Origin of the sequence: Fibrobacter sp. UWH9 (genome assembly GCF_900129715.1) — a bacterium.
In the GTDB taxonomy this organism is placed as follows: domain Bacteria; phylum Fibrobacterota; class Fibrobacteria; order Fibrobacterales; family Fibrobacteraceae; genus Fibrobacter.
Window position 1 is genome coordinate 1 of record NZ_FQWP01000015.1, and the last position, 57,268, is coordinate 57,268.

51 protein-coding genes, 2 tRNA genes and 2 CRISPR repeat arrays (1 of these 55 cut by a window edge) are annotated in these 57,268 nt (G+C 47.7%); of the genes, 35 read left to right on the forward strand and 18 right to left on the reverse strand.

What is annotated here, in order from left to right:
* From BUB94_RS11665 to BUB94_RS11675, 3 genes are all read left to right on the forward strand, one after another.
* Positions 1-942 (forward strand): Rpn family recombination-promoting nuclease/putative transposase (locus BUB94_RS11665; RefSeq protein ID WP_073237264.1); only part of this gene is annotated, 942 nt, incomplete at its 5' end.
* Between the two features lie 99 nt (positions 943-1,041).
* Positions 1,042-1,284, forward strand: a complete 243-nt coding sequence (locus tag BUB94_RS11670) for a hypothetical protein (protein ID WP_073237266.1) — start codon at positions 1,042-1,044, stop codon at positions 1,282-1,284.
* A 228-nt stretch (positions 1,285-1,512) separates the two neighbouring features.
* Entirely contained in the window at positions 1,513-2,337 is an 825-nt protein-coding gene (locus BUB94_RS11675) for a hypothetical protein (RefSeq protein WP_073237269.1), read from the forward strand.
* A 48-nt stretch (positions 2,338-2,385) separates the two neighbouring features.
* On the opposite strand, the gene BUB94_RS11680 is transcribed toward BUB94_RS11675, so the two are convergent.
* The 5 genes from BUB94_RS11680 to BUB94_RS11700 form a co-directional block, all read right to left on the reverse strand.
* Positions 2,386-2,649, reverse strand: coding sequence for a hypothetical protein (locus BUB94_RS11680; RefSeq protein ID WP_139260212.1), 264 nt, complete (start codon positions 2,647-2,649; stop codon positions 2,386-2,388).
* Between the two features lie 363 nt (positions 2,650-3,012).
* Entirely contained in the window at positions 3,013-3,396 is a 384-nt protein-coding gene (locus BUB94_RS11685; protein WP_073237274.1) for a (deoxy)nucleoside triphosphate pyrophosphohydrolase, read from the reverse strand.
* 8 nt (positions 3,397-3,404) lie between these two features.
* A complete protein-coding gene (locus BUB94_RS11690; RefSeq protein ID WP_073237276.1) occupies positions 3,405-6,335 on the reverse strand; it encodes a DUF3427 domain-containing protein in 2,931 nt (976 codons plus the stop codon).
* Positions 6,336-6,462: 127 nt separating this feature from the next.
* Entirely contained in the window at positions 6,463-6,693 is a 231-nt protein-coding gene (locus BUB94_RS11695; protein WP_073237279.1) for a hypothetical protein, read from the reverse strand.
* Positions 6,683-7,147, reverse strand: coding sequence for a type II toxin-antitoxin system VapC family toxin (locus BUB94_RS11700; RefSeq protein WP_073237282.1), 465 nt, complete (start codon positions 7,145-7,147; stop codon positions 6,683-6,685). Before BUB94_RS11700 ends, BUB94_RS11695 begins: the two co-directional genes overlap by 11 nt.
* 631 nt (positions 7,148-7,778) lie before the next feature.
* Between BUB94_RS11700 and BUB94_RS11705 the strand changes: the two genes are divergently transcribed.
* Together BUB94_RS11705 and BUB94_RS11710 are read left to right on the forward strand one after the other, a co-directional pair.
* Entirely contained in the window at positions 7,779-8,816 is a 1,038-nt protein-coding gene (locus BUB94_RS11705) for a PDDEXK nuclease domain-containing protein (protein WP_073237391.1), read from the forward strand.
* A 453-nt stretch (positions 8,817-9,269) separates the two neighbouring features.
* Positions 9,270-10,286, forward strand: a complete 1,017-nt coding sequence (locus BUB94_RS11710; protein WP_083538261.1) for a virulence RhuM family protein — start codon at positions 9,270-9,272, stop codon at positions 10,284-10,286.
* Positions 10,287-10,324: 38 nt separating this feature from the next.
* Here the strand turns inward: BUB94_RS11710 and BUB94_RS16870 are convergent, their stop codons facing one another.
* Positions 10,325-10,498, reverse strand: a complete 174-nt coding sequence (locus BUB94_RS16870; protein ID WP_175549727.1) for a hypothetical protein — start codon at positions 10,496-10,498, stop codon at positions 10,325-10,327.
* 342 nt (positions 10,499-10,840) lie between these two features.
* On the opposite strand from BUB94_RS16870, the gene BUB94_RS11715 reads away from it, so the two are divergent.
* A complete protein-coding gene (locus BUB94_RS11715; protein ID WP_073159483.1) occupies positions 10,841-11,977 on the forward strand; it encodes a PDDEXK nuclease domain-containing protein in 1,137 nt (378 codons plus the stop codon).
* A 505-nt stretch (positions 11,978-12,482) separates the two neighbouring features.
* Here the strand turns inward: BUB94_RS11715 and BUB94_RS11720 are convergent.
* Positions 12,483-12,555 (reverse strand) — tRNA-Gly (locus tag BUB94_RS11720).
* 58 nt (positions 12,556-12,613) lie between these two features.
* Between BUB94_RS11720 and BUB94_RS11725 the strand changes: the two genes are divergently transcribed.
* The 4 genes from BUB94_RS11725 to BUB94_RS11740 all read left to right on the forward strand — a co-directional run bounded on the left by BUB94_RS11725 (position 12,614) and on the right by BUB94_RS11740 (position 17,155).
* On the forward strand, positions 12,614-13,114 hold the full coding sequence (locus tag BUB94_RS11725; RefSeq protein ID WP_073237287.1) for a hypothetical protein: 501 nt from the start codon (positions 12,614-12,616) through the stop codon (positions 13,112-13,114).
* Between the two features lie 14 nt (positions 13,115-13,128).
* On the forward strand, positions 13,129-13,836 hold the full coding sequence (sfsA, locus tag BUB94_RS11730; protein ID WP_073237290.1) for a DNA/RNA nuclease SfsA: 708 nt from the start codon (positions 13,129-13,131) through the stop codon (positions 13,834-13,836).
* Between the two features lie 10 nt (positions 13,837-13,846).
* Positions 13,847-14,284 (forward strand): nucleoside deaminase, encoded by a 438-nt coding sequence (locus BUB94_RS11735; RefSeq protein WP_073159491.1) that lies wholly within the window; start codon positions 13,847-13,849, stop codon positions 14,282-14,284.
* A 72-nt stretch (positions 14,285-14,356) separates the two neighbouring features.
* On the forward strand, positions 14,357-17,155 hold the full coding sequence (locus tag BUB94_RS11740) for an ATP-binding protein (protein ID WP_083538262.1): 2,799 nt from the start codon (positions 14,357-14,359) through the stop codon (positions 17,153-17,155).
* A gap of 65 nt (positions 17,156-17,220) precedes the next feature.
* Here the strand turns inward: BUB94_RS11740 and nudC are convergent, their stop codons facing one another.
* From nudC to BUB94_RS11760, 4 genes are all read right to left on the reverse strand, one after another.
* Positions 17,221-18,036 (reverse strand): NAD(+) diphosphatase, encoded by an 816-nt coding sequence (gene nudC / locus BUB94_RS11745; RefSeq protein ID WP_073159495.1) that lies wholly within the window; start codon positions 18,034-18,036, stop codon positions 17,221-17,223.
* Between the two features lies 1 nt (position 18,037).
* Positions 18,038-19,111: a GGDEF domain-containing protein gene (locus BUB94_RS11750; RefSeq protein ID WP_073237296.1), complete on the reverse strand. Its 1,074-nt coding sequence runs from the start codon at positions 19,109-19,111 to the stop codon at positions 18,038-18,040.
* Positions 19,112-19,207: 96 nt separating this feature from the next.
* Positions 19,208-21,106, reverse strand: a complete 1,899-nt coding sequence (gene speA, locus BUB94_RS11755; RefSeq protein WP_073159499.1) for a biosynthetic arginine decarboxylase — start codon at positions 21,104-21,106, stop codon at positions 19,208-19,210.
* Between the two features lie 108 nt (positions 21,107-21,214).
* The gene (locus BUB94_RS11760; protein ID WP_073237299.1) at positions 21,215-22,489 is read right to left on the reverse strand and encodes a saccharopine dehydrogenase family protein; all 1,275 of its coding nucleotides are present in this window, start codon (positions 22,487-22,489) and stop codon (positions 21,215-21,217) included.
* A 257-nt stretch (positions 22,490-22,746) separates the two neighbouring features.
* On the opposite strand from BUB94_RS11760, the gene BUB94_RS11765 reads away from it, so the two are divergent.
* The 7 genes from BUB94_RS11765 (at position 22,747) to cas2 (ending at position 32,456) form a co-directional block, all read left to right on the forward strand.
* Positions 22,747-24,045: an ATP-binding protein gene (locus BUB94_RS11765; RefSeq protein ID WP_073237302.1), complete on the forward strand. Its 1,299-nt coding sequence runs from the start codon at positions 22,747-22,749 to the stop codon at positions 24,043-24,045.
* Between the two features lie 291 nt (positions 24,046-24,336).
* On the forward strand, positions 24,337-25,203 hold the full coding sequence (locus BUB94_RS11770) for an Rpn family recombination-promoting nuclease/putative transposase (RefSeq protein ID WP_073237305.1): 867 nt from the start codon (positions 24,337-24,339) through the stop codon (positions 25,201-25,203).
* Positions 25,204-25,399: 196 nt separating this feature from the next.
* Positions 25,400-25,873 carry a type IV toxin-antitoxin system AbiEi family antitoxin domain-containing protein gene (locus tag BUB94_RS11775; protein WP_217653132.1) on the forward strand — a complete coding sequence of 158 codons (474 nt, stop codon included), beginning with the start codon at positions 25,400-25,402 and terminating at the stop codon, positions 25,871-25,873.
* A complete protein-coding gene (locus BUB94_RS11780) occupies positions 25,870-26,712 on the forward strand; it encodes a nucleotidyl transferase AbiEii/AbiGii toxin family protein (protein ID WP_217653133.1) in 843 nt (280 codons plus the stop codon). Before BUB94_RS11775 ends, BUB94_RS11780 begins: the two co-directional genes overlap by 4 nt.
* Positions 26,713-27,024: 312 nt before the next feature.
* Positions 27,025-31,224 carry a type II CRISPR RNA-guided endonuclease Cas9 gene (gene cas9 / locus BUB94_RS11785; protein ID WP_073237311.1) on the forward strand — a complete coding sequence of 1,400 codons (4,200 nt, stop codon included), beginning with the start codon at positions 27,025-27,027 and terminating at the stop codon, positions 31,222-31,224.
* 3 nt (positions 31,225-31,227) lie between these two features.
* Positions 31,228-32,124, forward strand: coding sequence for a type II CRISPR-associated endonuclease Cas1 (gene cas1 / locus BUB94_RS11790; RefSeq protein WP_073237313.1), 897 nt, complete (start codon positions 31,228-31,230; stop codon positions 32,122-32,124).
* Between the two features lie 26 nt (positions 32,125-32,150).
* Positions 32,151-32,456 carry a CRISPR-associated endonuclease Cas2 gene (cas2, locus tag BUB94_RS11795; protein WP_217653134.1) on the forward strand — a complete coding sequence of 102 codons (306 nt, stop codon included), beginning with the start codon at positions 32,151-32,153 and terminating at the stop codon, positions 32,454-32,456.
* Between the two features lie 110 nt (positions 32,457-32,566).
* A CRISPR array of direct repeats spans positions 32,567-33,089; the repeat unit is 49 nt; unit sequence GCTGTAATTGCCTAGTTAAAACTAGAAAAATCTGAAAGCAATTCACAAC.
* 30 nt (positions 33,090-33,119) lie between these two features.
* Positions 33,120-33,484: direct repeats of the CRISPR family, unit length 49 nt; unit sequence GCTGTAATTGCCTAGTTAAAACTAGAAAAATCTGAAAGCAATTCACAAC.
* A 227-nt stretch (positions 33,485-33,711) separates the two neighbouring features.
* Here the strand turns inward: cas2 and BUB94_RS11800 are convergent.
* A complete protein-coding gene (locus BUB94_RS11800) occupies positions 33,712-34,734 on the reverse strand; it encodes an XRE family transcriptional regulator (RefSeq protein ID WP_073237318.1) in 1,023 nt (340 codons plus the stop codon).
* An 8-nt stretch (positions 34,735-34,742) separates the two neighbouring features.
* Positions 34,743-34,991 (reverse strand): hypothetical protein, encoded by a 249-nt coding sequence (locus BUB94_RS11805; RefSeq protein WP_073237321.1) that lies wholly within the window; start codon positions 34,989-34,991, stop codon positions 34,743-34,745.
* Between the two features lie 200 nt (positions 34,992-35,191).
* Between BUB94_RS11805 and BUB94_RS11810 the strand changes: the two genes are divergently transcribed.
* Positions 35,192-35,265 (forward strand) — tRNA-Ile (locus tag BUB94_RS11810).
* Positions 35,266-35,390: 125 nt separating this feature from the next.
* Here the strand turns inward: BUB94_RS11810 and BUB94_RS11815 are convergent.
* Positions 35,391-36,836 (reverse strand): glycogen synthase, encoded by a 1,446-nt coding sequence (locus BUB94_RS11815; protein WP_073159523.1) that lies wholly within the window; start codon positions 36,834-36,836, stop codon positions 35,391-35,393.
* A 154-nt stretch (positions 36,837-36,990) separates the two neighbouring features.
* Between BUB94_RS11815 and BUB94_RS11820 the strand changes: the two genes are divergently transcribed.
* Entirely contained in the window at positions 36,991-38,052 is a 1,062-nt protein-coding gene (locus BUB94_RS11820; protein WP_073237324.1) for a hypothetical protein, read from the forward strand.
* A 127-nt stretch (positions 38,053-38,179) separates the two neighbouring features.
* Here the strand turns inward: BUB94_RS11820 and opgC are convergent, their stop codons facing one another.
* Together opgC and BUB94_RS11830 are read right to left on the reverse strand one after the other, a co-directional pair.
* Positions 38,180-39,214, reverse strand: coding sequence for an OpgC domain-containing protein (gene opgC / locus BUB94_RS11825; protein WP_073237327.1), 1,035 nt, complete (start codon positions 39,212-39,214; stop codon positions 38,180-38,182).
* Positions 39,215-39,235: 21 nt separating this feature from the next.
* Positions 39,236-40,354 (reverse strand): hypothetical protein, encoded by a 1,119-nt coding sequence (locus tag BUB94_RS11830; RefSeq protein WP_073159529.1) that lies wholly within the window; start codon positions 40,352-40,354, stop codon positions 39,236-39,238.
* 126 nt (positions 40,355-40,480) lie between these two features.
* Between BUB94_RS11830 and BUB94_RS11835 the strand changes: the two genes are divergently transcribed.
* From BUB94_RS11835 to BUB94_RS11850, 4 genes are all read left to right on the forward strand, one after another.
* On the forward strand, positions 40,481-41,125 hold the full coding sequence (locus BUB94_RS11835) for a LolA family protein (RefSeq protein WP_073237329.1): 645 nt from the start codon (positions 40,481-40,483) through the stop codon (positions 41,123-41,125).
* A 20-nt stretch (positions 41,126-41,145) separates the two neighbouring features.
* Positions 41,146-42,768 (forward strand): hypothetical protein, encoded by a 1,623-nt coding sequence (locus tag BUB94_RS11840; RefSeq protein WP_073237332.1) that lies wholly within the window; start codon positions 41,146-41,148, stop codon positions 42,766-42,768.
* A gap of 86 nt (positions 42,769-42,854) precedes the next feature.
* Positions 42,855-43,841: a PorV/PorQ family protein gene (locus tag BUB94_RS11845; protein ID WP_175549728.1), complete on the forward strand. Its 987-nt coding sequence runs from the start codon at positions 42,855-42,857 to the stop codon at positions 43,839-43,841.
* 23 nt (positions 43,842-43,864) lie between these two features.
* Positions 43,865-45,034 carry a DNA replication/repair protein RecF gene (locus BUB94_RS11850; RefSeq protein WP_139260213.1) on the forward strand — a complete coding sequence of 390 codons (1,170 nt, stop codon included), beginning with the start codon at positions 43,865-43,867 and terminating at the stop codon, positions 45,032-45,034.
* A gap of 102 nt (positions 45,035-45,136) precedes the next feature.
* Here the strand turns inward: BUB94_RS11850 and mscL are convergent, their stop codons facing one another.
* Positions 45,137-45,586 (reverse strand): large conductance mechanosensitive channel protein MscL, encoded by a 450-nt coding sequence (gene mscL, locus BUB94_RS11855; protein ID WP_073159537.1) that lies wholly within the window; start codon positions 45,584-45,586, stop codon positions 45,137-45,139.
* A gap of 84 nt (positions 45,587-45,670) precedes the next feature.
* On the opposite strand from mscL, the gene BUB94_RS11860 reads away from it, so the two are divergent.
* The 10 genes from BUB94_RS11860 (at position 45,671) to BUB94_RS11900 (ending at position 55,243) form a co-directional block, all read left to right on the forward strand.
* Positions 45,671-46,540: a DMT family transporter gene (locus BUB94_RS11860; protein WP_073237337.1), complete on the forward strand. Its 870-nt coding sequence runs from the start codon at positions 45,671-45,673 to the stop codon at positions 46,538-46,540.
* Positions 46,541-46,562: 22 nt separating this feature from the next.
* Positions 46,563-47,114 carry a dephospho-CoA kinase gene (gene coaE, locus BUB94_RS11865; protein WP_073237339.1) on the forward strand — a complete coding sequence of 184 codons (552 nt, stop codon included), beginning with the start codon at positions 46,563-46,565 and terminating at the stop codon, positions 47,112-47,114.
* A gap of 9 nt (positions 47,115-47,123) precedes the next feature.
* Positions 47,124-47,447, forward strand: coding sequence for a DUF3392 family protein (locus tag BUB94_RS11870; protein ID WP_073159543.1), 324 nt, complete (start codon positions 47,124-47,126; stop codon positions 47,445-47,447).
* A gap of 29 nt (positions 47,448-47,476) precedes the next feature.
* Complete coding sequence (locus BUB94_RS16875; RefSeq protein ID WP_158236688.1) at positions 47,477-47,647, forward strand: hypothetical protein; 171 nt, start codon at positions 47,477-47,479, stop codon at positions 47,645-47,647.
* A gap of 1 nt (position 47,648) precedes the next feature.
* Positions 47,649-49,151 (forward strand): Na+/H+ antiporter NhaC family protein, encoded by a 1,503-nt coding sequence (locus BUB94_RS11875; protein ID WP_073237342.1) that lies wholly within the window; start codon positions 47,649-47,651, stop codon positions 49,149-49,151.
* Positions 49,152-49,505: 354 nt separating this feature from the next.
* On the forward strand, positions 49,506-50,129 hold the full coding sequence (locus BUB94_RS11880) for a GNAT family N-acetyltransferase (protein WP_073159547.1): 624 nt from the start codon (positions 49,506-49,508) through the stop codon (positions 50,127-50,129).
* A gap of 95 nt (positions 50,130-50,224) precedes the next feature.
* Positions 50,225-51,073, forward strand: coding sequence for a TIGR02147 family protein (locus BUB94_RS11885; RefSeq protein WP_073237345.1), 849 nt, complete (start codon positions 50,225-50,227; stop codon positions 51,071-51,073).
* Positions 51,073-52,476, forward strand: a complete 1,404-nt coding sequence (locus BUB94_RS11890) for a carbohydrate binding domain-containing protein (protein ID WP_073237348.1) — start codon at positions 51,073-51,075, stop codon at positions 52,474-52,476. Before BUB94_RS11885 ends, BUB94_RS11890 begins: the two co-directional genes overlap by 1 nt.
* A 115-nt stretch (positions 52,477-52,591) precedes the next feature.
* A complete protein-coding gene (locus tag BUB94_RS11895; RefSeq protein ID WP_073237351.1) occupies positions 52,592-54,370 on the forward strand; it encodes an alpha-1,4-glucan--maltose-1-phosphate maltosyltransferase in 1,779 nt (592 codons plus the stop codon).
* Positions 54,371-54,487: 117 nt separating this feature from the next.
* Positions 54,488-55,243 (forward strand): acyl-[acyl-carrier-protein] thioesterase, encoded by a 756-nt coding sequence (locus tag BUB94_RS11900; protein WP_073237354.1) that lies wholly within the window; start codon positions 54,488-54,490, stop codon positions 55,241-55,243.
* Positions 55,244-55,270: 27 nt separating this feature from the next.
* Here the strand turns inward: BUB94_RS11900 and BUB94_RS11905 are convergent, their stop codons facing one another.
* On the reverse strand, positions 55,271-55,822 hold the full coding sequence (locus BUB94_RS11905) for a carbohydrate-binding family 9-like protein (RefSeq protein WP_073237397.1): 552 nt from the start codon (positions 55,820-55,822) through the stop codon (positions 55,271-55,273).
* A gap of 199 nt (positions 55,823-56,021) precedes the next feature.
* Here BUB94_RS11905 and BUB94_RS11910 point away from each other — a divergent pair, with 199 nt between their 5' ends.
* Positions 56,022-56,348, forward strand: a complete 327-nt coding sequence (locus tag BUB94_RS11910) for a SpoVG family protein (RefSeq protein ID WP_073159557.1) — start codon at positions 56,022-56,024, stop codon at positions 56,346-56,348.
* Between the two features lie 10 nt (positions 56,349-56,358).
* Positions 56,359-57,268: the 5' portion of a YifB family Mg chelatase-like AAA ATPase gene (locus tag BUB94_RS11915; protein ID WP_073237357.1), read on the forward strand. 650 nt of this gene lie beyond the right edge of the window; the window shows 910 of its 1,560 coding nt (coding positions 1-910); the start codon lies at positions 56,359-56,361; its stop codon lies off the right edge, out of view.

Below are 57,268 nucleotides of genomic sequence, written 5' to 3' on the forward strand. Positions count from 1 at the left end.
CAATACATGAACAAACGGAAACATGATGGATTCCTGAAATACGTCTACTCGAAACCTGTGAACACGAAGGCGCTTTTTGAGATTGCGTCAAAGACAAACCGGAACCTGGCCGACATCCTCGCGGAAGTGGACCTAGACACATTGGAGGAAATCCCCGAGGCCTTCGACGAAGTTGGCGAGCGGGGCGAAGCGGATCTTGCCTTCAAGGTAAAGGCTCTCGACGGTAGCGAAATGCGCTTTGGTTTGCTGCTGGAGCACAAGTCTTCGCCCAGTAACGGGATTATGTCGCAGATAGGCAAGTACGCCATCAACGTGATGGTAGACAAGAGCAATTCCGAATACGGCTGGCTGCCAACAAAGGCGGTTGTCGTTTATAACGGAATCGCCCCTTGGGATCCGCTGGCGCAGTACAAGAACATCCATGCCATGTACAACGGCCGCATTCCGCATTTCGAGTTCGCCTTTGTGAACCTGGCGGAAATTGACGACGACCTTTGCCTGGCTCACGGCAACGCTGAGGCGGCCATTGGTGCCATCACCATGAAGTACGCCTTCGACATGGAAAAGTACGAGTCGTTGTTGCCGGAAATCGAGAAGAAACTGCGGGCTCTGCCTAGCAACGAAAGCGCTTGCCTTGTTGGCAAGATTGAGTTATATTTGAGGGAGTACATTAGCCCAGAGGCATTGGAGGTTCTGAAAATGGCATTCCAGAGTATCGGACAAAGGCTTGGCTTTGTGAGCGCCGGAGACGCATACCGTGCCCTTGAACGCAAGGTTCGCAGGATGGAGTCGGCAAGCAAGGCGAAGGATGCCAAACTGGTCGAGAAGGACAACGCCCTCGCCGAGAAGGACAATGCCCTGGCCGAGAAGGACAATGCCCTGGCCGAGAAGGACGCGCTGATCGCCGCTCTTCAGGCAAAGCTGGCAGAAATGAGCAAATAACCACAAGGACCCCGCGGGGGTCCTTTTGTTTGCCTTGTCGGCAAGATTGAGTTATATTTGAGGGAGTACATTAGCCCAGAGGCATTGGAGGTTCTGAAAATGGCATTCCAGAGTATTGGACAAAGGCTTGGCTTTGTGAGCGCCGGAGACGAATACCGCGCCCTTGAACGCAAGGTTCGCAGAATGGAGTCGGCAAGCAAGGCAAAAGATGCCAAACTGGTTGAGAAGGACAACGCCCTGGCCGAGAAGGACAATGCCCTGGCCGAAAAGGACGAAACCATCGAAAAGCAAGAACGCGAGATTGCCGAACTCAAGGCGAAGCTTGCTGAAATGCAGAAATAGAACGAAAGGACCCCTTGTGGGTCCTTTTTTGCAAATGTTGCCGCATCCCTCCACTCGTCATCCTGGAGCAGCGAAGCTGCGATAGGATCCAGGAACTCCCCGCGAGAGGGAAAAATATTTTTTACAAAGATTTCTTGTGCAAAAGGGAAGTTTGCTGCGTGTATATAAGCAGGTAGAAACAGTCCTACCCGCGAACCGGCCGCGTCGCCGGATGTACAGGAACTTTTCATGAGCGAAAGCAAGACTTCGGAGGACTTTGGCACTGGAGCCGGAGGCATCTCAAAATTCACCATCACCAACAGTTTCGTGTTCCCGCTGGTCATGAGCCACAAGGAAATCGCCAAGCCCTTCATCGAGGCGGCGCTTGGCATCAAGATTTACGACCTGAAGGAACCCGAGCAGGAAAAGACGGAGCAGGTGAGCATCTTCAACAAGAGCGTCCGCTACGATGTGTTCACCCAGCAGATCGACGAGAACGGCGAGACCATCAGCTCCTTTGACCTTGAGATGCAGGTAAAGGACACCAAGGAACTTCCCAAGCGCGCCCGCTACTACCAGTCCGTCCGCGACACTCACGAGCTGCACAGGGGCACCATGTACAAGAGTCTCAAGGACCAATACGTGCTTTTCATCTGCCCAGATGACATCTTTGGGGAGGACCTGCCTATTTACAGTTTCCAGAATTTCGCGGTGGAAAATAAAGATGTTGCTTTGAATGACCGCACCTTCAAGAATTTTTATATCTTTAACGAGTATAAAAAACTTCCGGACGAGCATCCACTCAAGCCGTACCTGAAGTATTTCGCAACCAACACTGCTGACTCCACGGAGACCGAGGAAATCGACACCAAGGTAAAGTGGTACCAGACCGACAACCAGACGCAGGAGCGCTACATGACATGGGAACAGGAAATCCAGCTCGCCAGGGAAGATGAACGCGAAAAAGAGCGCGAACGCAGTCAGAAGATTATTGCCGAGAAGGACCGTGCGTTGACCGAGAAGGATCGCGAGATTGCCGAACTCAAGGCGAAGCTCGCTGAAATGCAGAAATAGAACGTAAGGACCCCTGCGGGTCCTTTTTTTGCAAATTGCGCCGCATCCTCACCACAGAAGCGATATGGCGCCTGGGGCGTTCTCCCCGTAGGCGTAGCGCATCACCATTCCCAGGACATCGAAAGAGTCTTCCTTCAGCAAAATCATCCCGCTGTCGATACATTCCATGGGCAGGTCCCCGTCGATATCCAGACACTCCGGCGCGAGCCTGTTCCAGATGACATAATCCGTGTAGCCGTCGGCAATATCGTCGCGCGTCAAGTTGTCACCCGTGCCCGGCTGAATCTTGAGGAATTCCCCGCCACATGTCATCCCGGGCTTTGACCCGGAATCCCCCTTTCTCGGGATAAAGTAAAGCATCGCATGATCTAACATGCGCTGCAATCTAGAGATCGTTCTTTAGATCGTCAAGGGTTTAATTTTGGGCGTTCCCCGGCTCCCTGGAACCGCGCCAAAGAACCGCCGCCGGGTCGGGCCCTTGCGTTATCGGCTCGCAGAGCTCGCCGTCCGTTCAGTCTCGCGCTCCCGGCAACAGCGCAATGCAAGCGCCGCGCGAGTCCGCCCCGCTTCGCGGCTTCACGCCCTAACGCGAAAGCAGGATGAATTCGCTTCTTCGCAAATAAAAACACCGTGTCGGAAATGACACGGCGAAGTGATAGTTACAAAAATATCTGGTTAGTTCTTTTCCAAAGCTTCTACAACTGCAATATCCGCGGGTAGCCAGTCTACCGAGCGGATATTTTCTTTTTCTAACCATTTGGCTGCTTCGTGTTCCAGCAACTTTAATTCGCCGCCGATAACGGTGCAGTAGAAACAATGCATTGTCAGATGGAAGTTGGGGTAGTCGTATTCCACAGTGCAGATGAAATCTTCTACAGAAACGTCTACGGTCAATTCTTCCTTCAGTTCGCGAGCGAGAGCTTGCTGCGGAGTTTCGCCGGGTTCCATTTTGCCGCCGGGGAACTCCCAACCGCCCTTGAAATCACCGTAACCGCGCTGGGTTGCAAAAATCTTATTGCCGTCCTTAATAACTCCTGCAACAACTTCAATCGTCTTCATATTAAATCCTAATTTGCTTTCAAATAATTTAACATATCTTGCTTTACAGGGACGTCCATTGTGAAAGTCACTTTAGCAATGGATCGTTCCTTCCCTTTATTGTCTTTCTTGGTTGCATGTTTTTTATTTACAACCTTGAATTCTCCCATATAGTAAAAGTCGAAGCCTTCGCCATCACTTTTTTTAACGAAAAGATGTTTGTGTTTTGCGTTTTCGACGCTTTCCATGTAGGGACTGTTTTCGTCTTGTCCCATTTGAGTGTCCCAAAGAAAGGTTTCTGCATCGATAAATTCGTCTGCGTAATTGGGCTTTCCGTCGATGTATTCCTTTTCTTCGCCAGCATCTGCTTTATGGTAGGTGACGAAGATGCAAACGTGATCGTTTTGTCTCCACTTACCGTACATTGTTGAAGACAGGTCTTTGTCTGCATCCAACAATAGGCAAACGTCCTGACGGGAATATTTTTCGTATAAGGCGAATGGATTTTCTTCGCCAATTTTGTCCTTGTAAATACTACGGAATCTGCACAAACTGATGTCAATTAAGTCTTGTACTTGTTTTTTGAAAATATCGTTTGTGAGAGCATTTGAAAATTTTGAATTAGCTGTAATTTTGCTGCCGTTGCATTCAATCATTTCAACATGGTTTAGAGCGTACTTTTCTGTTTTTTCAATATCAATTTCTTCGGAGTTCTTGATTTTGAAAGTTTTCTTCAAGAAACTTCCTTGCAATATGTCAATAGAACTTTGTGGAATGTGGTTTCCGTTAATTGCGAATCCGTTGTTAAGAATGTCGTTCAAAATGCGAGATCCGTTTATAAACGTACCCTTTGGAAGAATGATTGATAGATAATTCAAGAATGCGATTTCTTGGTCATTGAGCTTTTGATTTCCAAAAGGATTTTCCTCAATCTTCAAAAGGAAATCATGGTAATTCTTGTATTTGTCGAGAATCAGTAAAGGATCGATATTGCCATTTTCGTAGAAATCAAAAAGGGCGGGAATGCGGCCTAAACGACATTTTAATGACTGGTAACCACTTTTGATGATTGTTCCGATGTTAGAGATTTCATCGATAGATTTGAATATTTTATCTCTAGCGATTTCATCAAAGTGTATGGATGAGGCTCCTTCAAGAATCTTGTGGCCTTCGCGAACATAACGACGAATGTTGTCCTTGTTGTATGTCCTATCGCCAGAAAGCGCGACAGGAATCATATAATTGTTGTCGTAGTTTCCGATGAAGTCTAGAATCATTACGTATTCTTTTTCATCAGCTTTGCGAAGGCCTCGGCCGAGTTGCTGAATGAATACGATTGGAGATTCTGTTCTGCGAAGCATGATAACTTGATTGACCTGAGGTATGTCAACACCTTCGTTGAACATTTCTACAGTGAAGATGTAATCAATTCCATTATCGTAATCATCAGATTCCAACTTTTCAATAGCATCTTCTTTTGCTTTTTCGATGTCCGCAACTTTCAGTTTGCTGTGCAGTGCGACTGTACGATATCCGCGTTGATTAAATTTTTTAGATAACTCTTCTGCTTCTTCTGTTTTGCTGCAGAAAACAAGACCTTTCAGTCTCTTTCCACTATGACCGAAGTATTCTGCTTTCTCAATGATTGCGTTTACACGTTCGTCGCAAACTAGATTTGAAAAGTCTTCAAAATCAAGATCTTTGCCATCTACAAGAAAATCGGTGATGCCATAATAGTGGAAAGGGCAAAGAAGGTTTAATTTCATTGCCTCTTGCAAACGAATTTCATGAGCGATGTTATAATTAAAGGTTTTGTAAACATCAAAACCGTCAGTTCTGTCTGGAGATGCGGTCATTCCAAGCCAAAGACTTGGTTCGAAATAGTTCAGTAATTTTTGGTAACTATTCGCACCAGAACGGTGTGCTTCGTCAATAACAATGACGTCAAATTCATTTTTGTCAAATTCCTCAAAATGATTTGTCATTGTTTGCATTGTGGCAAAGACGAAATCTCTGTCGGATTCATTGACGTTGCCAGAGTACAGGCCGAAAGATTTTGTAGTTCCAAAGACGTTCTTAAATGTTTTTTCTGCTTGCTTTAAAATTATTTCTCTGTGAACAAGAAATAGAGCTCTTTTGGGATTTATATCGCGTAGGGCGAATGCGGCGGCGTATGTCTTTCCCGTACCTGTTGCTGAAATAAGTAAAGCTCTCTTGGCTCCGTTGCTACGCATTTCGTTCAATTTGTTTATGAACGCGATCTGCATGGAGTTTGGCGATAGTTTGATTTGCTCAACAGAAACAACTTTGGATTCACTCAGTATGCGCGATTTTTCTTTTTCGAGTCGTTTATTCTCTTTGTATAGAATGCTGTAGTTACAAAGAGATTCCTCATTGACCTCAACGGCATATTCGCTTTCCCACAGTGAATTGAAGTCATTTATAATGTGCTTATAAATTTCACCATTACCTGATGTAGAAAAACTAGTATTCCATTCTTTATTGGATACTATTGCGCTTTGGGTGAGATTTGAACTACCGATAGAAATGCTTATGATTTCATCTTTTTTGAAAATGTAACCTTTGGTATGGAACCCTTTGGTATTGCCGTTGCAGCAAAACATTTTCAACTTAATATTGGACAGCTTAAGAAGCGTTTTTAAGGCTTCCGGTTCAGTGAAAGTGAGGTAATCTGTAGTTAGAATCTCGCCCTTAACATTATGCTTTTCTAGATCCAGCAGGGTTTGCATTAAGGGTGCAAGACCGCTACGAGTAATAAAGGCTACGCTGATGATGAAATGATCGCAATTAGCTAGGGATCTGTCCAAAAAAGCCTGCATGGTATTGCCGGGCTCGTTGGAAATGAATTGCGGACGATATTCAATTTTGGACTCTATGGCGTCATCCCAATATGCAGTTTTATTCGATTTTTCAAATTCAGAATAATTTGGAAGAGCCATGACTCACCTCGGAGTGTTCAAGGAAAACGTTCCTTTTCTTTGTACATCAAAGATAATTTAAAAGGGCTGACAACAAGTGTCAGCCCGGTCTTTTCAACCGAAAAAAGATTGGTTTTACACAGTAGATTTAGCCGACATCTTCCTTTTTAAGAGTCCGTTCGGCATCATCTAGCAGATCTTTTAGAGATTTATACTCATTAAAGGCTGTTTTTCGCCACTCTGTGTAGTCGAAGTTCTCTCGCTTTACCGCCGAGATAAAGTATTCTGCATCTACAACGCCCAAATGTTCAGTAAGGCATTTCATGCCCTTGTTGAGAATTTCCATGGTAGAGGGTGTTTTCACGTCTTTAGTTTCCATTGTAGTTGCCCTCCAGTTCAAAAAGAAAATCAATTGGATTGACAAGTTTCATTGTAGAACTTTTGTACTTCAAAAGCCTCTTGTCTGTGGTTAAAAAATAATCACATTTTGCAAGTTCTGCACACGCCACATGGCATGCATCCATAAATTTCACCCCAGTTGCAACAATTTCTGCTGCCGCATGCTCAATCAGAGTTCTTTTTCCGATGTCAATGTATTCCTTTGAATACTTAAAAAAATCTGCTATTGAACATTGTCTGTCAAGATGTGGATTCTTGAGATTCTCAAATTCTAAAACAAATGAAGTAACCAGTGATAAGTTTCCTTCTTTGATTTGTGATTGAACATGAAGTTTAGCTTGAGATTCTAAGGCAACACGGATTTGAGATTGGTTGTCGTAAGGACGATTATAACAACAGTTGTCCAGATATATTTTCGTCTCCCTTTCTGTCATATTTTTGTATTGGGAGCTCTACGTTGATCGTCTGGGGCCGGCCTCCCCATAGGGTTCCTGTCGCCAGGTCATGAACTAAGGCGACGACGTCAAGCAGAGAGTTTTACCTGCCCCACGCATGGGGATTACTCATTCACCCTAAAAGATACACAAAACTTTTTATCTGTGCAAGGTGTGTGTGTGTTTCTCTCAAAGAATTCATTTTCCATGTTGTTGCGTTCTCTTCCCGCATCGCGGCAACGATCGTGACGGCGCTTTCTGCGCCGGGCCGCCCGAAGAAAGTTTTTGACACTTTACTGTCAAAATCTTTAATTATATTTATTCCATGATTCATCACTCCTTGCGACAGTCGACATAGACTTGCAAAAGTCCGTACGTGCATTCGCGGCAAGGTTCATTAACCATCTGGTTGATGTTGTTGGATAGCTGGCAGGAGACGCAGCCTGCTCAAGAGCGTGAGATCGCCGAAATGTGCATCGCGCCAGGTAACGCCGAGGAAGACCCTCGCCAACAATGTGGCTAGAACCTCCAATCTCTACGCAATGTAGGGAACATCTTTATAATCAAAAAGAATGCTATCGACCATTTTCCCGGCGTGGGGAAATGGTGGTTTAAACGTACGGAGAATATTATGACAAAAAAGATTGTTTTGCAGGTAGAATCTGAATATGGTGAAATTCTGCAACAGGCTGTTGCAGTAATTAAACAGGCTCGTGTAAACGTTGCTCGTCAACTAAATATTGGCGAAAATGCTGCTTACTGGGAAATTGGGAAAATGCTACATGAGCGCAAGCTCGATAGTAAGCATGGAAATTCCGTTGTTCGCCGCCTTTCTGTAGATTTAAAGGAACATTTTCCGGATATGGGGGTGTCTCCAAGACAACTCTGGAACATGAAAAAATATTATGTACGATATTGTAACTCCGCTGAAAAAGTGCTACGGAGCGTAGCACTTTTGACATGGGGGCAAAATCTTTTTCTTTTAAGCCAAAATTTTGACGACAACCAAATCCTTTTTTACGCCTCGGAGTGCGTTGCCAAGGGATGGACGCGTGATTTGCTGATGAACGCCGTGAAAATGCAAATGTATGAACATGCTGCTCTTAACCGCCCTCAAAACAACTTCAAGGACACGTTGCCCGAAGGTCAGGCGGAATTTGCGAACGAAGCATTTCGCAGCACTTATAACTTGGGTTTCCTTGGAATTACAGAGCCGGTAATGGAGTTGGAACTGGAACGAAAACTTGTTGAAAAGGTTAGACAGTTCCTTTTGGAACTTGGAAAGGGCTTTGCCTTTATTGGAAATCAGCATGAGCTGGAATTCAACGGGAAAGCAAGCAGGGTTGATATGCTTTTCTTCCATAGGCAACTGAAATGTTTGGTGGCAATTGATTTGAAAGTGGGTGAATTTAAGCCGGAATATGTAGGTAAGATGAACTATTATCTTTCATTGCTTGACCGCCTGGAGCGCGGGGAGGGTGAAAATCGTTCGGTCGGTATTATTCTTTGTGCAACAAAAGATAATGTTGACGTTGAACTTTCGCTCGATGGTATTGGCAAGCCAATTGGAGTTGCTGATTATCAATTGCTGTTGCCAAAGGAAGAACTGCAGAAAGTTCTGGCTGACGAAATCAAGTCTTTCAAAGAAGTTAAACATTTAACGCATTAAGACCTTAGTTTTTTGATGGAGAGTAGATTCCCGGCAATCGTACCCACCACGCGATCTTAGCGATAAGAGCGGACCACGGTGGGGATTTTTTATTTGCGCAGCTTCTTGACATTTTTCAATCATTGGCTGTGTCAAGTCATTTCGTACACAAAAGAGCAGGTGGCAAAAACCTGACCATTTGTCAGCCCCTCCAAAACTGCATTTTCGCTTCAGAAACGCCAAAAACACGTAGTTTATAGGCTGTTTTGGTGCAGTTGCAATACAGTAGAAACACAATAGATCCGCAGCGTACAGTCCGACTAGACAGAGCCTGCAGTCATAATTCAGCAAACATACAGCAGAAACACAATTTTACCCTGGCCGTACAGAAAAACTTGACAGAGTCCAATCATTAGTGTATATTTGTGCAGTAAACATCCGTAGTTATACGCTTGTCTACGGAAAGGAGAAATGATGGCTAGTAGTATTCAAAAACAGTTGCAGTTCCTTATGTACAGCACACCTGACGAAGATGTCAAGGTGAACGCCTTGGTGAAGGATGAAACTATTTGGCTTACGCAAAAGGCCATGGGGGAACTGTTTGGCTGTTCTTCAGACAATGTTGGATTGCATCTGAAGAATGTGTATGAAGATGGGGAACTTTCGAAGGATTCAACTACCGAGGAAATCTCGGTAGTTCAGCAAGAAGGTGCGAGATCTGTCAAAAGAAAAATAGCGTTCTACAACCTCGATGCCATCATTTCTGTAGGTTATCGCATCAGTTCCGCCCGGGCAACGCAGTTCCGTATTTGGGCGACGGGCGTTCTCAAGGAATACATCCGCAAGGGCTTTGTGCTGGATGATGAACGCCTGAAGCAGGGTGAAAACGCTTTTGGCGCAGACTATTTCCGTGAATTGTTGGAACGAGTGCGTTCGATCCGAGCAAGCGAACGTAGGATTTGGCAGCAGATTACCGATATTTTTGCTGAATGCAGTTTTGATTACAATAAGGATTCCGAAATCACCAAGGAATTCTATGCGACTGTACAGAACAAGTTCCACTTTGCGATTACTGGGCAGACCGCTGCAGAAATTGTCGCCGCAAACGCTGATGCAACCAAGGAACACATGGGGCTTTTGACATGGAAAAACTCACCTGATGGTCGCGTGCTGAAAAGCGATGTCGCTATAGCCAAGAACTATCTGACCGAAAAGGAGATCAGAAGGCTGGAACGTCTTGTGAGCGGCTTTTTTGATTATGTGGAAGATTTGATTGAAAGAGAAATCCCGTTTACTATGCAACAGTTTGCCGGCGCTGTAAATGAGTTCCTGGAGTTCCGTAAGTACCAGGTTCTCGAAGGTAAGGGAAAAATTTCTCACGAGCAGGCGGAACACAAGGCCTTTGCTGAATATGATGTATTCAACAAGACGCAAAAGATTGAATCGGACTTTGACAAACTCGTGAAAAAAACGAATAAAAGACTGCGATAAGAGCGGACCACGGTGGGTGTTTTCCCAATTGCCTCCCTTTAAATAAGTCTGAAGGAAAATTGTCGAAAAAGATTCTGCTCGTAAAAATTCATCAGTTTCGGATGATTTTCACATTCCAGAAATACGATGGTACCGCCCACAAGGTTCTGGGCTTGTCTTATAGAGGCGATTGCATGTTCCAGAAGTTTACGGCCAGATATTCTTTTTTCCATTGGCAGGTTAATCAATAACTTTTCTTGCGTTATTGCTTAAAAAAGAACTTTTAAAAGTTACAGGCTTTATTGTGAGTGCGTAATAGCCAACGATTTCGTGCACATCATTCAAAACACAGTAAGTGACCGATTGTTTCTTTTTGGTGAATTCAATGGCATTCTTTTTTGCCTGTGCAAGGGGTGGGCATTGATGATTGCGGCGGGTCTTGATATTTTACGTATAAATTACAAAACGACCCTTGCCAGCGTTTTATAAATAGCTAACATTCTGCCTGACGTACGAAAAGTATCTCTATGACATCTGTGCAAAACAGGTGTTTTTTTTTATCCAAAGGAGATACTATGCCCAGAGAGAACTCGGCTTTGAAAAAGTCTGACGACAAGTTGTTCGTCAAGGATTTAGGAACCATCGTTTCCACCGCTCGCGACATGAGTTTCCGTGCGGCGAACCTTATGCAGGTGGCGTGCAACTGGCTTATCGGCTGGCGCATTGTGGAGCAGGAGCAGCAGGGAAAGGCCCGCGCGGGTTACGGCAAGCATGTGATTCAGTTGGCGTCGGAGTCGCTGACCGAAAAATTCGGGAAGGGGTATTCGGAAACCGTTATTCGCAATTTCAGGAAATTTTACCTGATGTTTCCGAATTTGCAAGTCCTTCAGATTCTGCCGAACAAATTTGTGGAAGTGGTGGACCAAATTCAGCAACCAATGGTTGCTAAATTGAACGACGAGGGAAGTGCTATACTCCCTCAATTATCGTGGATGCATTATGAAAACTTAATGCGTGTCGCCGACGAAAAGGCTCGTCACTGGTATATGCAGGAAGCAGCCTCAGAGCAGTGGGATTACCGCACTTTGAAACGAAATATCGCCTCGCAGTATTATTATCGTTTGGTGCAGACTCCTAAGAACAAAAAAGCCGTTGTGGTTAGGGAAATGAAATCCCTTACAGCGGATTACCAAAAAGAAAAATCTCAGTTCATTAAAAATCCCATGATCGTGGAATTTCTTGGTTTGAATCAAGATGCTGCATTTACAGAGACAACACTTGAGAATGCCATTTTGAACCATCTGCAAAAATTCCTCATGGAAATGGGCAAGGGCTACGCGCTGGTAAGTCGCCAGCAGCATATTCATACAGAAGAAGACGACTATTATATAGATCTGGTGTTTTATAACTACATGCTCAAATGCTTTGTGCTTGTAGATCTCAAGACCCGCAAGATTTGTTACGAAGATGTTGGGCAGATGGATATGTACTTGAAACTTTATGACACCCACAAGCGTTCCGAAGGTGACAACCCTACCATTGGCGTTATTCTTTGTTCCGAAACGAACGGGGATGTGGCGAAATTCTCCACATTGGCGACGAATAAAAGAATGTATGCCGCCAAGTACTTGACCTACATGCCGTCTAAAGAGGTCCTTGCCCGCGAAATAGAAATGCAAAAGGATATCTTTGAAAAATCGCAAAGATCCTAAAATAGAACTGATATGCCAAAGACGCCGAAATCAGCCTTCGGCTCTTAAGCGTTCCGGTGTTGCCTAGGCTGTCAATAGGAAAACTTTCGACTTGGATCAACTCACTGAAGAAAGCGAAGTTATTTCCGAAGATATTACCGAAAATTCCGATATAGCCTACGTAATAAAGTACGTGGGTGTGGTGTATACGAAAAATTGCGTTCTGAAATGCTATCCCAAGTATATCAACAATTGTTCTCTATTACGAGAATGGAATCTACACCAACTACCAAGAAGTTATAGAGACCAATGGTGAAGGCGAAATTGACTGGGACCGAACTATCAACGAGACTTTTGCATACCTCAAGGAAACGTTGATTCCTGATATTGTTTGCAAGGCTTCGGATAATACATTCTGTATTCTTGATGGGAAATACTATTTGAAGACTTATTGACGTTCTTAATACCAAATTCTACAACCATAAATAAAAAAAGACCAGGAAAAATCCTGGTCCTTTTGATTTAGAGCGGAAAAAGGGTCTCGAACCCTCGACATCGACCTTGGGAAGGTCGCGCTCTACCAACTGAGCTACTTCCGCGTTGTTTTGTAATGTAGTAATTTTCTATCATTGTGTCATCTCGTATTGGGGATTATTTATGTCAAATCGTATTGTTGTCGGCGTTTTTGCGGGTGTTTTGTTCGTTGTGGGTTCTGCTTTCGCAGAAAAGTCCATGTGGGACAAGTTTAAGGATTTCTTTAGCCCTACGGAGTCTTTTGACTGCCAGGGGCCCATTTGCGACGAGATTCATGGTCTGGAGTCCAAGATCAGCAAGGTGGAGGGGAAGTATTCCCGCGAACGCCGTCCGGCGAACAAGGAACGGTACAAGAAGGAGCTGGTGGCCCTGGGCGCCTCCCGCGATTCCCTGATTGCGGTGTACAAGAGCCAGCCTGCGGCAAGCCCGAGTTCGTCTGCGGCGATTCCGACGCAGCTTGCGGCGCCTCCGAAATCATCGGCGGCAGTTTTGAGTTCTTCTTCTGCGGATCTGGCCTGCAGGGCCGATACGGTCTATGTGCGCGACACGGTGGTGGTCCACGATACCTTGTATGTGGTGGTGACGAACAAGCCTGCGGTACCTGTTGCAGAACCCAACCCTTAGGTTGTATATAAAGTATGCGTTATTCCACCGTCGTCCCCGCCAAATTTATTAGCCGTCCTAACCGGTTTATTGCCCATGTAGAGTTGGGTGGGGTCGATACGGTTGTCCATGTCAAGAACACGGGGCGTTGCAAGGAGCTTCTGGTTCCCGGTTGCACCGTTTATCTTGAAAAGTCGGAGAATCCGGCCCGCAAGACTCCCTACGACTTGATCGCTGTCGAAAAGGGGGACCTGCTGATCAATATGGATAGCCAGGCGCCCAACAAGGTGGCTGCCGAGTGGATCCGCGCCCACGGAGAGATTTTCCCGGGTATCACCTTGCTCCGGCCGGAATTTACTTATGGCAAGTCCCGTTTCGATTTTTATGTGGAGTTCAGCGGCCGAAAGATGTTCGTGGAGGTGAAGGGCTGCACCCTGGAATCCGGGGGCCACGCCAAGTTCCCCGACGCCCCTACGGAACGGGGGGTAAAGCACTTGATGGAGCTGGCGGATATTCTTCGCCATGGGCATCGTGCCGAAGATGGTACCCCTTACGAATGTGGCATCCTGTTCTTGATTCAGATGAAGGGTTGCCGCAAGTTTTCGCCTAACGTAGAGACGCACCCTCAATTTGGAATAGCCTTGAAGGCCGCCCGGGATGCCGGCGTCAAGATTTTTGTGTATGATTGTAAGGTAACGCCGGATACTCTCGTACATGACGCTCCTGTACCACTGGAAATCTAGGAGGTTCACCATGAATCCGTTTATGAAAATCGCCATCGACGAGGCCCGCGTGGGTATCGAGCATAAGCATGGCGGCCCTTTCGGGGCTGTTGTTGTCAAGGATGGCAAGGTGGTGGGTGCCGGTCACAATCAGGTGCTCAAGAATGCCGACCCTACTTGCCATGGCGAGATGATGGCCATTCGCGACGCCTGCAAGAACCTGGGGACTTTCGACCTGACGGGTTGCGAGATTTATACCACGGGGTACCCTTGCCCTATGTGCATGGGGGCCATTCAGTGGTCTAACATGACCAAGTGCTATTATGCCTGCAACCTGGAAGATACCGAAAAGATCGGGTTCCGCGACGACCAATTCTACAATAATCCCCTGAAGCCCGAGGAGTGCGACCGCGCCGAGGGGCTGGTGCTTTACGAGGAATATGTCAAGAGTACGGATGTCCGTTACTAGGCTAAATTGGGGGCTTTTGTAGGCGGGGCGGTTTGACACCGCCTTTTTTTTTGACTATTGTTTTTTGATGCAATGAAAAAGTATGTTTTCTGTTTGGTTTTGTTGAGTTTCTGCCTTTCTGCGTTTGCAGAGAAGGTGGTGCGCGTGGGGTGTTTCGACTCCCGTTTTTGCCACAGGGATGAATTCGGGCGACTTTCCGGCTATGCGTATGAATTCCAGCGGGATATCGCCACTTACACGGGCTGGCGTTATGAGTATGTAGAGGATAGCTGGCCCAACTTGTTCCAGATGCTCAAGGAGGGCAAGATTGACCTTCTGTCGGATGTGTCCTTTACGGAGGATCGCACCCGCAGCATTCTTTTTTCGTCTTATGCCATGGGTGTAGAAAAGTACCTGCTTTATGCACCCCTGGCGGCGGGGGCCTCCTTTGCCGATGTAAGGAATCTTGAGGGCAAGATTGTGGGGGTCAACAAGGGGAGCGTGCAGGTCGGGATTTTCAAGAAGTGGGAATCCCAGATGGGAATCAAGGCAAAGATTGTGGAACTGGTCGATGACGAGTCGGTGCAGGCGGCCATGCTCAATAGCGGCAAGCTGGATGCCATTGTCAGTGGCGATGCCTATGAGACGGTTGAGCAGATGGTACCTCAGACGGAAATTGGTTCATCTGATATTTTCTTTGGCGTCAACAAGAAACGCCCTGACCTTTTAGAAGAACTGAACCGTGCCATGGCGGCGGTGTTCAGGACCAACGGCTATTACACCCAGGATCTTTACAAGAAGTATGTTGACAATCTCAGGAACAACAAGTTCCTGGACGCAAACGAGCTGGAATGGCTCAAGAAGCGTAGGACCATCAAGGTGGGCTACCGCGACAACTACATGGCCTTTTGCGCCAAGGATGAAAAGACGGGGGAGCTTAAGGGGGCGCTCAGCGATTATCTGAAGATGATGTCTTCGGTGTTCAAGAATGCCTCTATAAAGTTCGAACCGGTGGCTTTTGTTTCGACCCAGGCTTCGCTGGATGCCTTGAAGCGCGGCGACGTGGATTGCGTGTTCCCCATCAACCTGGATCCGTACGATTCCGAAAAGGCGGGGGTCCTTTCTACGAAGTCTTTTGCCGGTACCGACATGTATGCGATTGTCCACAAGGATAACTACAAGAATTTCTCTGTGGTGAACGAGAATGTGGTGGCGGTCAACAAGGATAATCCCAATTACGAAAGTTTCTTGCAGGTACACTTCCCCAAGTGGAAGCCGGTCATTGTGGCGACTACTGACGATGCCTTGAGGTATGTTTCCCAGAAGAAGGCCACGACGCTTCTGGTCAGCAACTTCCGCATCAAGCATTTTGAGCGCAAGCTGGACGAACTCAACTTGTTCGGGATCGCCACCAGCCATATCATGAAGCTTTCTTTTGCGGTTAGGAACGACGACCTGATCCTCTACTCTATTTTGAACCGCTGCATTTCGCTGATTCCCAGGGAAGAACTGGATGCGGCCCTTACCAGCAGCGCCCTGCAGGATTACAATACTTCGTTCCTCGACGTGATCAAGCAGAACTATCTGACTTTCATGATTGTGGGTGGTTCTGTTCTGTTTGTGATCGTGGTTCTTTTGGTTCGTACTTTCAGGTCTGAGATGAAGTACAAGAAGGCTAACCGTCAGCTGGAAAGTAGTTATGACCATCTGAAGATTGCGTTGGCCGCAGCCCAGGAAGCAAGCCGCGCGAAGACCACCTTCTTGAACAGCATGAGCCATGATATCCGTACGCCCATGAACGGCATTATCGGTATGACGGCCATTGCGACGGCCCACCTGGATGACCCTGAAAAGCTGAAGGATTGCCTCAAGAAGATTTCGGGGGCCAGCGACCACCTGCTTTCGCTGATCAACGACGTGCTGGATGTTTCTCGAATCGAGTCGGGCAGAACCACCTTGAACAGGGAAGAATTCGCCATCGACAAGATGTTCATCGACATTACCAATATGGCCCAGTCCCTGGCTAGCCAGAAGCGTCACAACTTCGTGGTGGACTACAGCGGCCTGCGGAACATGAATGCCGTGGGCGATCCCCTTCGCCTGCGCCAGGTGATTCTGAATATTCTTTCTAATGCAATCAAGTATACACCCGAGGGCGGAACCATCAAGGCCACGCTTTCGGAACTCCCGTCTTCGACGATCGGCTTTGCAGATTACTTGTTTGTCTGTGAAGACAACGGCCTGGGCATGGATCCGAAGTATCTGGAAAAGATTTTCGAACCTTTCTCCCGCGACGAGCTCGACGAAAACAAGAGGGCTATCCAGGGGACCGGCCTGGGGATGTCTATTGCCCGAAGCCTCGCCCGCATGATGGATGGCGATATCAGGGTCGATAGCGTTCTGGGCAAGGGCTCCAGGATTGAAGTTCCCTTCAAGCTGATGGTCGGAAAGGAACAGTCTACCGGCTCTGTCGACGACGTTTCGCTGGATCAGCTCCTGCAGAAGGATTTCTCGGACAAGCGAATTCTTATTGTAGAAGACAACGAACTGAACATGGAAATCGCCAAGGAATTCTTTGCGACAACGAAGATCAACTTCGAGACCGCCTGGAACGGCAAGGAAGCCTTCTCGATGTACGAGGAGCACGACGCGGGATATTACGACATGATCTTCATGGATATCCAGATGCCTATGATGGATGGACATCAGGCCACACGCGCTATCCGTAGTTCCGGAAAGTCTGATGCGACTACGATTCCTATTGTGGCCATGAGTGCCAATGCCTTTACCGAAGATATGGAAACTTCCAAGCGTTCGGGCATGAACGACCATATTGCAAAACCCATCAACGTGTCCAGGTTGGTGATGCTGATGGAAAAGTACCTACGATAAAACCCCGATTTTCTCGGGGCTTTAGGTTTAAGCTTTTTAGGGCTGCGGCTCTAGGGGTTGTTGCTCTAGGGGTTGTTGCGGAAATCTTCGATGAGGCAACAGCTGATGCTTACGTCTGTCTCGTAAGGGGGGATGTCTTCTCTCTTGACCCACATGGCTTCTGAAAGTTCTTCGGCCTGCATGTGGATGGTATCGTCGCCATCTAGTTCTGCGGTCCAGCCGGCGATCAGCGAATCGCTGAAGGGCCAGGGCTGACTTCCAAAGTACTTCAGGTTCTTGATTTTGACGCCGGCCTCTTCCATGACTTCGCGGTGGGCGGCCTGTTCCAGGGATTCGCCAATTTCTACAAAGCCAGAGATCAGGAACAGTCTGGGGTTGGGATTGTCGATGTTGTGGGCCATCAACAGCTTGTCGCCGTTACGGACCGCAACGATAACCACCGGCGAGATTCGCGGGTAAACCGTGTTGCCGCACTTGGGGCAGATAATGCTGCGTTCCCTGTCGCCGCGGATGGTGACGTTGCCGCACTTGCCGCAGAACTTGTTCAGGGATTCCCAGTGGGCGATGTGGGCTGCCGTGGCGCCACCCATGCGTTCCAGGGGGCTCATGGTTCTAAAGCTGCGGTTGCCCATGAACTCGAAGCCTTCGGGGGCTTCGTAGTCTTCGGCCACCTGCTGCGTAAAGTAGGCGCGGCCGTCGATGTTCAGCAGGTAATGTCCCTCGAAATCGGGAATCTCGCTGACGGTGGGAATGGCGTAGCCCGAGGCGGTCTTTTTCAGAAGGCTCTTGCTTCCGTTATAAAGTATGCAGTAATCGTCTGCTTTCGGATCCTGGATCTTAAACTGGTTGTCGAGAACGTGGGGGGCGATTTCGTGGATCATTCTAGTATTTACCGATAATCTGATTGCGTCCGTTAGACTTTGCCGTGTAGAGTCGTTCGTCTACGACGGTCAGTATCTTGTCGTAGTTGGAAAAGTTCGGGTTATAGCAGTCGATAAAGCCGCCGCTGATATTGATGCTTACGTTGGGCTGGTCTTCGAACTTTATGGCCGATACCCTCTTGCGGAAATCTTCGGCCTTGGCCAGGGCGCTGGTGTAGTTGTCTTCGCAAATCAGCAAGATGAATTCTTCGCCGCCGTAGCGCACTGCCATTTCGCCTTCTCTGTTGCAAATGTTCTTGGCCAGCTGGCCGATGCTTTCGAGAACCTGGTCGCCGAACAGGTGGCCGTAAGTGTCGTTGATCTGCTTGAAGTAATCGATGTCGAACATGAGCAGATAATATCCGGCAGGGCTAGAGAGCACCTGGTTGCGGATGCGCTCGATAAAGATGCGTCGGTTGTAAAGCCCGGTAAGGGGGTCGTGGGTCGAAAGGTAATCCAGCTTGGCGATGACTTCGTCTTTCTTCTGGCGTTCCAGGTGGTATGCCTTCAGCAGGTAAGACACCGTGGTAAAAATCAGCAGGGCCATGAAAACGAAGGAGACCACCTGATCCAGGATGGTGTCGAAGGGTTCCAGGGGCGGCGAAAGTTCAGGATTGTACCAGTCGTAGAACAGTATGGACGTGTAGAGAATCAGGGAATAAATGGCCATGATTACACGGGTCCTGAAATTTGAAATCAGCGACGTGATCAGCAGACTGGTAATACAGTAAAAGGGCATGCCGCTGTTCAGGCCGCCGCAGATAAAGAACATGGGCGGCAGAATCAGGGTGTTCAGGGCGAAGCACATGGCTGAATAGCAGGCCTGGTGTTTCTTGGTCATCTGGGCCACGATGGCCAGGATCACGAAGTAGAAGGTGATGAAGGCTGTGTAGATGGCGGCGACTTTACCCAGGTCTTCCATGGCCGTAAAGATGGCTGAAGCGATGGAGGCCATAAAACAAAAAAACAGCACGCCCCAGAAGGTCACGCTTTCGAATGTCTCGTGGATAAAAGTCTTTTTGATGAACTGAAGCATCTACCCAAATATAAAAGTTTGGGCCCCGAAAAAAAAGAAAGCCTCGTCACAAGACGGGGCTTCTTATAGTCTAACGTGGAACTATTTAACGGTTCACTATTCCAGGTAGGTGTAGCCGTAAAGGCCGGAACGGTAGATGTTCAGGAATTCCTTGCCTTCCTTCACAGAGATCTTGCCTTCCTTCACGGAACCGGTCACCCAGTTTTCCATGGTCTTCACCAGGGCCTTGTCGCTGAAGTTCACGTAGTCCAGCACATCTTCAACAGATTCGCCGTCGATGATCTTGTCGATCTCGTAGCCGCCCTTGTTGTCGCAGACAATGTGGACGGCGTTGGTGTCGCCGAAGAGGTTGTGCATGTCGCCGAGAATTTCCTGGTAGGCACCGACGAGGTAAACGGCGATGTAATAGGGATCGTCCTTCTTCAGCTTATGCAGGGGAAGAGTGCGGGCCACGTCACCACCGCGAACGAACATGCCGATCTTACCATCAGAGTCGCAAGTCACGTCCTGGATGGTGGTTTCGACAGTAGGTTCTTCGTTCAGGCGCTGGATGGGCATCACCGGGAAAATCTGGTCGATAGCCCAGCTGTCGGGCAGGCTCTGGAACAAGCTGAAGTTGCCGAAGTATTTTTCGGCCAGCAGGCGGGGGAGTTCTGCCAGTTCGTACGGAGCATGGCGCAGTTCGCTTGCGATCTGGTTCACTTCGCGGGCGATGCTCCAGAACAGTCGTTCGCTCATGGCGCGGGTAGGCAAGTCGTAGTCGCCCACCTTGAAGCCGTTCAGAACGTCATCGTTCAGCTGCATGGCGTCGTGCCAGCTTTCCAGCAGGTTCTTGGGAGTAAGACCCTTATAGATGCTGTACAGGTCCTTCAGTGCGTCGGGAGCGTCGTCACCGATTTCATGTTCTTCTTCGTTGAAGAAGGCCTGACCTGCAGTTTCCAGAATGTTGAACACCAGAATGGAGTGGTGTGCTGTAAGGGCGCGGCCAGATTCTGCAATCACGTTGGGGTGAGGCAGCTTTGCTTCCTGGCAGGCTTCGTACAGGGCGTACACCACGTCGTTGGCGTATTCCTGGATGGAGTAGTTCACGGAGCTGGCGTTGGAACTGCGAGTACCATCGTAGTCTACGCCGAGACCGCCACCAACGTCCACGAATTCAAGGCCCATACCCATCTTGCGAATCTGCACGTAGAACTGGGAGACTTCGCGCAGGCCGCTCTTGATGTGGCGAATGTTGGTAATCTGGCTACCCAGATGGAAATGGATCAGCTTCAGGCAGTCTTCCATTCCTTCTTCCTTGATGTAGTCCAAGGCTTCCAGGAGTTCAGAACTGTTGAGACCAAACTTGCTGTGGTAACCACCGGATTCTTCCCACTTGCCGCTGCCGGAGCTTGCCAGCTTGATGCGGACACCGATGTTGGGGCGGATGCCGATGCGACGGGACAGTTCCACCACCAGGTGGAGCTCGTTCATCTTTTCGACCACGATAAAGATCTTCTTGCCCATCTTCTGCGCAAGGAGAGCCAGTTCGATAAAGTCTTCGTCCTTGTAACCGTTACAGATAATCAGTGCGTCCGGATTATCCATGTTGGCAAGCACGGCGTGGAGTTCTGGCTTGGAACCTGCTTCAAGACCGATGTTGTACTTCTTGCCATGACGAACAACTTCTTCCAGCACGGCGCGCTGCTGGTTCACCTTGATGGGGAACATGCCGTAGTAGGTGCCTTCGAAGCCGTATTCCTTGCGGGCGTTGTTGAAGCATTCGTTCAGCTTTTCGATACGGCTGTCCAGAATGTCGGGGAAACGCAGGAGCATGGGAGTGGAAACGTCGCGGATAGACAGTTCCTGCACCAGCTCGTAAAGGTCAATTTCGCAGCCCTTGTCCTTCATGGGAGAAACAGTTGCGTGGCCCTTGTCGTTGATGTCAAAATAGTTGACGCCCCAACCGCGAACGTTGTACAAATCGCGTGAGTCGTCGATACGCCATTTCTTCATGAGAGATCCTTCGGATCAGTGGTTAGTAAACAGTGGTTAGTAAACAGTAACGCAGAAAAGTACATGTCCTGCATCCCTAATCACTAACCACTAACCACTAATCACTTCCTAGTCGACGAGGGTCGGGTTAAAGTCTTCCTGCCAGGGGAGGCCGTACTTGTTCAGTGCGTCCATGTACGGATCCGGATCGAATTCTTCAACAGTATGAACACCCGGGGTAGTCCACTTGCCGGTGAGCATCATCAATGCACCGCACATAGCTGGAACGCCAGTGGTGTAGGCGATAGCCTGGCTGCCCAGTTCCTTGTAGCATTCCTGGTGGTCGCAGACGTTGAACAGGTAGTAAGTCTTGGGCTTGCCGTCCTTGGTGCCCTTGAAGATACAGCCGATGTTGGTCTTGCCCACAGTGCGGGGGCCAAGGCTTGCCGGATCCGGAAGGAGAGCCTTCAGGAACTGGATAGGAACGATTTCCTGGCCGTTGAACATAATGGGATCGGTGCGGAGCATGCCCACGTCTTCGAGACAGCGCATGTGGTCCAGATAGCTCTGGCCGAAAGTCATGAAGAAGCGGATGCGCTTCACGCCCGGTATGTTCTTGGCGAGGGATTCAATTTCTTCGTGGTGCAAAAGGTACATGTCCTTCTGGCCCACTTCCTTAAAGTTGTATTCGCGCTTGATGCTCATGGCCGGGATTTCAACCCAGTGGCCCTTGCCGTTTTCGTCGGTATCCCAGTAGGAACCCGGAGCGGAAACTTCGCGCAGGTTGATTTCGGGGTTGAAGTTGGTGGCGAACTTGTAGCCGTGATCACCGCCGTTGCAATCCAGGATATCGATTTCTTCGATAGTGTCGAACTGGTGCTTCAGGGCGTAGGCGCAGTAAGCCTGGGTAACACCCGGGTCAAAGCCAGAACCGAGAAGTGCGGTAAGGCCCTTTTCTTCAAACTTCTTGGCGTATGCCCACTGCCAGCTGTAATCGAAGTAGGCGCTAAAGCCTGCTTCCTTGCAGCGCTTGTCGTAAACCTTGCGCCATTCCGGATCGTCGATGTTTTCCGGTTCGTAGTTGGCGGTATCCATGTAGTTCACGCCGCATTCAAGACATGCGTCCATGATGGCAAGATCCTGGTAGGGGAGTGCGATGTTCATCACCAGATCAGGCTTGTATTCCTTGATCAGCTTAACCACGTTCTCGGCCTTGTCGGCGTCAACGGCAGCGGTGGTAATCACCGTCTTGGAGTTCGGACGAATCTGTTCGGCCAGCTTTTCGCAGTTTTCGCGATGGCGGCTTGCAATGCAGATTTCAGAGAAAACTTCGCTGACGGTGCAGCACTTCTTGATAGCGACGGTGGCAACGGCGCCACAACCGATAATCAGAGCTCTTGCCATTTTTTTGTTTTTCCTTTTTGAAAAAATGAACGTGCAGGGGCGGCGACCCCTGAAGAAAAATAAGTGCTAGTAAATATAGAAAGCGGGGGGTGGACGCATAGAAAAGGAAGTAAAGATGGGGTAAAAATTGCCTGAATTTAGGAGATGAAATTACTGGTTTTAAAATTGGCTTATTTTTTAGGCCAATATTGCTTAAAATTGGCTTGTTTTTTGAGCCAATTTTGCAACGCAATTGAAAATTATGTATATTGCAAGCTATGAAGAATGCAATTGCCGAAATCATGCGTGAATTTTACGAGGAAGGCCTTCCCGAAATAAATCACCCTCGTGTTGTTGAATACTACGAAAAAGCGCGAAACGCGACCTCCATTATCGGCATGCGTCGTGTGGGCAAGACCTATGTGGCGTTTCATCGAATACAGGAATTGCTTGGCGATGGTATTCCATTAGAACGGATTGTTTATATCAACTTTGACGATGAGCGCTTGCGAGGTGTTTCGGCAAACGACTTGAAGCTCATTGGGGAAATTCATGCAGCCATGTACCCCGAGGCCGCAAAGGAAAAATGTTGGTATTTTCTGGATGAACTCCAGGATGTTGAAGGCTGGGAATTGTTTGCCCGTCGGTTGGTAGATTCCAATCGCGTTCAGCTTTGCCTGACTGGATCTTCTGCGAAACTTCTTTCATCAGAAGTTGCCACGCAGTTGCGAGGCCGTTCTCTCGATGTTGAGATTTTCCCGCTTTCTTTTTCGGAATTTCTGACTTTTAATGGTCTTGTAAAGACTGTACCGCAGGCACCGTTTTCTCCGAGAACGGCGGGCTTGCTGCGAAACGCCATGATCCGTTATCTTGAAGAAGGCGGCTTCCCCGATATTCAAGGCGAAAATTTGCGAATCCGCAACAAACTGCTTCAGGAATATGTGAATGCCGTAGTTTATCGCGATGTGATTGAACGCCATGAAATTTCAAGCACTCAGGCTTTGCGCTATACTTTGGATTACATCATCCACAACTACGCCCGCAAAATTTCTACACGAGCCATCTCCGGTGCGCTCCGTGCCGTAGGTGCTTCCGACAATCGCGAACGCATTTCCGAATACCTGCAATATTTTGTCAATGCATACTTGATTTATCCGGTTTCCATAAGGACTGATTCTCTGGCTGTTCGCCGCACGAATCCAGACAAGTTCTACATCGTCGATACCGGACTCATTCGCGCCATGACCCCAAAGAATGATGCGGAACGAGGCTGGCTGCTTGAAAACCTGGTGTTTATGCACCTGCGTCGCGGCAACAATAAAATCGAGTATTACATCAACAAATCTGGCGGCGAAGTTGACTTTTTGGTGACTGACCAAAATTCAAAATCACGGCAGCTAATCCAAGTCGCCTGGAACATGGAAAAATCCGAAACATCGGATCGCGAACTGTCGGCCTTGTGCCTTGCCCGCGATGAAATAAAAGTCAAGGACTGCCTAATCGTCACCTGGGATTCCGAAACCGTTCTGGATGACGGAATTAAAGTCGTTCCCGTTTGGAAGTGGTGCTTGGGGTAAGGCTTTGATAAATGATTCCTGGCCCTTGCTTTGTTAAAACAGTTTGTTTAAATTTATGTCATTCTCATCCGGCTTACGAGCCGGTCGTATAATTCTCTGCTTGCTGTTCGCGGCACAGTTTCTTAAACTGCACAAAGCCGCAGGGTACCTGGATAAGCGCTATCTGGACACGTAACGTAGGGCACCAAAAGGAATCCTTAAAACTTTACATGTTTCTGGCCTTGCCTCATTGGGCAAAGCCTCCTTTTACTACACAAAATTTAACGCGCCCTTTAGGACGCAGAGGAAATAATGAACATTTCATTGTTGCATGATCCCTTTTGTAGGGATGTTTTATCTGATGTCTCCACATTTCTTGAATTTGTGGAATACTTGACTTCTCGTGATGAAGATTTGAAGTCTGTTGTGGATTTACTGGATAAAAATTCATTTTTAGGAATTTCCGATGATTTGGTTTTTCTTGCCGAGGTGAAGAAGGAATTTCTTCCTAAAGAAAATGAGTCGAGGCGGCTCAGTGTAGGGTTTCTGCTAGAACATAAATCTTGCCGTGATGACAAGGCTATAGAACAAATTCTTAGGTACCAACATCATCTGATGGAAGAAAATCGGACGATAGGTGTTGATAAAGACCTTCCCTTGGTTGCGATGATTGTGTATAACGGTGTGGAATCGTGGAATCCTCTTGAGGAAATGTATTCAATCTATCCTAAGATTATGCATGACTATTTGCTTCCATTCAAGTGTGTCTTTTTGGATGTTTCGACTGTTCCCGATGACAAGTGCCTGAATGAATTTACCCCTCGGCTGGGCGCGTTTATTGGAGCTCTGAAATACGCCCGTAATCCGGAGGACCATGGCGAGTTCCTGGCGCAGTTGGTAAAAAAGGTTAAAACGTCATTGACTGGAAACGAGGCCCTTGACTTGCTTACATCCATGGACGTTTATTTGCGCTATTGGATTTCAGAAAACTTCAAGGATGTTTTCAGCAGGTATTTTGAGAGACCGCCATACAAGACGATTCATGACGCAGAAGTCGAAGAAGCCGTTGACAAACAAGCTGTCCAGACGGCACTCAAGATGCTGTCTGAAAATGAGCCGATGGATAAAATCGCTCGCTATTCAGGCTTGTCCGAAGAACGAATCCGCTCGTTGCAGTGATATGTTTAAACGAAATACGGAAAGTTTGAGAATTTTCCGTATTTTGTTGAAATCGTGAACTGAAAGAAGTTATATTTAAGGCATGCCTAACAAGATGAATATATCCGATTTACAGCTAGTCTATTCAAGTGGTGAACTCCAAAAGCAAGGCCATTCATATTATCAGATAGCGAAAATGGTGGAGTGTGGGGCACTCATGCGTCTCAGTAAATCGTATTACGAAAACGCAAACTTTTCTGGTGACCTGAATGACTTTTACTATGTCCGAGCCTATGCGACTCAGGGCGTGGTTTGCCTTATGAGTGCAGCCGTTTATTACAATTTAACAACCTTCCGCCCCGAAGCCATCGATGTTGCTGTTCCGCCCAAGGCAAAACTTTCTACACAGCCCGAAAACCTAAAGATTAACCTGCACTACTTTTCTGGCGAACGTCTATCTCTTGGTGTCAAAACAATCCGCCAAAACAAAAACCCCTTCAAAATTTACGATATCGAAAAAACTGTCGTTGACATTGTCTCGAACCGAAATAAAGTCGGAATCGAAGAAACCAAGGAAATCCTGGTCAATTATCTCGCAAGGCAAGAAAAAAATCTTAACAATCTCTATCGCTATGCCGAAAAACTTTCATGCCTGAAAATTCTGAAAACATATCTAGAGGTACTAGTGTGAATGTACAATCAATCAAGGATAAGCTCAAGAATGTTGCGAAGGCTAATTCCAGGCTGTATCAAGAATTGCTAACAGTCTTTGCACTTGAACGCTCCCTGTACAGAATTGGAAAATCAAAATATAGGGAAAACTTCACTCTAAAAGGTGGAATTTTTCTGTACGCTCTTTACGACAAGGAATATCCTCGTTCTACCTCCGATATAGACCTTCGCGCTGACAAAATCAGCGGAACTCAGGAATCGCTGCTGTCAATTTTTAGTGAAATTTTTGCTATTGAATGTGACGACGGGATAACATTTGATTTGGCTTCGCTTAAATCTTGTGAGATAACGAAGCAAGACGAATATCAAGGCGTGAATGTTAGTGTTACAGCCTTGCTTGGAAACACAAAGTTACCGGTGTCAATTGATATTGGCTTTGGTGATGTTATTATTCCGTCTAAAAAAGAAATGTCGTTCCCGGTATTACTTGATATGGAGTGTCCTCGGATTTATGGTTATTCCATTGAATCGGTGTTAGCCGAAAAATTTGAAGCGATTGTTTCGCTGGGTTACGTCAATACTCGATTCAAAGATTTCTACGATATGTATGTCATTTTGCAGAGCGAAAATATTGACGCAAAACTTTTGCAAGAGGCGATTGTACAGACGTTTCAAAATCGAAAAACAACTTTTGACGACATTGTTGTTTTTGAAGACTCGTTTGCAACAGACATAGAGCGCGTAAAAAGATGGAATGCGTTTGTGAAAAAGAAAAACGCTTTGATGCAGGTGACTTTTGACAAGGTTGTTGGACGAATTAAAACGTACTTCAAACCTATTGTAGAAAGACTGCGATAATTAGAATAATGCAGAAAATAAAAGAGGGCGACACCACGAAAGTGCCACCCTAAATGTTTTCACAACGGAATAATCCTTATTGTGAATTGCTTTCAGATTTAGCTTCAATATACCTATTGTTGTGCTTGTTGTCAATACCCAAAAAAAAGAAAAATTTTTTATAGTGTCGTTTTTTGACATTGAATGGAGTCTATTTTTATAAGTTTAACTATACTGAAAACTGGCTTTTTCTGCGAAAAAACAAAGATTTTTGATTACTTTGGATGAAAAATAAGTTATGTTTAAAATGAAAAAATTAAGAGGTTTGTAACGATGAAAAAGATTCTTGGACTAGATCTGGGTACTAATTCTATTGGCTGGGCTGTTGTAAATGAAGCTGAAAATGCTCAAGAAAAGTCATCCATCGTCAAATTGGGTGTTCGTGTAATTAATTACGACAATTTTGTTAGTGGAGAAACTGGAAAGGAAGTTAAGGGAAACCCGGCAGATTTCTTTATTGCTGGAAAAAGCGTAACTCCAAATGCTGCACGAACACAATCTCGCTCAATGAGACGCAATTTGCAAAGAAGAAAACTTAGAAGAAATAAATTAGTTAAGATTCTCAAAGAAAATCATTTTATTTCAGACGAATCTATTCTTTGTGAAAACGGCAATAACACAACTTTTGAAACCTACCGCTTACGGGCTAAAGCAGTAACAGAAGAAGTTGGCCTTGAAGATCTTGCCAGAATTTTCTTAATGATTAGCAAAAAACGTGGGTACAAGAGTTCTCGAAAGGCTAATTCCTCTGAAGATGGGCAGTTAATTGATGGTATGAAGATTGCTGAGGAAATGATCGAGCGTCATTTGACTCCAGCACAATATCTGCTTGAAATGATAAACAATGGGAAAAGGGAAAATCCTGATTTTTATCAATCCGATTTGCAGAATGAATTTGATTTAATATGGAACAAACAAAAAGGGTTTTATCCAGAAATCCTTTCTGATGAACTGAAAAATGCTCTCGTTGGAAAAAATAAAACGCAAAGCTGGGGTGTTTGCAAGGAACCTTTTGGTATTGTTGGCATTAAGAGGCTGACTAAAGGTTTTGAACAGAAAAAAGAAAACCTTCAATGGAGAGTTGAGGCATTAAGCCAAAAAATCGGATTAGAAGAATTGGCAATTGTTCTTCAGGAAATTAATGGAGATATATCCAGTTCGAGTGGCTATCTTGGAAAGATTAGTGACCGAAGTAAAGAACTGTATTTTAATAAGATTACTGTAGGTCAGTATCTTATGGAACAATTGGATCGAAATCCAAATTATAGTTTAAAAAATCAAGTTTTCTACAGACAAGATTATTTAGATGAATTTAATGCTATTTGGAATAAACAGAAAGAATTCCACCCAGAGCTGTCTGATGATTTGAAAAAAGAAATCGGACAAAGGACAATTTTCTTTCAGCGCCCTTTAAAATCTCAAAAGGGTCTTGTCGGTATTTGCGAACTTGAAGGTGAGTTAAAAGAAATAGAAGTTGACGGACAAAAGAAGATAAAGAAAATAGGACCTAAAGTATGTCCGAAATCATCTCCATTGTTCCAGGAATTTAAAATTTGGCAAAAAGTGAATGACTTCGAAGTGAATGGCGAACCGATCCCTCTTGAAGAAAAGCAAATCATTGCAAGAGAGTTGAGTGTTCGTGGAAAAATGTCTAGCAAGGACATTCTTAAGGAATTGTACGAAAATTATAGAGACTTGTTTTCCAATTTTGATGAACTAGATGGTAATACAACGCAAGTAAAGTTGTATGAAGCATATGCCAAGATAATTGAAAATTCCGGTCATGACACTTTTGACTTCAAAAAAATGTCTGCAGAAGAATCAACTAGTATTGTTGAAGAAATTTTTAACGCACTTCATTTCAATACTGAAATATTACATTTTGATTCTAGTCTGCCGACTCCAAAATTTGAGCAGCAAGCTTCTTTTAAATTATGGCATTTGCTGTACTCTTTTGAAGGAGATGGTTCTAAAACCGGCAACGAAAAACTAGTACAGAAATTGCAACAGGAATTTTCATTTGATGAAGATAGCGCTAAAATTTTAGCATCCGTGACATTCAAAGAAGATTACGGATCTCTTTCATCAAAGGCGATGAAAAAAATTTTGCCGTATCTGAAGCAAGGATATTGTTATAGTGACGCGTGTGAAAAGGCTGGCTATAAACATTCGGCAAGATCCCTGACAAAGGAAGAACTTGAGAAAAAAACTTACAAGGAGCGTTTGCAAGAACTACCCAAGAATAGTTTGCGCAATCCTGTTGTTGAAAAGATTTTGAATCAGATGGTCCATGTTGTCAATGGTGTTATCGATACGTACGGCAAGCCAACAGAAATAAGAATTGAATTGGCTAGAGAGTTGAAAAATAGCGCGAAAAAACGAGAAAATCTCTCTAAAATTAACGCTGATTCTCAGAAACTTAATGAAAAATATCGAGAGATTCTTCAAAAGAATTTTGGAATTGCTCATCCTAGTAGAAACGACTTGATTCGTTATAAATTGTATAGAGAACTCGAAACTAACGGCTTTCATACCCTTTATTCCAATACGTATATAAGTCAGGATAATCTTTTCACAAATAAATTTGACATAGAACACATTATACCACAGTCAAAGATTTTTGATGATTCTTTTGCTAACAAAACCCTTGAAAGTCGAGAAATAAATATTGAAAAAGGGAATAAAACCGCTCGTGATTTCGTTGTTGACAAATATGGCGAATCTGGTAATGATTGTTCTTTTGACCAATTTGAACAACGAGTTGACAAATTACATCGTGAAGGAGCAATAAGTAAGAATAAGCGTAAAAACCTTCTAAAAAAAGAATGTGAGCTAGAAAGCGGTTTTATTAATCGAGATTTGAAGGATACCCAGTATATTGCCAAAAAAGCAAGAGAAATGCTTGAGGATTTAGTACGTGATGTGGTCCCGACAACAGGTAAAATCACTGATAAGCTTAGGGAAGATTGGGAGCTTGTAAATGTTATGCAAGAACTCAATTGGGATAAATACGATAAACTTGATTTAACTGAATGGATTGAAAATAAGGAAGGCAAGAAAATTCGAAGAATTAAGGACTGGACAAAGCGTAATGACCATAGGCACCATGCAATGGATGCTTTGACAATTGCTTTTACCAAGCGTTCCTACATCCAGTTTTTAAATACATTGAATGCCCGTGGGAGAGACCCTGAAATTGATTCTATTGAAAAACAGGAAACTCATGGGCAAAGAATCTTTAATGCTCCATTTGAATTAAATGAGTTTAGGGCTCAGGCAAAGGAACACTTAGAAAATATTCTTGTTTCTATTAAGGCGAAGAACAAGGTTGTTACACCAAACATAAACAAGGCGAAGAATGGCGTTGTTACCGAGATTTCACTGCCTAATGGCGAGAAGAAAATGATAAAAGGCCAGCTTACAAAGACTCCTCGCAATTCATTGCACAACGATACGATATACGCAAAACGTTTGAAGGAAAATTTGAAGGAAGAAAAAGTCAACGCGTCCTTGACAATAGAGAAAATTAACTCTGTGATTAATGAAGAGTATAAAAATGCGTTGCTTAAGCGTCTTGCTGAAAATGGAAACGATTCAAAGAAGGCCTTTGGCGGCAAAAATGCTATTTCTAAAAATCCGATATTCTTGAATGCCGAAAAGTCTCGGTGCGTTCCTGAAATTGTCAGGACGAAATCATTCCACGAGATTTTTACCATTCGCAAGGAAGTTTCCCCTGATTTGAAATTGGATAAGGTTGTTGATGATCGAATTAGAATGATTCTTCAAGAACGTCTTACTGAGTTCAATAACGATGCTAAGGCTGCTTTTAGTAACCTTGATAAGAACCCGATTTGGCAAAATAAAGAAAAAGGAATCGCCATTAAGAGGGTCGCTATTTCCGGTCCATCAAATACAATGCCGTTACATAGTAAAAAGGATCATTTTGGAAAAAATATCCAAAATGAAAACGGCAACATAGCAAACGACTATGTGCAATTAGGTAATAACCATCATGTTGCCGTGTATAGGGATGAAAACGGCGAAGTACAGGACATTGTTGTTTCCGCTTATGAAGCAACGCAAAGAAATATTCAGAATAAGCCCGTTATTGATAAGGAATACAACAAGGATAAAGGCTGGACATTCCTGTTTAGTATGAAACAGAATGAATTCTTTGTCTTTGCAAATGAAGAAACCGGATTTGATCCGTCAAAGATTGATTTGATGGATGAAAAAAATAATGCTCTGATTAGCCCGAATTTGTTTAGGGTTCAAAAATTCTCTAAAGTAGGATATGGCAATAGTTTTGTTCGAGATTATATGTTTAGACATCATCTAGAATCAACGTTGGATGAAAATAAAATGCTAAGAGGGATGACTTATTTGCAGTTTAAATCCACCAGTTTCATGGACAAGATGGTGAAAGTTCGTGTGAATCATATTGGAAAAATTGTTTTTGTTGGAGAGTTTTAACTAGTGATCAAACGTACGCTATACTTTGGAAATCCAGCGTATTTGTCGCTGAAACTTGAACAACTGAGTGTCAAGCTGGTTTCTGAAGATAGTGTAAAGACGGTCCCTGTTGAAGACATTGGCGTAATTGTTTTGGATAATCCTCAAATTACGATGTCCAACGCCTTGATGGAAAAATTGGTTGAAAATAATTGCGCAGTAATTACCTGTAATAGCAAACACATGCCTTCGGGAATGCTACTAGCTTTGCAAAGTAATACGGTGCAGAATGAACGATATAGAGATCAACTAGATGCAAGTTTGCCTTTACAAAAACAACTGTGGCAACAAACCATTCAGCAAAAGATCCGCAATCAAGCGGTTGTTTTGTCATCTGTGATTGGAGACGATGCAAAATGCATGTTTGTATGGGCCGACTCCGTAAAAAGTGGCGATTCGGAAAATGTAGAGGCTAGGGCTGCTGCTTATTATTGGAAAAATGTATTTCCGCACATAGACTGTTTTACCCGGGAACGAGAAGGTGATGCTCCTAATTGCTTTTTGAACTATGGATATGCAATTCTGCGAGGTGTTGTTGCGAGAGCTTTGGTTGCTACCGGTCTTTTGCCAACATTAGGCATTCATCATCATAATCGTTACAATGCCTATTGTCTAGCTGATGATATAATGGAGCCGTATCGACCTTATGTGGATCAATTGGTTATTGAAATTGTAAAAGAATTTGATTCCAAAGAATTGACGAAAGAAATTAAGATAAAACTTCTTGAAATTCCTGTGTTGGATGTGCTTATAGATGGGAAAAGAAGTCCTTTAATGACGGCGGTTTCCGTGACAACAGCATCGCTATACAAATGCTTTGCTCGGGAGTCAAGAAAAATTCTTTACCCGGAGATGGAATGAATGTTCGATTCAGTGAGTATAGAGTTATGTGGATTCTTGTTTTCTTTGATTTGCCTACAGAGACTAAAGAGGAACGGCATCGCCATTCTGAATTTAGAAAGTCGTTGCTGAAAGATGGCTTTAACCGTTTTCAGCTGTCTATTTATACCCGCTGTTGCCCCACAGTGGAACATGCAAATATGCATATAAAAAGGGTAAAGAATTTTATACCACCCAAAGGAACAGTGAGCATTATGTGTGTCACGGATAAGCAATTTGGGAAAATTGTAATTTTCCATGGTCCAAAGGAACGTCCTGCACCTAAGGTTTCCCCACAGTTAGAGCTGTTTTAGAATCAAAAAACGAGCTTGAAAAAAGAAAAAATCGGCCATTAAGGTCGATTTTTTTCTTTAATACGAAAGAATGCTTAACTCCTTTTGTATCAATCAATTACAGTAAATCAGCTGTAATTGCCTAGTTAAAACTAGAAAAATCTGAAAGCAATTCACAACGTGCGGGGTCTGCTATAAATGCGCTTACGAGCTGTAATTGCCTAGTTAAAACTAGAAAAATCTGAAAGCAATTCACAACATGCCTTAAAGGCGAAATAACAGACCCTTGGCTGTAATTGCCTAGTTAAAACTAGAAAAATCTGAAAGCAATTCACAACTTTGGGTTAGACCGATGGCTAGCCCGTTAGGCTGTAATTGCCTAGTTAAAACTAGAAAAATCTGAAAGCAATTCACAACATAAGGATGTCAAGAAGGTTGTTCAAGCCTGCTGTAATTGCCTAGTTAAAACTAGAAAAATCTGAAAGCAATTCACAACCATAGCCTTGATGTATCGCCAATGCTACGGGCTGTAATTGCCTAGTTAAAACTAGAAAAATCTGAAAGCAATTCACAACACATAGACACGAAACCGGTCGCAGCGGCCCGCTGTAATTGCCTAGTTAAAACTAGAAAAATCTGAAAGCAATTCACAACTCAATCTTGCCACCATTTGTTCCAGGCGTTGCTGTAATTGCCTAGTTAAAACTAGAAAAATCTGAAAGCAATTCACAACCACTTAAAGGCGTATCAGAAAAGTGATAGCGCTGTAATTGCCTAGTTAAAACTAGAAAAATCTGAAAGCAATTCACAACGCTCGTCTGATTCGGATGGTGGGGGCACCTGCTGTAATTGCCTAGTTAAAACTAGAAAAATCTGAAAGCAATTCACAACATATCAATTTTACTATCTGGAATCATCTCAGCTGTAATTGCCTAGTTAAAACTAGAAAAATCTGAAAGCAATTCACAACCAGTACCAGCAATTATAGGTGGTGTAATGGGCTGTAATTGCCTAGTTAAAACTAGAAAAATCTGAAAGCAATTCACAACTACAAGACAAATATATTCCTTGCCCATAAGGCTGTAATTGCCTAGTTAAAACTAGAAAAATAATGTAAGCTATTTTCACAATGACATCCTTCGCCACTTGCGCAGCGGAGAACTATGTCAAGGAGAATATAATTAAAAAGCAAAAGAAAAAGGCTGGCAGCTCAAAGCAGCCAACCATAAAGTCGTTACTTATTCAAGATAATTGAACGCAATCCTCCCCGTCAATCCTAGCCATCCACAAATCCCGCCTCCGCCATGCATTTTTGTGCGAAGCAATTGGCTTCTTCTTCCTTTTCGGGGTGATGGTGGGTAATTTCGACATTTTGCAGACAGATTCCTTTTTTGCCGTGGTATAGAACGTGGGCGAGTTCGTGGAAGAACGTGTGCCACATGGCTTCGCGGCTCTTGAAACGGTCGTGAAGTTGAATTAAGGGGACGTCCTTGTACCAGCGGTACATTCCATGGACGGGTGCTGTCTTGAAGTTCTGTACAAAAAGAATGCGAATTCCGATTTTGCGGCAAAGCTCTGCAAGCCCGGTCATGCAATCGTCAACTACGTCGGCTTCGGGAGTGTTGTAGGTAATGTCCTTTGCGCTTTCGGGAAGGGCTTTGTTTGCCGCTGCAAAATCAATAATTTCGGGAAGATGCTGCTTTAGTTTCTTGCGAACAGCCTTGTGGTCTTGCGGTTCCATGGGGTCTTCGTCAGAAAGGATTTCTCCCCGGCGAATCCACATGGACATGGCGTAAGGGTCTTTCATCTCTGCCAGGGAGATCCTGAAGGCGACTTTTAGACGTGCGTCCTTGTAATAGCGGTCCCAGGCCTGTGGGGTTCCCACTGCAAAAAACTTCAGTAGTGTGTGGACCTCGTTGGCGGTGGTTTCGGTTTTGGACTTGCCCTCGGGAGCTTTTTCGATCCAGTTTCTCGCGCATGCTTCTGCCGGGAAAGATTTTTTCCAAAGGGGCTGGTTTCCGAGGCTTGCCTTGACTTTTTCGCGAATGAGGTATTCTTCGTAACTGACTTGTCGACGAAGCCAATAGCTGGAGGGTATGTTGGTCACCATTTCCAAGAGAAATGCGACTTCGGAGACGATGCGGACGTTCCCTTGTAAAATGTCGTTCACCGCCTTGGGCGTGTAGCCCATGCGAGCGGCCAGGTCGTTGGCGTCCATTCCCATTTCTTGAATTTTTTCTGCGAGATCGCGTCCTGGCGGGAAAATTACGGCAAGCTCGTCACAATGATATGCATTCATATAAAATCCTACTTATGGTAATCAACAATTTCCATGATTGAGACCGTTTGCTCTATAATTAAACCGACGATATTTCCTTCGTTGTTGATTAATGGTTTGAAAATAAGCCTATAAGGGTGGTCCAAATCGCAAGCTTGTTTAAGAGTTTCAAGTCTAGCCCAGTAAACGTTCGCTCGACGCTGGCCTAGTTTTTTTACCGCGAATGATTTGTCGCCGGCGCATGTTGCCAACTCTTTAGTGGCGTAGACGATTTGCATTTCATATCCTCATGTTCTCCTTTTTTGATTAACCTAAAATATAAATTAAAATTCTAGTTTAAGTGTTTGGTTTATTAAAAATTCTTTAATTGGGTGTGCTGTCCGCAATTTTCGTCTGCAAAAGAAGAACTTATTTACGTCACGGTTTCTTCTAGAACCATATTTTTTACTATATTACAACCGCTCTTGAAAAAGAGTGCGGAGCTTTAGCTCAGTTGGTTAGAGCAGCGGACTCATAACCCGCCGGTCCTCGGTTCAAGCCCGAGAGGCTCCACTAAAAAAGACAGGTCGTATGGCCTGTCTTTTTTTATGTAAAGGGAGGGGCTTTCCCCTCCCTCTAGACTCCTTTCCCTTTTGCTCGGGAAACAAACTTCTGCTTTACGTTTAAGAATTTGTTCTTTATGCCTTGGGCTGCAGTCCAAGTTCGCCAAGGATCAGCAGGTACTTGGAGATGGTTCTGCACCATTCGTAGTGGAATCCGCTGTAGGCGTTCACGACGCACTTGTCCCAGTCGGCGGTCTCGGTCTTGTAGACGTTCTCGGCGTCCTTGACGCAGCGCAGCATCTGGTGGGGTGCGTTGGCGTCGTCAACCAGGAAGGCGTTGGCTTCGCCTGCAGTCTCGAGGCTGTAGGTGGTCAGCATGGTAGAAACGCCTACGGTGCGTCCGGTCAGGGGGAGTGTTCCTGCGGCCATGGCTTTCAAGATGATCGAAGAAGAGGGTTCTCTCAGGTTGGCGGCGAACAGGACGTCGGAACCGGCCAGCGTGTCGCGGAGCCTTGTGGCGTCACCCATGAATTTATCCAAATCCAGCAGGTACATGACGTCGGGGTACTGCGTGGCGAATTCCTTGTAGTAGTTCCAGTCGGCGTTGTTCCTGGACGAAGTTCCGACGATAAGGAATACGTCGAGGTGTGCCACGTCCGAAAGGATGGTGGCCAAGGTCTCGGAAGTGTTGCCCGCTTCGGAATCCAGGTGGACGTAGATAACCATCTTGTCTTTAAAGACGATGCCCAACTGCTGCTGCAGGTTGGCCCTGGCTCTGCGCTTTGCTTCCTTGATGGGGAGGCAGTCCTGGTCGTTGAAATCCCATACCTGGTAGCTTACACCGAACTGCACGCCAATCAGCTTGTCGGCGTTGCGGTTCAGGAATCCGCTAAGACCGCCGGGCAGGTTGGTGTTCAGCATGGCGTCGCGGTAACCCGGCGAGGGGAACAATACCTTGGTGGCATACAGGATGCCGGCCTTCAACAGGCTCACCTTGCCCCAGAACTCGTAGCCGTCCATGTTGTAGTCTTCGCGGGGGAGACCGATCTTCTCGATTTCGCTGGAGGGTACGTGGAAGTCGTAGGTGATGTTATGGATGTTGAAGAAGAAGGGGATGTCGGCGGCGTAGCTGGTGTACAGAGTCCTTGCCAGGGTGCCGGCAAGGGCGCCGCCCCATTCGTGACCCATGATGGCCTGGCAGGCGAAGTTGGAGGCTTCGGCGTAGGCTAGCGCTGCGGAGGCCAAAAAGGCGAATCGCAGGTGGTTGTCGGTGTAGGGGCGCTCGTCGGGAGGGCCGTACACGTGGGGTCTGTCAAAAAATTCCTGGTTGTATATGTAGGTGTGGAGGGGGTCCTTTTCGGATACCCAGATCTCGTAGGGCTTGTTCTGAAGTTTTTCGGTTCCTGTAAAGATGCACTTGTAGGAATCTACATCGACCATCAGCTCCTTGTAGAACGGGGAGCAGGTCAAAACCTTGGCACCGGCACATGCGAATGCGTCTGTCATGCGGTTGACTGCGGTTGCCAGGGGGCTCGTGCGCCTCCAATTGCCTGCTTCCGGGCTTACGACAAGAATGTTCATGCCTAAGAGATTACTCCTAATAAAATTTTACTTATACCCAAAGGTTGGTATAAATTTATTTAATTATTTTTAAGAAGTATACGCCCAAATTCAAATTTTTGGTGCAAAAGCTTATAAAACACTTACAAAGCCCTATTGGCTGAAGGAAAACAAAATGAAGAAGATCTTTCTTGCCTCTCTGGCTGCTGCCGTCGCCTTTACGATGGTCGGTTGCAAGGGAACCAACGAAAAGCGTGGTGACGAACACCTTAAGGAAGGCCGTTATCGTAACGCCATCAACTCCTACCTGGAAGCAAAGAAGAAGGGTAGCGTGTCTGACGAATTCTACGATAACTTCACTCTCGCTCTGGTCCGTGCTGCAGAAATCGAAGCCAAGAAGGATCTTAACAGCGATTTGATCAGCGGCTACTTTGACAAGGCTGGCGTCAACATGCCCGAAGTCAAGAACGCCGAAGTTGTTGAAGAATACGTCACCAAGATGGCTACTGTCGGTAAGCAGCAGGCTACTCAGGACGGTGTGGACTTCAACACCATCATCAACGCTTTTGCACGTATCGATACCGCCCTGGTCTATGCAAAGTCCAAGGGTGTCGGCGAAGGTTCTGTAAAGACCCTCCGTAACGAAGCCGAAAACGCCGTCGTTGCCAAGGCTCTCCCCGAAATCAAGGATGAATCTGATCCGGTGGTTTCTGAATTCGGCCTGCTCCGCCTCGAATACGTCGCACCCGAAAATGCAGACGTCAAGGCAGCTCTTAACAAGAACCGCAAGACCACTCGTGGCTACTTCCTGATCTTCGGTGAAAACATCGCCGACGCTGCTGGCAAGCGCTTTGTTGACAAGTGGGGCTACGTCATGGCTCTGCCCACCATCAAGATGGCTCCGGGCTCTCTCAACGGCGAACTCCAGTTCTGGGCCTCTACCGGTAACAACACCGAACTGGATCCCGAAAAGATCAAGGTCGTTTCTACCGACGGTAAGGAAGCAATTGCTAAGGTCAGCGGTGGCTGGTGCGAAGCTGAAGTCCTCGTCGGCAAGAAGGGCGACGAAAAGATCGAAAAGAAGAAGCAGCCCATCAAGAAGGGCACTAAGGGTAAGTTGATGAACGAATTCCTGTGCTCCGTGAACGTCTCCTTCACCTATGCTAAGGACTTCGTTCCTGACTACGTCGAATACAAGGACGAATTCGGTATCGGCCGCAAGTACCTCGGTCAGTAATAGTCCAAGACTGATTTAGTCTGAAGCAGATTTAAAATCAACAGGAGCCTCGGTGAAAACCGGGGCTCTTTGCTTTTGTGGCGGGCATTTGCGTTCGCCTTGTTTGCGGGGCGCTTGATGGTTCGCCTTATTTTTGGCGGGGTTCTCGGATCTTTGCCAGGAGCCACAGCAGTAGGCATGCGGCAATGGGGGCGGCTATGTTCCATGGTTCGTGGTAACGGATGCTGCCGGGGGTGGCAAGCCAGATGTAGACCAGGACGATGTGTGCCGTAAAGACGTCTAGACTGTGGCGCCCGATGACGTTGGTAACCTTGAAGTCCAGTGCGCTGGGGAAGCGGCGGACAATCCAGCTGACCAGGGAGACGAACACCATGAAGTTGACGAATCGTAACGGCCCGATTGCGGCCTTGCTTATCCAGAACTTGGAGGGCTGCTGCAGGGGGATATATTCGTGCCTCCAGAGGAACAGGAAGACAAGGATAATGAATAATAGCGGGATAAGGCGGTCAAATTTTTTGAAGAATGTAGGGGTAAAGACCTGGGAACGTTTCCAGCAGGCGGCAATGGCCGCCCCCGTCACATAAAGGAACTGCCAGCAAAGCGGGTCGAAAAAGCCGTGGTTTATCCATCTGGGGAGCAGGCTGTTGAGGGTGTCCCGCAGGCCGTACTGCCCCGCAATCCAGAGGGCGACGCTTGCGCACCAGATGGCGAGAATGTTCCCTCGGATCATCTGGGGGAACAGCGCAGAACCGATTAGCAGAAAGACCACATAAAGGGGCAGGACGTCAAGGTAATCCGGCGTGTTCACCATGGGTATGGACCACAGGCTAACTAGCACCGGGTGTTCCGGGAAGTTGCTGAAGTATTCGCGGATCGGGGTCAGGATGGTGCAGGCGGCAATGGCGACCGCTGCCAGCGTAATGCTGTGGTACTTCCAGATCTTGAATGCGCGGGAGCGCATCCAGGTTTGCTTTGGATCCTTGGCAGACTTGCTGAAGGCTGCCAAGGCGCCTACAAAACCCGATAAGAAAAAAAAGCCTTCGGCTGCACTGAAGAAGCCGAAGCACTGATATAGGTAATGAGAAATGGGCTTTCCGAAGTGATCCAGGGTCATCTGCAGCAGCAGGATGCCACGGATTGAATCCAGAGCCTTGATTCGCATAGGGAGCGAAGCTAGCTGAACTTAGAAGTTTGCCTTGCCGCTGAAGCCCAGGGAGAACTTGGAATCTCCGAAGGGACCGCTCTTGGTGCCAAAGTTGTAGCCGTACCAGAATACCAGTTCGGTCTTCATGGTGGGATACAGGTAATGGTTCATGCCCAGGAAGTGGAAGCTGTCGCCGCTGGTTTCGGTGTCAGGGTCATGGAGTTCGTAGCTGAAGCCCATGGTGTACTTCTTGTGGAGGTTAAAGCTGGGTTCGATTGCGAAGAGCTTCTGGTCGTCGGTGGACAGCTGGGGAGCAGTTTCGTATTCGCTATTGGTAATGGCGTAGAAGTAGGTCATGGCCAGGTTGAATACGCCGTAGTTCATGCTGGGTTCCAGCAAGAAGGAGTGTACGCCCTTGCCCTTGTACGGGTGGAGACCCCAGACGGCGTAGATGCCGTAGTTGAACTTGTCGTAGCTCTTGGAGTAGTCCACTTCGGTGCCCAGGGAGTAGGTGTTGGGGCGGCCGATGTTTTCGCCGAATACCCAGTCAAGGCTGGGGGTAAGGATCAAGTGTTCGTCGGGGTGGTTCAGCATGGGGAATGCATAGGTGACGAACAAGTCCATGGTATGGTCGGTGTTGTCGGAGGCGCCGAAGTAGAATGCGCCGTGGCCGTACTTGTCGTTGCCGAATTCAGCACCGAAACCGCGGAGGCTTTCTTCGCGGATGATTACGGCGTAGCGGGAGGCATCGCGCCAGAAGTAGTAGTTGAATGCACCTGCGCTGTAGGTCATGTCGCCAAAGACCAGGCTTACGTCGTGGCTAACGTCCCAGCGGAGCTGTACGCCGTCGAATTCGAAGGAATTGTGGCGGCCTTCTTCGCCCATGGCGGTTGCGCGGGCCTTGCCGTGGCGGACTTCAGAGTCTTCTTCGGTGGCGCCGAGGGTGCTGTGGGTGGTTCCGCTAACGACGACAGACACGTTTTCATCGAGATTTGCCTTTACGGAAAGGTCAATATCCTGGTTGCCGGCGTTGACCGGGTCAAAATCCTCGTCAAAATAGCTGGCGTAGTCAAAATTCACGTCGCCGTGGACTTCGATGTCGGCGGCAGTTGCAAATGCGGCGGTCATTGCGACCATGGGCAAAATCATTTTGCGCATACAGTGATTCCAATACTGGGTGTTAAATTTTCACGCCTAAAGATAGCAATATCCAATGTCGTAGACCAACATAAAAACAATTTGAAATACAAATTATGGGGGGTATTTTTGTAAATTTTGATAACTATGATAAGAAAATGTTCCTTTAGACCCCAATTCCTGGTGGCTATTCTTTTGGTGTTGGCCCAGGTGACTTTTGCCCTGACTGCAAGTCAGGCCATGGAAAAATCCAAGGCCTGGTTCAAGTCCGGTAAGGCCTGGAGCCTGGATTTTAAACTGCAGGTGTTTTATGCGGATTCGCCGGATATCGCATCGCAGATGGGTAGCCTCAAGGTGGCCGAAGGCGATAAGTTTGTTCTTGATATCGCCGGCATCAAGTTCTATAGCGACGGTGTCGACATGTGGCAATACAATGTGGAGCAGAAGCAGGTCCTGATCAAGGCCGTGGAGGATCTTTCCAGTCAGCTGCACCCTTCCGAGCTTCTATTTAAATACCTGAACTGCAACGCCAAGGAAATGACCGAAGGCGATTTCGGTGGCCAGAAGTTGTGGGTACTGAAACTGGACCCTTCGAAGTATGCGGGGCAATTCACCCAGATGGAAGTTTGGCTGTCTCAAAAGGATTTTTCTCCGGTGCGCCTGTTTACCATGGACCCTTCTGAAAACGGTTCCTGGTATAACATAGTTAACCTGAAGGTCATGAAGAAAGTTTCCGACAGCGATTTTAGATACAAGGCCATTCCCGGTGTCGATGAAATCGATATGAGATAGCAGAAAAGGGACGTTATATTATGAAATGGACTGAAGGTATTTTAAGGTTAAAAGGCTTGGTGGCTGCAGGCCTGGTGCTTGCCGGTTCCGCCCTGGCCGCCGAAACTCTTTTCAGTAACTACACGCTGAATGTCAACGCTTCGGCCGAAACGGGTAAGCTGTGGGTGTTTTCCCGTGGCGATATTTATAGCGGTGTTACCCTTCTGACTTTGAATGTGGCTGGCGACGGAACGGTTCGCCTGGCTGAATCTTCTCAGGGGCAGATGGATGATTCCCTGACCGCAGTCCACGACAGCATTTTCTGGGACGATATGGCTGAACGTCGTCGCACCCCTTCTATTCTTGCTGGTAAGTTGGGCTATGTCCTCCCGATGGTGGGAATGAATGACGATGAATCCTACCTGCAGCCCAGGGGATTCTTCTCGGTTCGCGGTGTAGATGAAATTTACGGGACGCCCCTTGCGGTTCCCGAAAAGTTAGAGGATACCGATTCTTCGGCCATGTCTTATGCCTCCAGCGGATTTGCCTACGATTCTTCTGCCAAGGCGATGTGGATTGCCCGCGGTTCCGCCGGCCTCGCCCTTTACGATGTTTCTGGAAACAGCGCGAAGAAGAGTTTTTATGCCTTGAATCTCGAAACGAAAACTCTTGATTCTGCCAAGTCCAGCTATTCCTTTAACAGCAAGAAGAACCCCGACATTTTTGCGGTGGCTCTGCACCCCGAAACAGGTGACCTGTGGATGGCTACTTCCAAGGGGCTGTGGAAACGTTCTTCTGACGGATCTGTGAAGAAGGCCTCTTCTGCCCTGGATTCTTCCCGCGTGACGGGTGTCTGGATTGGCGGGGAACCTCTGCAGATTATCGCAGAAACTTCTTACAGAAAGAGCGGCTCCATTAAGGGTGGGCTGTGGCGCCTGAAAAAGGATGCCAAGGATTTTGCGAAGGTGGCCTTCTTGGATACGGCAGGAAAGACCGTAAAGAAGGAAGTGTATGATGAAGGCGATTATACCGTAAGCGGGATCGCATTCCTTGGAAAGACTGCTTTTATCGCTGTGGGTGCCTCTGCGACTTCTGTGAGCGGCTACTTCAAGCTGGATTCTGCTGGTGTCCGCGCCTGGGAACAGGATGATGACGGCAGGAACACCTGGCTTTACGGCTATGGAACCGGAGCCACGGACCGCGACGCCATTATCACTTCTATTTGTGCATTCCCCCTGACAAAGAACAGCACAGGCCTGGCTCTGTCCACCTACGGAAACGGCGTTTCTGTTTCGGCTGATTCCGGCAAGACCTGGAACACCATCTTGAATCGTGCCAAGCTGGGCGACAACCTGGGTTCTGTCCGCATGGTGCCCTCGGTGATTACCGCTGGCGATCAGGCCCTGGTGTCTTACAAGGTTAGCCAGGATTCCAAGATTACCATTGACGTGTTCAGCTACGACATGCGCAAGGTTCGCACTATCGTAAAGGATGCCCCCCGCAATGCCGACAATTCCCGCAGCACCAACCCCAAGGTGGATTTCTGGGATGGTTACGACAAGGCTGGGCGCCCCTGCACCATGGGTGTCTACTATGTACGCGTAAAGGACAACCACGATAACGTGGGCTGGGGCAAGGTCATGACTTTGGGAGGGCGCAAGTAATGAGAAGAGAAAACGCTTCGCTGCAGACGAGAGATGAAAGAATGCACTCTTGGTTGCTGGTCCTCTTGTTGTGTGTCTTTTGCGCAATGCCTGCTTTTGCGGGCAAGAAGGCTACACTTGGAAGTTTTGACGGTTTTGTAGAACGTATGGGTGCCGGTACCCGCGAACTGGGCCGTGGTAATACAGGTTCTGCCGATACGGCTTCTATGCCTGCGGCTTACTGGAATCCGGCCATCCTGGGTTTCCGTGAGAATTTCAATTACAACTTGAATGCCGAAAAGCGCGACCTGGATCGTGCCGGTGGTTCTCTGGGCCTCGAAACGAAAATCGGCAAGCGTATGGGTGTGGGTTTTGCCATGCTTTATCGCGGTGACCTGAACTTCGACGTGATTAACGAAGATGATGAAACCGTTGGAACCGCTTCGCCCTATTTTACCATGATGTACTTGGGTCTTGCCTACCGTGCCACCCGCCGAGATGCCTTCGGTCTTTCTCTTTCCATGAGCTATGACAACATGGGAATTTCTGAATATTTCGAAGGCGTTGAACTGGTGGATGATTACCGCAGCCCCATGACCTTGAACTTGAGCTGGTTGCGTCAGTGGAATGAGAAGTGGTCGACTTCCGTAGTGATCCGCAACTTGAGCTTTAGCGAAAATCTTTCTGCCAAGTGGTCCAAGAACTCCAGCACCGATAACTCTGTGGCCAGTTCCGATGGCGTTCGCCCCAAGGTGCTGCAGATTGGTGTGGGGTACCGTTCCCACATCATGGGCAAGCCGGTGTATGCCTGGATGGAAGCCATTGACTATCAGGTGGCGGATACCTTGCTGGCTTTTGACCCGGATCTTCATGTGTGGACTGGCCGCGTGGGCTTTGAATGCGAAATCATTCCCGATGGTACTTTGCGCCTGGGTATGGATGACCTGGACTGGACTGTTGGCGCGGGCTACAAGTTCCGCATCCGCATTGGCAAGAAGAAGTACCTCTTCGACGTGAACTACGCCTTGATCTATGAATCCGAGGCGGACCTCTGGACTCCTCTTAGCTTTGGCCTGAGGGGCTTCATTCCGTGATTGATTTTGTATCCGTTAACTGTATGCGGAGCTTGTCCGGGTTCGAGCAGAAGCTTGGATCCGGCATTACTGTCGTTTACGGACCTAACGGATGCGGCAAGACTACGATCCTCGAGGCGATTCACCTGCTGGCCCAAGGATTCTCCTTTAGGGCGAAGGACCTGAAGGAAGTGATTTCCTGGAAGTGCGACGAAATGATCCTGCGGGGGCATTTTGAAGATAATGGCATGGAAAGGAATCGGGGAATCCGCGTGCATAGGCGGGGTGCCGAAGTCCGTGAAAATGGCGAAAGCCTGAAATCCGCTGCGGCACTTTTTGGAAGTTGCCCGGCGGTGATTATGCAGCCTTCCGACATTGAACTTTTGCGCGGGGCGCCTGATGTGCGTCGCCATTGGCTCGATGAAATTCTGTGCTACCGGTCGGCGGCCAATGGGGCGGTGCTTCGCCGCTACAAGCGTGTCCTGCAACAGCGCAACCAGTGGCTTAAACAGTATAAGAAGGCCGCTCAGGACCGAAGGAATGGATTGTCTGCTGCGGAAGTGGTGGGCGGCGAGGATCTGTTCAAAATTCTGACGGAGCAACTTATAGATTTGGGGGCAAAACTCTGGTCGGCTCGTCTAACCTTGACCGAAGAAATGTCTCCGATTATTACGGGCTATTACCGCAAGCTTTCGGGTGGCGTCGACGAAATTACCTGCGCCTACAAGAGTTCCATTCTCAAGGAATTGGATGCATTGGATGGTGCCGAGTTTTTGGACGGCGAAGAACTTGATGAAGTATCTCCTGCGGAACCGCAAGACGAAATAGTGTCCGAGGAATCCTTGCGGGAGGCTTTTGCCCGCAAGCTGGCTGGCCTTGAATATGTCGAGAAACTGCAGGGGATGACTATGGCCGGCCCTCATCGCGATGACCTGGCGGTTTGCATTGGCGGTTACGAAATGCGTTCTGTAGGAAGTCAGGGGCAGTGCCGTTCTGCGGCTCTTGCCATGCGGTTCGCCGCTGTGGATGTGGCTTCCCGCTATCTGAGCAAGCCCATACTTTTGCTGGACGATATCTTTGCGGAGCTGGACGTAAATCGTCGAAACGCCGTGGCGGACTTGATCCGCGAAAAGGAATGCCAGGTGGTGATCGCCACTCCGCAAAAAGAAGACTTGCCTTTTACGGCTGATGCGGAAGTCCAACTGAGTTTATAGCGGAACTTCCTATAACGAAAAAAGACTGTGGTTTGAACCACAGTCTTTTTCATAGTTAGCGCTTGTGAATCGCGGACCAAAATCAAATTGATTGTTGGACTATTACTTCTTGAGAAGGTCGCGGATTTCGGTGAGCAGCTTTTCTTCTGCAGACGGTTCAGGAGGAGCCGGCGGTGCAGGAGGTTCGGCGGGCTTTTCTTCAGCCTTGCGCATGTTCTGCATGAAGCCCAGGAACTTCTTCATGACGAGGAAGACCACGATGGCCACGATGAGGAAGTCGACGATGCCGCCGATGAAGTTACCGTAGGGGATAGCGACGCCAGCATCGGTAGTGTAGGTGAGGGACTTGAGGCCTTCGCCTGCGTCCTTGGCACCACCCATGGCGATGAGAGCGGTAACGCCCGGCATCACGATGTCGTTAACGAAAGAAGTGACGATCTTACCGAATGCACCACCGATGATCACACCGATAGCCATGTCGACGATGTTGCCCTTGAATGCGAAGGCCTTGAATTCTTCGATCAGGGATGTTGCTTTTCCTTTGATACCCATGTGGGGCTCCTTTTATGTTAAGATTATCTTAAAAATAGTTTAAACCTTGGGGTTTTCAAGTGGGATTTCTACATTGTGTGCGTTATGTCATGGTTGATTTTGGCCCTCGCCTCGGCCATTTTTTTAGGATTTTACGACCTGGCCAAGAAAAAGTCGGTCCAGGGGAATGCTGTACGGCCCGTGCTCTTCATGTGCAGCGCATTTTATGCCTTGCTCATGCTTCCGGTTCTTTTTACGGGAAATTGTCAGAGTCTTCCCTGGCAGAGTCATCTTTTTTTGGCGGGTAAGGCCATGATTGTGGGCGGAAGCTGGATTCTGACTTACAACGCCCTGGCCCATTTGCCTCTTTCTATTGCAACGACGATTCGCGCGCTGGCGCCTGTCTTTACCATCTTCCTGGCGGTGACCTTGATGGGGGAACGCCCCTTTGCCATGCAGTGGGCCGGTGTGGCGGTGTGCCTTTGCAGCTATGTGGCGCTGAGCCTGGCTGGCCGAAAGGAAATGGGACATTTCTTTAGCAACGGCTGGGTGATCTGCATGGTCCTGGGCACAATGCTTGCGGCTTGCAGTGGCGCCTACGACAAGTTTATCTTGCAGCGTATGGATTTCGAGCCGACGACGGTGCAGGTGTGGTTCAGCATCTACATGCTTCTGTGGCAATTCGCAGTTTGCGCCATTACCTGGTTCCCCAAGCGCAAGACCACCACGCCTTTCAAGTTCCGCTGGACATTCCTTCTGGTGGCGGTTCTGTTGACGGTAGCTGACCGCTGTTATTTCTTGGCGGTGAGCAACCCCGATGCCTTGATTTCGTTGATTACGGTGTTCCGCCGTTCCAGCGTGCTTATTGGTTTCGTGGCGGGTCTCGTGCTGTTCAAGGAACGCAAGAGTCCGCTGAAGTGGGCCGCCCTCTTCGGCATCATCACGGGTCTTTGCATGATTGCCTTGGGCAAGTAGCCCTTGATTTTTAGCGGTAATTATGATCGGTATAACAGGTCAGATTGGTGCAGGAAAATCCTTCGTAGGACACAAGCTCCGCGAACGTAAAATCCGTGTAATCGATGCAGACCTGGCCGTGCATCAGCTGTACCGCGACCATGGTGAATTGCGCTCAGCCATCGCCAACGAATTCGGCCCGGAATCGCTGACGGAATCCGGCGTGAACCGCAATTTTTTTGCCGACCTGATTTTTAGGGATGCGGGTGCCCGACTCCGCCTAGAAAATCTGGTCTATCCGGTTTTGACTTCCTACCTCATCAAGGAAAATCCCGACTTTGTGGAGGCCGCCCTTTTCGAGAATGTCCCTGAGCTGGTGGAACATCTGTCTGAAATCTGGGTGGTCATGGCCTCGCCAGAAGTGCGTCTCCGGCGCCTTACCAAGAACCGCAATATGAACGAGGCCGATGCCTTGCGCCGCATGGAACTGCAGAAGGACAAGGATTCCGAAGAGGCCTGGCGCAAATTATTCCCGAACAAGCCTCTGCGGTTTATCGACAACTCCTCGGTTGACACACTTCCTAATCTGTTTTAGATTAGGGGCATGAATCACTACATCCACGAGTTTGCAGGCTTTCTCAGATTCCACATGGATTCTATTTCGGTGGGTATCATCGCCACGCTTCTAATGATTTATGGCGCATCCATCAATGGCTACTTCAAGAAGATTACCAGGAGCGTGCCCTTTGTGGGCCGTTTCGCCTTGTTCGTGATTCTGTGTTCTGCTGGTTATGCTTTCATCAGTTCACAGGCGGTTAAACTTTTCAAGATGTTCCTGATGAACCAGGCCGACTTGCCCTTGATCGGAATCATCGCGGGGAGTTTTGTGGTGCTGGCCATTATGGCTTACCGCGGTAAGGATGTTTGATTTTTAAGACTTCGTTCAAAGGAGATTGTATGAGCGAAAAAAAGATGGATAACGTAAGGGCCATAATGGCCCTGAATGATATGAAGGTGTACGCCAATTCAAGGGCACTAGATGCCTTGAACTACGCAATTGCCGTCCTTGAAAAGCTGGAAGAATCTGGCATCAAGCAACCCCTCGCCAGTTTAGAAAAGGAACCTTAATATGGAACAGTGGATTTTTGCTAGCGGAACTTTCTGGGCTCTGGTTCCCCCGATTGTGGCTATTGCCCTTGCCTTGCTGACAAAGGAAGTCTATTCTTCGCTTTTTGCCGGTGTGGTGATTGGCGCCCTTTTCATTAGCCAGGGTAGCTTTCCGACTTTTTTGGATTCCATTTTCAAGAATGGCCTTGTAGCCAAGGTCTCTGATCCCTGGAACGTAGGCATCCTCCTGTTCCTAGTCATTCTTGGAACCATGGTCGCCCTCATGAATCGTGTGGGTGGTTCGGCAGCCTTTGGTGAGTGGGCCAAGAAGCGCATCAAGACAAAGACGGGAGCCCAGCTGGCCACGATCTGTCTTGGCATCCTGATTTTTATTGACGATTATTTTAACTGCCTTACGGTGGGTAGCGTTATGCGCCCCATTACCGACAAGTACAAGGTCAGTCACGAAAAGCTTTCTTACCTTATCGATTCTACTGCGGCCCCGGTCTGCATTATTGCCCCCATCAGTTCCTGGGCTGCCGCTGTGTCGGGCTTTGTGGAAGGCGAAGATGGACTGGGACTTTTCATCAAGGCGATTCCCTTTAATTTTTACGCCCTGTTTACCTTGCTTGCCATTTTCCTGGTTGTTTTTTGGAAAATCGATTTCGGTGCCATGAAGAAGTTTGAGTCCGCCGTTGAAATCGCTGCTGCGAAAAGGGAAGAATCTGTCGTTCCTGAAGGTCGTGGCAAGGTGATGGACCTGGTGCTCCCCATTGTGCTGCTCATTGTCTTTTGTACCATCGGTATGATTTATACAGGTGGATTCTTTGCCAGTGGTAAGGAGGCCAAGGGCTTTGTGGATGCGTTCGGTGCAAGCGATGCTTCTATCGGTCTTGTGTTGGGTTCCTTCGCTGCTCTTGTACTGACTGTTATTTTGTATGTGTCTCGCGGTGTACTTCGCTTTGGCAAGTGCATGGAATGTCTGCCGGCAGGTTTCAAGGCCATGGTTCCCGCCATTCTTATTCTGAGTCTCGCCTGGACCTTGAAGGGCGTAACAGATACTCTTGGTGCAAAGGAATTTGTTGCCGGTGTCGTAAGCGGCAGTGCGGCGAGTTTCATGAATTTCATGCCCGCCATCATCTTTGTCATTGCGGCATTCCTGGCTTTTGCGACGGGAACATCCTGGGGGACTTTCGGCATCCTGATTCCTATCGTGGTGGCAGCCTTTGGCGGTGTTGACTACAGCCTCATGGTGATTTCTATTTCTGCATGTATGGCTGGTGCCGTTTGCGGAGACCATTGCTCTCCCATTTCGGATACGACTATCATGGCCAGCGCCGGCGCTCAGTGCGAACATGTGAACCATGTGAATACGCAGCTGCCCTACGTACTTTACGTGGCCGGCGTTTCCTTCGTGACCTTTATTATTGCGGGCTTTACCCGCAGTGCTGTTATCTCGTTGATCCTGGGTGCTTCCATGATTGTGGGTGGTCTGTTCCTGATCAAGAAGAGAATGCGGAAGTAAGACGGTCGCGCCTAAATACGAAATTTTAACGGCGAAAATTGTAAAAAAAAGTTAAGCATCCCGTGGTTTTGATATAGTTCACACCCGGGATGTCTTTTTGTGATTATCTTCTTACATTCGTTGTTTTCCTGAAATTGACTTTGTATTTTCTCATTCGTAGAACTTGAGGAACCAATATGAAGTCACATGAACTTTTCATTGTCAAACAGATTGTCGTTCTTTCCGTGATTGCAGCTGTTCTAGGTTACGTTTACGGTTAAGTTTAACACTGAGAGAGAAAGGTCGGTGCGGTATATCTGCGCCGGCTTTTTTTATACGGTGGAATGTCGGGTGGTGAGTTTCTAACTTTAAGGCATGGATTCTTTTGAGGAACATTTTTCCGAGGTGTTTGAAACCGCGAACCTGAAGGGGGCGCGGGTAACGCTTGTTGGCCTGCGGGAACTGGACGAGGCGGCGTCTGACGCGCTGTACCAAAAGATTTGCGGTTCCCGGGAATTTCTTCTGGAACACTTACCCTGGATTGCAGAAACGTCTCCTGCGGATCTTAGAAAGAGGGCCCGCTCCTGGTGTCTGCAGGCTCACTTGTCCCAGGGCGGCTGTTGGCAGATCTTCGAAACGGCAGAAGGCGGCTCGAACTCCATTGCGAACGTTGCCGAAAACTCCGTCGGGAACCTGGCTGGCTTCCTGATGATGGACGTGAACATGGGGAACCATTCTGCCACCTTGAGTTATTGGCTGTTCAGGGAATTTACCGGTCGCGGTCTCATGACGGAATCCCTGGAGTGCCTTTGTAGGTTTGCCCTTGACACTCTGCGGTTAAACCGATTGGAACTTTTCTCCTCGGTGGAAAATCCCAAAAGTCAGGGGGTGGCTCGCCGCTGTGGGTTCCGCGAAGAGGGTATATGTCGCGATTTTGAGTTAAAAAACGGGATTTTCGTGGATCATGTCCGTTTTTCAAGGCTAGCCCGCGACGGTTAGGAATTGTTTTTCTGGTTACAGAATGTTTACTCGAGTAAACAACAAAAAGAGATTATTTTTTCAATATTGAGGCGCACTCTTCTATCTTTCTAAGTATGGAAAATGGGAAAGAAAATATCCTCGTAGAACCTGATGTTCTGCAGTACACCAATTACAGGGTGTACCTTAGGGACTATTACGAGTATAAGAAGAAGACCACTGCGGCCTTCAGTTTGCGTTTTTTTGCCGAAAAGGCCGGGCTTTCTAGTCATGCTCATCTGAAACTTGCCATCGACGGCAAGCGTAACATCACAAAGAACACTGCTACCAAGCTTATCCACGGTCTCGGTCTCGAGAATCAACGTGCCGCATATTTTGAAAGTCTGGTTTTCTTTAACCAGGCAACAACTGACGAAGACAAGAAAATCTACTACGCCCAGTTGATCAAGGCAAGCCCTCGCTCCAGGCTGCACAAGATGGACAAGGCTCAGCTTCGAATTTTTAAGGAATGGCATCATTCCGCAATTCTGGAAATGGTGGGACTCAAGGATTTCCGTCCTATCCCCGACCAGATTTCCAAGCGTCTCCGTGGCTTGATTACCCCGGCGCAGGTGACTGAATCCCTGAACTTGCTGTTGGAGTTGGGTCTGCTGGTAAAGACCGCTAACGGTTATAGACAGAGTAATCCGCTGATTACGACCGACGACGAAGTCCAGGATGTTGTGGTCAAGATGTACCACAACCAGATGCTTAGCCTTTCAAACAAGATGCTGAACGACCTTCCGGGTGCCGAAAGGGACGTTTCTGCCTTGACTTTTGGAATTAAGCGCTCTGATTTCGTTAATTTGAAGAAGCATTTGCAACTTATGCGAAAAGAACTACTAGATTTCTCTGCAAAAGCCGGAGAAGCTGAAGAGGTTGTACAAATCAACATTCAGCTGTTCCCGCTGACTCGAGGAGTGTGATGCGTTTCTTTTTGTCCATAGCCGCTTTCGCCAGCTTGATGCTAACTGGTTTGTCGTTGGTCGCCTGTGCCGATGACAAGTCTGTCGCTGGTATAGAAATTGGCAACCCGTCCCTGGATAATCCTATCGCCGATGGGGATACCACGGGACAGGATTCTATTCCCGTGATTACTCCGGATGATTCCATTCTTCCGGAACCGGAAGAACCTGTGTCCCTGCCGCTTACCGCTAGCTTTGTTGTGGATTACGATAAGGGTACTGCCGCCCGTGCGCTTACAAAGGCTTCCTCCAGCGATAGTGCTGTGATTCTGGATACCTTTGCACTGGAACTGACGAATGTCCGTACATACAACAGCATTTACGTCAGTGTGACGGACACCATATTGACCCGCGGTCTGACGGTCTGGCCCTACGAAGGGTCCGACGTGGAAACCATGCCTATTTCCTTTACGGAACAGTCCTTTGTTGAAGAAGATTTCAGCAAGATCGACCTGTTGCCTGAATCGGACTTCTACCTGAAGGAAATTGGTGTTTCCTTCAAGCCCCATAAGGCCGGCAAGGTTTATGGCCGAGTGCTGCGTGATGGTAAGTATGTTCCCTTTATCTTTAGCCTGTCTCACTTCCAGGCTTTGCAGTTGCGCTATCATTATTCCCAGATTGAAATCGATTCCGCGAAGAATGTGGCAAACCTGCAGGTGGAGTTCCGCGTCAAGAAGTTCGCTGACGGTCTTGACTTCTCCAAGGCTGATTTGTCTGACGGCGTTATCCTCATCGACGAAAAGAATAACGCGGCCCTTTGGGATTCTCTGAATAACCGCTTCATTCCTAGCTTCCAGCCGCTGCGCTATAAGTACCTGGAAGTTGGCGAAGCTGATACGGCCGGTGTCGAAAATGTGGAACGCATGGACTACGTGAACGACATCTGGAAGAATATCGCTGCAGGTCTTGGCGAGAACACCTTGATCAATGGAAACTTCAAGTCTCCCTTTACCACCGATTGGATCTTCAAGACCCAGCTTGGCGGCAAGGCCGACACCGCTATCGTTACCGAAAGGAGTGGCGACCGTATCATGAAGGTGAACGTGACCAAGGGTGGCAACTACTCCTACAGCGTTCAGCTCATGCAGGAGAATGTGGCTCTCATTGCCGGTGTCAAGTACAAGTGTATCTTTACCATCTGGTCTGAAGTGGAAGGCGAGATTACGGTTAGAATCGGTTCCTACTCCACTTACGAAGCGGTTGGCTTCTCGGAACACAAGGAAGTGGCACAGACCGGTCAGTCTATCGAGATTGAATTTACTCCCGAAGTGAACGATCCCTTTGCCCGCTTTGAACTGAATCTGGGCAAGACGGAAAGAGTCCTCCGAATCAAGGAAGCCCAGGTCCTTCGTTTGAGTAAGTAAGATCGCAAGGAAACAACGCAGACTTTTAAAGGCATCCTGGTGGGTGCCTTTTTTCTATAACTTTGATGGAACGTCTATAACCATTATCCTTTAACCTTTCTAATTTTATAGCACTATGGCAATGATTCCTACTTTAAAAGACAATCTCGTTATCGAGAATATCCGCCCGAACATCGAAGGCGGCCGTTTCATGATCAAGCGCGAACCGGGTGATTCCGTGACCGTGCAGGCAGACATTTTCCGCCACAGCCACGAGAAGTATGACGCCGCAATTTTTTACCGACATGTCCCCGTAGAAGGCAAGGCCAAGAAGACCGCCAAGGCCGCAGCAAAGCCTGCCGCCGTCAAGTGGGAACAGGCTCCCATGCATTTCGTTGACAACGACCTCTGGGAAGGTTCCTTTACCGTCAACAACATCGGCTATTACGAATACAAGGTTTGCGCCTGGACCATCGAGCCCAAGGACAAGCCCACCGAAAGCCCGGTGATGAAGCTCCGCGTTGACCCGGCTTATGCACGTACCGGTACTTGGTACGAAATGTGGCCCAAGTCCCAGGGTACCGACGCCACCAAGAGCGCTACCTGGAAGGACTGCGAAAAGCAGCTGGACTACATCGCTGACCTCGGCTTCGATACCGTTTACCTGGTTCCCATTCACCCCATTGGTGTCACCAACCGTAAGGGTGCCAACAACGCCCTCCACGCCAAGACCGACAAGAAGGGTAAGCCCCTGGAACCGGGTTGCCCCTACGCAGTGGGTAACAAGTTCGGCGGCCACTATGCTACCGACCCTGAACTGGGCTCCATGAAGGACTTTGAACATTTTGCCAAGGCTGCACGCTCCAAGGGTCTGCGCCTGGCTCTGGACATCGCCTTGAACTGCTCCCCGGATCACCCCTACGTTAAGGAACATCCGGAATGGTTCTACCACGAACCTGATGGCTCCATCAAGTTTGCTGAAAATCCGCCCAAGAAGTACGAAGACATTTACCCCTTCGACTACTACAACAAGAACTACAAGGAACTGTGGCAGGAAATCGAGAACATCATCCTGTTCTGGGCCGATAAGGGCATCGAAATTTTCCGTATCGATAATCCCCACACCAAGCCCTTCCCGTTCTGGGAATGGCTCATCGCCGACGTCAAGGAAAAGCGTCCGGAACTGGTGTTCCTGGCAGAAGCCTTCACCCGTCCCAAGATGATGCATCGCCTGGCCAAGGCTGGCTTCGACATGAGCTACACCTACTTCGCATGGCGTAGCGCCAAGTGGGAATTCGAACAGTACCTGAAGGAACTGACCCAGTCCGACGCCAAGGAATACATGCGCGGCATCTTCTTCCCGACCACACCGGACATCTTCCCCAAGTATCTGGCCTATAAGGGTGCAAATGCCTTCAAGCAGCGTTACTTCCTGGCTGGTACCCTTTCTAGCCTTACCGGTATGTACAACGGTTACGAACTCTGCGAAAACATTCCTTCTCCCATCAAGGAAGAACTGCAGGATTCCGAAAAGTACCAGTATAAGGTTCACAACTGGGCTGGCCCCGGCATCCAGGACTTCGTCCGCCGCGTGAACACTGCCCGCCTTGAACATCCGGCTCTCCAGGAATACGATAACCTGGACTTCCACTACTGCGCCAACGACCAGCTCATGGTTTACTCCAAGAAGACTGGCGAAGACGTTCTCCTGTTCGTCTGCAACATGGACATGGACAACGCCCAGGAAGGCATGGTGGAACTGGATATGTCTAAGCTCGGCCTGAACGAAGATTCCTTCTTCTTCCTGAAGGACTTGCTCACCGACGAATCCTTCGTCTGGCGCGGCAACAAGAACTTCGTCCGTCTGGATCCCAACAAGGCTCCTGGCCATCTCTTGGTTCTTAAAAAGATCTAAGAGTTGAACGTCGCGGCCTCGCGAACGAAACTTTTTCAGGAAGTACCGACATTTTTGCCGGTACTTTTTCTTTTTTGCATATATATTAATCAAGTAAACTATTCACTCTTCACTGCCATGATTGATATTTATTCTCTCGCAAAAAATCCCCTTGTTTTTCAGAAGCCCCGTACCGTTACGTCGGCTTATATTGACGTGTCCGGGAAAATGGGCGTGGCCCAGACGGTTCTTATGGTCCAGGATAACCTCTGTGAAAATCTGGGGAAACTCAAACAGGATAATTTTTTCGTAAAGGAAAAGGGCGGCTATTGGGTTATTTCCAAGGCCAAACTGAAATTTTTCCAGCGCCCGTTCTGGGGTGATAAGGTGGTGACGACTTCATACCCTACAAGTAACAGCCTGATTCGAACTTATGAAAGTACCGCCATTACCACAACCGAGGGCGAACCCATTGTGTTGGCCGTACAGGAGGCCTGCTGCCTGGATTTGGTACGTCATCGTCCCATGAAACTTTCTACGGTGGGCTTTCCTACAGAGGGTTTCCCGGAACAGGTCCTCGATGACAAGTTTACCAAGTTCGAAGTGACTCCCGATGAGTACGAAGAGATTTACCAGCAGCGGGTTCTGCCTCAGCATCTGGACATGTCTCATCATATGAACAACATCAAGTACATCGAACTGTCGATGAACGTGTTCTCTTCTGCAGACTGGGAACTTTGTGCTCCCTCCGAAATGGAAGTCCATTTTTTGGGAGAGTCCATGGAAGGAACTCTGCTGAAGATTTTCCGTGCGGACCACAAGGGCGCCACCTACATGAAGATTGAAGATGAGACAGGACGTCAGGTCTTCGAAATGAAAATCAAGATGAAATAAAAAACGCGGCAGTAATCGCCGCACACTTTATACAAATTCTCTGAAGAATTCGGGCCGGTGAAAATCCGGCTTTTCTGTTTCTACGGGGAAGGCGCTCAGATAGTGGGGCGACTGGGACTTGTCGCCGCATTTATAGAGGTTGCCACGAAGAGACTTTCCGACAAATGAATTCAGCCCGAAGAGGCTGGCGGGAATCTGTACGGTCATTCCCCAGCAGACCAGGTTCCCGGCGACGCTGGCCACTTGCTTTGTGCGGATGACCTTGTCGATGTCTTCCTGGGACAGGGTGGTACGGTTGTTGCGATCTGGCCCGTGGGCTGCCAGCAGGAAACCTCGGCTTGTCGTTTCGAAGTTGAAGTACTCGCTGGGGTTTGCTGGGTTCTGCAGAAAAATTTCTACGCAGGAATCTTCCCAACTGCGGCCGTTGTCTTCTTGCACTTCGGCACGGAAGCAGGTGTCGGGTTCCTCGATGGTAAAGCTGACGGTAAAATAGTCGGCGCTGATTTCTACGTCGGCAAGGACTGAGGGGAGAACTTTTCCCTGATTCTGAGGCCAGTTTAGATTTGCATTAAGAAGCATGGCTATAAGATAGATAATCACTGATTAATCAGTGATTAATCGCTGCTTAATTTAGAATGAAAAAATGGGAATGCCTTTTTTGATGAAAAAGGGCGTTTTTGTATTTGGCATGGCTTTTGCATTAAGGGGGCGTCATCGGACGGTTCTGGTAAACCGTTAGATGTTGGATAAGTTAACGCCAATGACTTAGGAGGTCTTTATGGCAGAACAGATAAAAGAAAATGAAGTCAAACAGGCAACAAGTCAGTTTGATTGTCTTGCAGTCACCAGTGTCCAGGTTTTCCCTTTTAAGGAAGGACCTAGCATGGGACATATTAAGGGGCTTGCCACCGTAGTCCTGAATGACCAGATGTTGATTCGTGGTCTTCGTGTGATGGATGGTGAAAACGGTATGTTTGTGGGCTATCCGAACGATCCTTTCTATAAGGGCGAGGAATTCCGCACCATTTGCTCTCCCGTTACCCGCCAGCTCCGTGAGCACATCGAAAACTGTGTTCTTGAACGCTATCAGGCCGCCATGGCCTAGGAAGGTTCTCTTGTTCCATAGAATCCGTTCTTACTGCCTGTTTGGAATAAAGGCTGTTCCCGTAAGCGTCGAGGTCGACGCCTCTCAGGGGCTGCCGGGTTTTACTTTGGTTGGATTACCTGACAATGCGGTAAGGGAATCTAGGGAACGAGTGGTCTCGGCCATCCGTTCCATAGATAAGGTGGTGACAGGTTTCCGAACGACGGTGAACTTGTCGCCCGCGGATTTGCGGAAGGAGGGCAGTGCCCTTGACCTGCCGTTGGCTATCGGTCTTCTTGTGGCTACCGGCGAAATTGAAGTTCCTGATTTGGAACGGTTGGTGTTTGTGGGGGAACTTTCCCTAGATGGTTTGCTGAAGCCTGTTCGTGGAGTCCTTTCGGTGGCCATGAGTCTCCCTGATCGCAAGAGAGACGTTCTTGTGGTGCCTCGGGGGAACGAACGGGAGGTGCGTCTTGTAGAAGGTGTGCGGTACGTGTGTGCGGATTCCCTAAAGGAATGCGTTGGTGTGTTAGAAAAGGGGGCTGTGTCTAAGGCTGTTTCGGCGGCGGGACTGGCTGCCGCGCATGGAGCGGAGAGGGGCGCTGGACAGGGGTATGCCTGCATACAGGGAATACCAGACTTTAAGAATGTCATCGGGATGGAAGGGGTCAAAAGAGCTCTTGAGGTGGCTGCTGCCGGAGCCCATAATTTCCTGTTGGTTGGTTCTCCCGGTGCGGGAAAATCATTATGTGCCAAATGCCTTCCGGGAATCCTCCCCGAAATGACGGATGAGGAAATTCTCGAGACGACCCGCATACATTCCTGCGCAAGGGCTGCAGGGGATATGGAATGCTTTAAGCCGGTAATGGTTCGTCCTATCCGGACGCCACACCATTCGGCGTCTATGGTGTCTCTTGTTGGGGGCGGCGTGCATTTGCGGC

What these genes read in the sequence shown, in the direction of transcription:
- BUB94_RS11670 (WP_073237266.1), top strand. Translation starts at nt 1,042, where the DNA reads ATGGCATTCCAGAGTATTGGACAAAGGCTTGGCTTTGTGAGCGCCGGA.
- BUB94_RS11675 (WP_073237269.1), top strand. Translation starts at nt 1,513, where the DNA reads ATGAGCGAAAGCAAGACTTCGGAGGACTTTGGCACTGGAGCCGGAGGC.
- BUB94_RS11680 (WP_139260212.1), bottom strand. Translation starts at nt 2,649, where the DNA reads ATGACATGTGGCGGGGAATTCCTCAAGATTCAGCCGGGCACGGGTGAC.
- BUB94_RS11685 (WP_073237274.1), bottom strand. Translation starts at nt 3,396, where the DNA reads ATGAAGACGATTGAAGTTGTTGCAGGAGTTATTAAGGACGGCAATAAG.
- BUB94_RS11690 (WP_073237276.1), bottom strand. Translation starts at nt 6,335, where the DNA reads ATGGCTCTTCCAAATTATTCTGAATTTGAAAAATCGAATAAAACTGCA.
- BUB94_RS11695 (WP_073237279.1), bottom strand. Translation starts at nt 6,693, where the DNA reads ATGGAAACTAAAGACGTGAAAACACCCTCTACCATGGAAATTCTCAAC.
- BUB94_RS11700 (WP_073237282.1), bottom strand. Translation starts at nt 7,147, where the DNA reads ATGACAGAAAGGGAGACGAAAATATATCTGGACAACTGTTGTTATAAT.
- BUB94_RS11705 (WP_073237391.1), top strand. Translation starts at nt 7,779, where the DNA reads ATGACAAAAAAGATTGTTTTGCAGGTAGAATCTGAATATGGTGAAATT.
- BUB94_RS11710 (WP_083538261.1), top strand. Translation starts at nt 9,270, where the DNA reads ATGGCTAGTAGTATTCAAAAACAGTTGCAGTTCCTTATGTACAGCACA.
- BUB94_RS16870 (WP_175549727.1), bottom strand. Translation starts at nt 10,498, where the DNA reads ATGGAAAAAAGAATATCTGGCCGTAAACTTCTGGAACATGCAATCGCC.
- BUB94_RS11715 (WP_073159483.1), top strand. Translation starts at nt 10,841, where the DNA reads ATGCCCAGAGAGAACTCGGCTTTGAAAAAGTCTGACGACAAGTTGTTC.
- BUB94_RS11725 (WP_073237287.1), top strand. Translation starts at nt 12,614, where the DNA reads ATGTCAAATCGTATTGTTGTCGGCGTTTTTGCGGGTGTTTTGTTCGTT.
- sfsA (WP_073237290.1), top strand. Translation starts at nt 13,129, where the DNA reads ATGCGTTATTCCACCGTCGTCCCCGCCAAATTTATTAGCCGTCCTAAC.
- BUB94_RS11735 (WP_073159491.1), top strand. Translation starts at nt 13,847, where the DNA reads ATGAATCCGTTTATGAAAATCGCCATCGACGAGGCCCGCGTGGGTATC.
- BUB94_RS11740 (WP_083538262.1), top strand. Translation starts at nt 14,357, where the DNA reads ATGAAAAAGTATGTTTTCTGTTTGGTTTTGTTGAGTTTCTGCCTTTCT.
- nudC (WP_073159495.1), bottom strand. Translation starts at nt 18,036, where the DNA reads ATGATCCACGAAATCGCCCCCCACGTTCTCGACAACCAGTTTAAGATC.
- BUB94_RS11750 (WP_073237296.1), bottom strand. Translation starts at nt 19,111, where the DNA reads ATGCTTCAGTTCATCAAAAAGACTTTTATCCACGAGACATTCGAAAGC.
- speA (WP_073159499.1), bottom strand. Translation starts at nt 21,106, where the DNA reads ATGAAGAAATGGCGTATCGACGACTCACGCGATTTGTACAACGTTCGC.
- BUB94_RS11760 (WP_073237299.1), bottom strand. Translation starts at nt 22,489, where the DNA reads ATGGCAAGAGCTCTGATTATCGGTTGTGGCGCCGTTGCCACCGTCGCT.
- BUB94_RS11765 (WP_073237302.1), top strand. Translation starts at nt 22,747, where the DNA reads ATGAAGAATGCAATTGCCGAAATCATGCGTGAATTTTACGAGGAAGGC.
- BUB94_RS11770 (WP_073237305.1), top strand. Translation starts at nt 24,337, where the DNA reads ATGAACATTTCATTGTTGCATGATCCCTTTTGTAGGGATGTTTTATCT.
- BUB94_RS11775 (WP_217653132.1), top strand. Translation starts at nt 25,400, where the DNA reads ATGCGTCTCAGTAAATCGTATTACGAAAACGCAAACTTTTCTGGTGAC.
- cas9 (WP_073237311.1), top strand. Translation starts at nt 27,025, where the DNA reads ATGAAAAAGATTCTTGGACTAGATCTGGGTACTAATTCTATTGGCTGG.
- cas2 (WP_217653134.1), top strand. Translation starts at nt 32,151, where the DNA reads ATGTGGATTCTTGTTTTCTTTGATTTGCCTACAGAGACTAAAGAGGAA.
- BUB94_RS11800 (WP_073237318.1), bottom strand. Translation starts at nt 34,734, where the DNA reads ATGAATGCATATCATTGTGACGAGCTTGCCGTAATTTTCCCGCCAGGA.
- BUB94_RS11805 (WP_073237321.1), bottom strand. Translation starts at nt 34,991, where the DNA reads ATGCAAATCGTCTACGCCACTAAAGAGTTGGCAACATGCGCCGGCGAC.
- BUB94_RS11815 (WP_073159523.1), bottom strand. Translation starts at nt 36,836, where the DNA reads ATGAACATTCTTGTCGTAAGCCCGGAAGCAGGCAATTGGAGGCGCACG.
- BUB94_RS11820 (WP_073237324.1), top strand. Translation starts at nt 36,991, where the DNA reads ATGAAGAAGATCTTTCTTGCCTCTCTGGCTGCTGCCGTCGCCTTTACG.
- opgC (WP_073237327.1), bottom strand. Translation starts at nt 39,214, where the DNA reads ATGCGAATCAAGGCTCTGGATTCAATCCGTGGCATCCTGCTGCTGCAG.
- BUB94_RS11830 (WP_073159529.1), bottom strand. Translation starts at nt 40,354, where the DNA reads ATGCGCAAAATGATTTTGCCCATGGTCGCAATGACCGCCGCATTTGCA.
- BUB94_RS11835 (WP_073237329.1), top strand. Translation starts at nt 40,481, where the DNA reads ATGATAAGAAAATGTTCCTTTAGACCCCAATTCCTGGTGGCTATTCTT.
- BUB94_RS11840 (WP_073237332.1), top strand. Translation starts at nt 41,146, where the DNA reads ATGAAATGGACTGAAGGTATTTTAAGGTTAAAAGGCTTGGTGGCTGCA.
- BUB94_RS11845 (WP_175549728.1), top strand. Translation starts at nt 42,855, where the DNA reads ATGCCTGCTTTTGCGGGCAAGAAGGCTACACTTGGAAGTTTTGACGGT.
- BUB94_RS11850 (WP_139260213.1), top strand. Translation starts at nt 43,865, where the DNA reads ATGCGGAGCTTGTCCGGGTTCGAGCAGAAGCTTGGATCCGGCATTACT.
- mscL (WP_073159537.1), bottom strand. Translation starts at nt 45,586, where the DNA reads ATGGGTATCAAAGGAAAAGCAACATCCCTGATCGAAGAATTCAAGGCC.
- BUB94_RS11860 (WP_073237337.1), top strand. Translation starts at nt 45,671, where the DNA reads ATGTCATGGTTGATTTTGGCCCTCGCCTCGGCCATTTTTTTAGGATTT.
- coaE (WP_073237339.1), top strand. Translation starts at nt 46,563, where the DNA reads ATGATCGGTATAACAGGTCAGATTGGTGCAGGAAAATCCTTCGTAGGA.
- BUB94_RS11870 (WP_073159543.1), top strand. Translation starts at nt 47,124, where the DNA reads ATGAATCACTACATCCACGAGTTTGCAGGCTTTCTCAGATTCCACATG.
- BUB94_RS16875 (WP_158236688.1), top strand. Translation starts at nt 47,477, where the DNA reads ATGAGCGAAAAAAAGATGGATAACGTAAGGGCCATAATGGCCCTGAAT.
- BUB94_RS11875 (WP_073237342.1), top strand. Translation starts at nt 47,649, where the DNA reads ATGGAACAGTGGATTTTTGCTAGCGGAACTTTCTGGGCTCTGGTTCCC.
- BUB94_RS11880 (WP_073159547.1), top strand. Translation starts at nt 49,506, where the DNA reads ATGGATTCTTTTGAGGAACATTTTTCCGAGGTGTTTGAAACCGCGAAC.
- BUB94_RS11885 (WP_073237345.1), top strand. Translation starts at nt 50,225, where the DNA reads ATGGAAAATGGGAAAGAAAATATCCTCGTAGAACCTGATGTTCTGCAG.
- BUB94_RS11890 (WP_073237348.1), top strand. Translation starts at nt 51,073, where the DNA reads ATGCGTTTCTTTTTGTCCATAGCCGCTTTCGCCAGCTTGATGCTAACT.
- BUB94_RS11895 (WP_073237351.1), top strand. Translation starts at nt 52,592, where the DNA reads ATGGCAATGATTCCTACTTTAAAAGACAATCTCGTTATCGAGAATATC.
- BUB94_RS11900 (WP_073237354.1), top strand. Translation starts at nt 54,488, where the DNA reads ATGATTGATATTTATTCTCTCGCAAAAAATCCCCTTGTTTTTCAGAAG.
- BUB94_RS11905 (WP_073237397.1), bottom strand. Translation starts at nt 55,822, where the DNA reads ATGCTTCTTAATGCAAATCTAAACTGGCCTCAGAATCAGGGAAAAGTT.
- BUB94_RS11910 (WP_073159557.1), top strand. Translation starts at nt 56,022, where the DNA reads ATGGCAGAACAGATAAAAGAAAATGAAGTCAAACAGGCAACAAGTCAG.